Genomic DNA, 57,671 nt, shown 5'->3' on the forward strand with positions numbered 1-57,671 from the left:
CATCACTTGCATCCAAAAACTGAAGCAATGTCACTTTTTTGGTTAGTTTAGCGAAAATACCGCTTAATTGTTGGCGCATACTTTCTGGGAACCACTGATGCTTACCAGTAACTTTCGCTGGCTGTTTTTCTTTTGGTTGCTGACTGCTTGTTTCAGGGGCAGATTGATTAGCTAATCGTTCAGTCATTCGCTTCGTTACAATCGATTGGCCCGCCTGTGTTTTTTGTTCTGTCACGTAACGTTGCGCATGAGTGGCGGCAATTGCACCGTCTGCAACCGCCGTCACAATTTGACGTAATTCTTTTATTCGTAAATCTCCTGCTGCATAAACTCCAGGAATATTGGTTTCCATATTCTCAGTTGTTGGCACATACCCACGGTCTAAGGCAATTTTTCCTTCAAAAATTTCTGTACTTGGTTTATTTCCAGCAAAAACAAACAGACCAAATGTACTGTCTTTTGGCGCTTCATAAACCGTTTCTTCTCCCGTCTGGTTATTGACAAACACAGCTTTTCGGACAAAATCATCTCCCGTAATTTCTTTCACTTCTATGTTATAAACAATCTTAATTTTCGGGTGATTTTTAGCCGCCTCCGCAGTTAATTTTGCACATGTAAAATCGGGTTCTCGGATAATCATCGTTACTGATTTACCGTAACGTGTCAAATAAACGGCCTCTTCCGCTGCTGCATAACCGCCACCAATCACAAAAATATCTAGGCCTTGGAAAAACTCCCCATCACAAGTAGAACAATAGGCCACGCCGCGTCCTGTAAATTCACTTTCACCAGGGAAACCAATTTTACGAGCAGAGGCCCCTGTCGCAATCAATACTGCATATGCTTGATAGGTTTGACTCGCCGATTGAACAGTTTTTATCGTTTGACTAAAATCAACATCAATAATCTCGTCGTTTGTAAAAGCTACACCGAAGTCTTGTGCTTGAATGCGCATTTCTTCCATTAGTTCTGGACCTGTTGTGTGACGAATCGCTGGATAGTTCACAATTTCAGAAGTCGTCGTTACCTGTCCGCCAATTTTGTCTTTTTCAATAATTAAGGTATCCATCATTGCGCGACCTGCATAGATACCTGCAGATAAAGCAGCTGAGCCGCCACCAATAATAATCAAATCGTAGATTTCTTCTGTCACTTGCTTCTCCTCTTTCTTCTGTGTTTCAGAAAAAGAGCTGAACAAAACATTTTCTCTGTTTTATCCAACTCTTTGACCTCTATTTACAAAGCGAATTTAAATTTTACCAACTAAATCTAAGCTTGGCGCAATTGTTTCTTCTCCTGGTTGCCAATTGGCTGGACAAACTTTATCACCATGTTCTGCTACAAATTGAGAAGCTTCTAATTTACGAACAAGTTCTTCAGCATTACGACCAATACCCATGTCGTTGATTTCATAAGATTTGATGTCCCCTTCTGGACTCACAATAAATGAAGCACGGTAAGCCATTCCAGAAGCTTCATCTAAAACGCCAAAGAAACGAGCAAGTTGACCGTTGGGATCGGCTAACATTGGATATTTAATTTTTCCAATCGTTTCTGTAGCGTCAGCCCATGCTTTATGCACATAATGACTATCTTCTGAAACAGAGTAAACCTCACAATTTAATTCCTGTAAATGCGCATAATGCTCTTGCATATCCCCTAATTCCGTAGGACACACGAAAGAAAAATCAGCTGGATAAAAGAAGAAAATACTCCATTTTCCTAAAATATCTTCTGTTGATACTCGTGTAAATTCACCATCGTGATAGGCATCACATTCAAAGTCAAAAAGTTTTTGATTAATTAAATTCATTGTCGTTCCTCCTCTGTTTTTTTACTCTTTAAGGATAACAGTTTATAATTATTCCGTCAATATAATAATTATAAACAAACGAGGTTTTATTAACGCATAATACTGTCCTATTGAGAATTTTCTGATTATCATTCTCAATTAGAAATAGCGAGATAACTTTTTAAATAACATAAAAAAGAAAGCGAATCATTAAAAGAACTTGCTTTTTAATGATTCGCTTTCTTTTTGTGAAGACATTCTTTAACTATCTAAAATAATCGTTTCTTTCTCTTTGGTAATTAAAATAACTCCATCACCAAGAGGAACTAAAGTAGAAGTTAAATCAGGGTGAGCCATGACTACATCTAAAAATTGGTTTAATTTACGATGAATCGCTCGATTTTTTTTCGGTACTTCCTCAGCAGGGTCTAAAATTGTCCCAGCTTGAAATACATCATCCACCATTAAAACGCCGCCAACTGGTAGCAACCGTAAACATTCAGGTAAAAATTCAATGTATTTTGATTTGGCACTATCCATAAAAATAAAGTCATAAGGTCCTTCCAACGTTGGTAGAATCTCAGCTGCTTGTCCTTCTAAAAGAGTGACCTTTTCTTCTAACTCTAGGCGTTGATAGGTTTTCTTCGCTTTTTTTATCATTACGTCAAAACGATCAATCGTGGTCACGTGACCATCTTCACCAACAAATTGGGCCATCAAGCTTGAAGAAAAACCAATTGCTGCCCCGATTTCTAAAATATTTTTGGGCTTTAGTTGTCCTAGCAAAAATTGTAGAAAAACTACTGTTTCGTGCGGAATAACCGGCACCCCTGCTTCATTGGCTTCCGCCTCCACTGCACCTAATTCTCCGGGAAGTTTCTTTTGTTTTGTACGCATATACTCAACCAATTCTGGTTTAACGACTGGTCGATGCATCATTTCGTTTCTCATCACTTTCGCTCCTTTTCGTTTCTTTATTATACGAAGTCCTTGTTCCTCTGTAAAGGATTGAAATAGGATTCTTATTATTTGTTTGAAAATAACATGCACATTCTTAACTTCCTAGCTAAGTGCGGATTACTTCTTGTAAGCACATTTTTTCTTTGTTTCCGCTATTTTTTATTAAGTTTTAATTAGAAAACGTCAAAAAGTAGCCCTCAAGAACATACCTATTGATTTTTTCTCGTTATTTCTTATAAAAATACTTCTACATATGTTAATATTTTCCCTTAAATCACTATTAATTTTTGCTATTTCAAGCCCCAAAACAAGCCTATAACCTTGCTAAAATAAGAAACGTCAAATTTTACTACTTTGTCTGTAAAAATTTGATATCACAAAAGAAAGGAAATCTTGTATACTCTTTACAGATAGTGATTTATAGTGAAGCACATAACCAAATTCCCGGACTTAACTTGGTTCAAGTACATATGCAGGCGAGCTATTTGATAGTTCCCTGATAAAAATCGTTTCGACGATTTTGCACATAGCACTACCTTTCTAAAAGCTAAAAATTATTTTTTAGCTAGAAAAAAGACAACCGTTTGAAACGGCTGTCTTTTTTTTTTAATAAATTAACCCAAGCAAATCTTCTTTTTCGATATTGCCAAAGTATTTTTTAACGTCAATTTGATCAATGGCTTCTTCTAAAGAAGCTTTATCATATTTCACGCCGGTTAAAATATCTTCAACATCTTTAATTTCACCAAGCCCAAAGAAGTCCCCAAAGATTTTAATTTCTTGAATGGCACCATCCGCCACGTTCATTTTCATTTCAATTGAACCAATTGGAAAACGATGGCGACGTTCTAAGTTAAATGCAGGTGATTTACCATAATTCCAATCCCAATTGCGATAGTATTGCTCTGAAATTTTGTTAATAGCCGCCCAGTCTTGATCAGTTAATTCATACGTTTTAACTTGGTCGATCGAATCTACGCCGAAAATTTTCAAAAGAATTTCTTGGCGGAATTCTTCCGTTGTCATCTCTTGTTTATCTTCAGATAAAAATGGTTTAATGTTTGTTACCCGTGAACGAACAGACTTGATACCTTTAGATTCGATTTTATCTTTCCGTACTTTTAATGTATTTACAACTTCATCAATATCACTATCAAACATTAAGGTTCCATGTGCAAACATGCGGCCGTTGGTAGCGTACATCGCATTTCCTGAAAACTTCATATCATTAATCACTAGGTCATTGCGCCCTTTTAATTCGGCACCTTCAACGCCTAAGTCGTGCAATGCTTGAATAATTGGTTGGGTAACTTTCGCAAAATCACGGAAAGAGTTGCCGTCATCTGGCATAATAAAACTAAAATTCAAATTACCATGATCATGATAAACGGCGCCGCCGCCACTTAAGCGACGAACAACATGAATGCCGTGCTCATCTACATATTCTTTGTTAATTTCTTCAATTGTATTTTGGTTACGGCCAATAATGATTGACGGCTCGTTAATGTAAAATAAAAGAATGGGCTCATCTAAAGGCATTTCTGTTAACAAATATGTTTCAATTGCTAAGTTCACTCGTGGGTCATTATTTTCATTCGGTACAAAAATCACAATCGGTTCTCTCCCTTGGTATAGTTACTTTTTTAAATCTCAACTGTTAAATCTGGTTGGGCTAATGTCACTGGAATTTCCGTTCCAGCATAGTTTTGCGCTTCTTCCCGTAGTTGTTCCAATGACCCATGCTGTGGTAAATGGGTCAACATCAATTGTTTGACTTGTGCTGCTTTGGCAATTTCACCCGCTTCTCTTGACGTAAAATGTGCATGATGTCGTTCATTACCTTCAAATAAGTACGTATCCGCTAAGAATAAATCGGCGTCTTTTGCAAAGTCTTCAAAACTTGCTAAGTAACCAGAGTCTCCTGTAAAGACAAAGACTTTGCCAGTCGCTTTTTCAACAATCCGCATCGCGTAACAAGTGACAGGATGAATCGTTTCCATGAAAGTAATTAAAAATGGTCCTACTGCCAACTCTTCTGCTTCAAAATACTCTTTCCCTTCGGAAACGTTAGGAAGCGTTAGTTCTTTGAAATGCATTTGATCTTGTGTATGGCCATATATTGGCAAAATAGGCGTCGGTTCCAGCGTTGGATAAAGCTGACGATAATATTGTAAAACACCTAAATCTGCGATATGGTCATGATGGTAATGCGACAGAATGACAGCATCTAATTTCAATGGATCTAGATAGTTTTCTAAACGCACTAATGTCGTACTGCCTGCATCAATAAGCAAATGAAAGCCTTCAGATTCTAACAAATAGGAACTCGTTCCTTCTCCTTTGTATGGATAAGCACCTAAACAGCCTAAGACAGTCAATTTCATGTGTGGACAACCTCCTTCAATACGATACTTCCATGTTACCATAAAATAACGGAAAAACGAGGTTAAAACGCTTAAATTTTCACAAAAAGACCAAAGAAAAAACCTGAACCCTTTGTCGAGATAACGAAGGATTCAAGCTTCTTTTTTATTCTTCGGCTAAACCTTTTTCTTCTAAGGCAGTTTGATAAAAACTAGCTAACGCTACATAGTTATAAGGAATCACCCATAATAGACCGATACCAATAGCTAAAAAGCCCACAATATACCAACCAATAAAAGAAAATTGTAAACATAAATATTGCCAAAAACGATTTTTCATTAAATATAACGCCTGTTTCAATGCCATCATAATTGGCAGTTCTGGATTATCAAAACGTAGCCACACAGCAAATTGAAAAACGCCACTCACAAATAAACCAATTAAAAAGATCAAGATAGTGGCAACGCCAAATGCTAGGAAAAAGGAAAAATCATTTAAGAAAAAGGCTTGGATTTCCTCTGGTGTAACTGTATTAAACATCAATTTGAAATACAAGGTTGTCCCTGCCCCAAATAAAATTGGTAACAAAAATAACAAACCAATTACACGTTCAAGTACTTTTTGAAGTAGGTTGACCACAAATAGCGGACCATAATATTTTCCTTGAAAAACACTCATTAAAATATTGACCCGCACCTTTTCACCACGTAACACCTTCAAGGCTGCGTAATATAGCGCATAACTTAACGCGAATAAAACAAAAATTTGCAGTAATACTGCGGCAAAACTACTTTGAAAAACTTGATTTTCACCAGAAAATAAATTTTGCACAATCGATGTTAAGAAGCTCTGTAAAACCACTCCTAAGAAAGTTAACCAAGCCATGATCCCCCATTGCCCATCAAGAGCTCTGCGAGCATTGGCACGATGTTGCGAATTTGTTACTAAACTCTTCATTCATTCCATCCTTTCTGAAACTAATAACTAGTCAATTTAGCGACTGTTTCTTTATCTAGACGTTTCACCACTTCTGTGACTAATTTGACTGTGTTGAAATAATCATCTTCATGAATAACTGAGGTATGTGAATGCAGATATCTAACAGGCACCGTGATGGCTAATGATGGAATCCCGTTGCGCGTTAAATGCATGCGACCAGCATCCGTACCTCCCCCTGTAATCACTGTATATTGGAAGGGAATGTTATTTTCTTCCGCCACTTGAATAACAAAATCACGTAATTTTTTATGCGGAATCATCGATGCATCATAAATCAAAATTTGTGGTCCTTCACCTAAAACAGAGTCGGCTTCTTTAGGTGTCATTCCTGGTGTGTCACCAGCTGTTCCTGTGTCTAAAGCAAACGCTATGTCTGGATTCACAAGATGCGTACTTGTTTGCGCACCGCGTAGCCCGACTTCTTCTTGCACATCACTGCCTGCAAATAAAATATTGGGGTGCCCTTCTGTCGCTAAATTTTCTAAAACTTTTAATGAAACGGCCGTACCAATTCGGTTATCCCACGCTTTTGCCAATAAAAATTTTGTATCATTCATGCGACGATAGTCAATATATGGTGTCACCATATCCCCTGGATGAATCCCCCATTCTGCAACTTGTTGATCGTTACTTGCACCAATATCAATAAACATATCTGCAATCTCATAGGGTTTGTTACGAACTTCCGCTGTTAACACATGCGGTGGTTTAGACCCAATGACACCATGGTAAACCTTACCAGTCGTGGTTTTAATCTGAACTTGTTGGGCCAACATCACTTGCCCCCACCAACCACCAACGGTTTGAAATTTTAAAAAGCCTTTTTCTGTGATTTGGGTAACCATGAAACCGACTTCATCCATATGCCCAGAAATGTAGACTTTTGGTCCTTCTTTATCACCAACATTTTTTGCAATAATACTGCCAAGGCCATCATATAAAAATTTATCCGCATACGGTGCTGCATACTTTTTAAATAACGAACGTACTTCGTCTTCATTCCCAGCAATCCCTTTAGCACTTGTTAAATCAATTAACATTTTTTCTTCTTTTGCATCCATAAAAATAACTCCCCTCAAAAACCAATTTTATCCATTATACCACGAACTAAAAAAATACTTACAAAAAAATAAATTGAGCAACGTTCTCCACTAAAAATAAACGAAAAAACAGCCTGCACGCTCGTTATTCAACGGCAGGTACAGGCTATTTTCATTGTTACGAAGCGTTTCTAGTCCGCTTCAGATAATTGGTACTTGATCCATCTTGCCTTCTTAAAATTGAGGTAAGACCAATGGATTTTGTTGTTGCCAATCTGTCTGATAAAAACGATCATCAATTTGATACGCTAACTTTTTAGACGCAGGTTGTTTCATAAATTCATCTACTTGACGATCAACAGCGAGCCAACCACGCCAACCTAAATGAATCGTGTCCGCCATAAAGTAGCGTTCATTACTACATGTTGAGAAGTCAGCAATGTTAGTAAACCCTTGCTCTTGAAGTTGATATTTCAGCTTGCGTGCTACTTGTTGCAACATATCTTGTGACAAGCCCGTATAGTCCGACCAACGTTTGTTAACAGGTGGGATTACAAATAAAACATCGACATTTTTTTCTGCTAACTGTTCTAACGCAGCTTGGAAATCACCATATTCTGGAGAAAAACGGTAATCCCATTTCTTTTGTGAATGAGCTAATTTCGGTAAAACTGGTTTAATCCGTTGGCGATAAAAACCGTTACTAATTTCAAATTTATTATTATTAATGGCTTTTGCCGCAATTTTTCCAGCTAGCTGATCTAATTCATTAAAATTATAAGTAGCAGGTAATTGTTTCATATCTTTTTCAACAATTGGTTCTCTGCTAACCATGCCAATTTGGCTAAACAATTCATCTTCACGATTCAAGAAACGGAGATTCATTATAAAATAATCTCGTTGAGAGCGTTGGGGAAGTTGCCCTGCCTGCAGATTTGCCAAGGTTTCCATTAAGACTTTGTCTTTTTGAACAACTGGAAATTTAGTCAAACGTTGTGCTAGATATTGGTCACCGCTGGTTAATTCGGTTAAATTAGCTAACCATTGATAGGTTTGTAATTGTGAATAGTGTGCACCAAAACTATCATTAGGTACACCCTTTTTGACAAACCATTGCGGAGATAAAATAAAGACCGCTTTCTTATTGGCAATCGCATCGCCCATCGAATGAATGACCATTGCTTGGGTTAATGACTGTGTGCCCGCTTCTCCTAGTAAAAACGGTCGGTAGTTCCGTTGATACTTTTCAGAGAGCACACTAGGGTGGAAAGCACTAAATCGACTTAATTCAGAAGAGCCAAAAAAAGGAACATATTTACCAGAAGCCACTGCTTTGTTTTTAATCACATTGCCTTTTAAAACGTTCGGTGCCATTGACGTTGATGCTTCCTTCAACGTTTTTTCGGAAGTTAAATTGATTCTGAACGGTGCAAAAAAGAACACTGCAACCAAGACCGCTGAACAAAGCACTGGACCTAAGATTCTGATTAGTCGTTTATTTCTAGACATTATTGTAAAGCTTCCACTTGTTGAATGATTTGTTTTGGTGTTCCCCATACTTCACGGTCAAAGTCTGATACAGGAACTTGGATTCCTAATTGTCCTTCAATTTCTACTAATAATTGAACCGTCGCTAAAGAGTCCAATAATCCTTCTTCAAATAATTGAATGTCTTGATTGTTCACAACTTCGTCTGTTCCTGTAATATCTTCTAAAATGTTTAATACTGTTTCTTGAATGTTCATTATAAATTGCCCCTTTATATTTTTATTTTTATTTATTTAAACCATAGTTTGTCTAAAAATCCTGAGAAAATCAGGAAGCTGACACAAACCGCTTGGAAAGTTAAAAAGACTGCAAATGCATGTGTAAATTTGTTTGATGGTATCTTGTCTTTATGTTTTTTCTTAAAACGTAGCCAAGCATCTGTTACACAAATTAGTGTTGCATGGTAGAGCCCATAAGCGATGTAGAACCACGTTAATCCATGCCAAATGCCCATAATTAAGAACAACGCAAAGTAACCAATATTAGAAGTCACAATCCGACTCTTAAAGACTTTCTTTTTCATTAAGAAAAACATTAAGCGCATGTAAATGTAATCACGGAACCAAAAAGATAAGGTCATGTGCCAACGATTCCAGAATTCTTTAATATTCCAACTTAGGAACGGTTTGTTAAAGTTCATTGGTGTATCATAGCCCATTAAATAACTTGTGCCAACGGCCAGTAAACTATAGCCTGCGAAATCAAAGAATAGATACAAACTGTAATTATACATATAGCCGACTGTCCACCAGGATAAACCACCTTGTGCCAAGGCCATTTTTTCCACATGTGGTAAAAAGACACCACCAAGATAATGACTGATAATAAACTTATATAAAAATCCTAGAAATAAATAAAAAATTCCTTTTTCTAAAAAGTCTAAATATTTCTCCGCACTCGGCGGGTTTTTCAAATCTTTTTCAAAGCGCCGATAACGATCGATGGGTCCTGAAGAAATAGTCGGGAAAAACAAGAGAAACTGAATGTAACGAAACGGATGATATTCTTTCATTACGCCATCCCGTAAATCCATGACCACTTGGACCGCTTTAAAGGTTAAATAAGAAATCCCTAAAAAGCCAAGTAAGGTTGTTTTGCCTGTCATGAAGGGAGAAACTTTCACCCAAACAAGCGGTAATATAGCTAAAAAGACAGCCAGATAAAAGACCCAACCTGCATTTTTATTTTTTCGATAAGCCGCATAGCCCCACGTTAGTAACGTTTGATAAATAACATATACAATCAGAGCGACTCCTTGTTGCCAAAATTCGCCACCAAAACTGATATATAGAAAGACCAGTGTCACGAGTGTTTGGTACCAAGGCCAACGTGTCCCTTTAATGGCTAAAGTTAAAATCATCGGCAACAAGGCCGCAATTAGCAGAACAAAGTAATACGGTGCATTATAGGGAATCATATGAGGAAAATTCATCATGTGGCATTCACCTCATTCATCAACCCTTTCCGATCAATTTTACCATTACTTGTCAAAGGTAATTGTTCAACATATACAAATTTTTGCGGAATCATATAGTCCATTGTCAACGTGGCTAATTCTTGTTTAATTGCCTTAGTTAATTGAAAATCACTTGAAAATTCATGTGCTTGCGGAACGACATAGGCAATTAATTGTTGGACTTTATTTCCTTGATATTTCGGCACAACGACTGCTTGTTTCACGTAGGAAACATTCGTTAAGTGATGATCCACTTCTTCTAACTCAATGCGGTAGCCATGCAATTTAATTTGAAAATCTAAGCGTCCCTCATACTGCAATAGGTTATCGACTAACTTTCCAGCATCGCCTGTGCGATAAGCTGGTACGCCATCTAATTGGAAAAAAGCTTCAGCTGTTTTCGCAGGATTATTTAGATAGCCTTTGGAAACACTTGGTCCAGCAATGACGATTTCACCAATTTCACCTGCAGGTAATTTTGACATGCCTTCCATAATATAAATTTGCGTATCCTCTTTCACATACCCAATTGGTAAACGTTGGACACTTTTTAAAACTTCTTGAGTGATTTCAATGGCACTAATCGCTACAGTCGCTTCTGTCGGCCCATACGTATTATAAATATGCGCAGTTGGGAAACGAGCGGCTAATTTCTCAGCCGTTGGTTTTGGTAATTCTTCTCCGCAGAATAAAAACGTGCGCAGTGCTGGTAGATGTTCACCATCGAAGCTTGGTTCCATTAGACACAATTCAATAAAGGACGGTGTTGAAACCCAGACGTCGATTGTTAATTGTGGCAAACGCGTAAATAATTGTTTAAAATCGTTAATGATTTCATTGGGTAACGGAGTTAATGAGCCACCTAACGCCAATGCGGGATAAATAGACATCACCGATAAATCAAACGAATAAGGTGCCTGTGCTAAAAAGCGGGCCCCTTCTTCTAAACCAAAATCTTGCAACAACCAATTCGTAAAGCTAACTAAATTATCATGGCTGATTTGCACACCCTTTGGTACGCCAGTTGTCCCTGAAGTGAAAATGATATAGTAATTACTTGCTCCTGTGACAGGCATCAACGCAGGCGCATGCCGGGGTGCATGCATCATCATTTCTGTTAATTCTTCCGCCGTAATTACTGGCACTTCGGTGGCTAATTCAGGCCATTCATGCACAGCAATCACTGCGGTTGGTTTGGCTACGTTTAGAATTAGTTCAATGCGTTCTTTTGGTGTATGTGCATCAATGGGGATATAGCTAAAACCAGCTTTCGATGCGCCTAAAAAACTCACAATCATTTCAAAATCTAATTCTCCGTATACGACAATCGCTGACTTGTCCGTTTTCAGCTCAGCTAAATAAGCGGCTAGATTGTCTGACTTTTCTTTTAACTCTCCATACGTAGAGACTTTTTCTTCGGTTAAATAAACAGGACGTTGGGGTTCTTTACGTGCCCATTCATCAATCGTTTGAATCATATTAATTACTTTTTCCATGTATAGCCGCCTCCTTAAAACTCGTTATAAATGAAGGTTCCTCCATTGATATTCTTGTAATGATAAAGATAAATTAATGCAATGACAATGAAAGAATAAAATAACGTTTTACCGATGAATTTAAGACTTTCGTTATTGAGAATTTTCTGAAAAGTTGTTTTCATTATCATTCACCTCCTAAGGTTAATCGCTATCCATTATTTTATGCTATATTTCAGCAAAGTCCATTGAAATTTCTTACAATTTAATAAAAAAACTAACAATTTCGTCACTTCTTAAATTTTCATGATTTTCATAAACGGAACTCTCATAATTTTTTCGCATAAAGAAACTGTAAAAACCGCTTCACAACGGCTTTTACAGTTTTTTAAAAATGGATGTGTCGAATCATCCGCGCATAAATGGCAGACGTTAAAATATAAAAAATTAGATAAACAATTATTAAGATTCCACAAGAAAGATATACTAACAAATATCCTGGACTCTTAATAAATTGGCTTAACAAATAAATAGCAAAGGTGGTATGCAAAATCCCAATGACCATCGGCGGAAAGAAAATCAAACTATTCTGTCGATAAATTTGCTTAGTTATCGCTTTACTAGAAACACCCATCCGTTTTAAAGTCACGTAATCTTGACGCTCACTTACAGCTGAAAACAGTTGTCGTAACATCAAAATACTGCCCGTAATAAACAACGCTAAAATTGCCACAAACATGGAGACATATAAAGTCAAGCCGTTAATTTTTCGTTCATAGCGTAAAGAGGCGTAGCGATCATTCATATTTAGCCGCCAAGTTTCTGTGACATCATCTTGCGTATTCTTTACCTCTTCGTTAGGCATTTGTTTGGCAAAACCACTCAACTGCTGGTTATTTTTTTCATACTTATACAAAATTGGCGCTTGCCATTCTGTGGCAATCTGTTTATTTACGGCTTCATAAAGTTTTTCACGGCTTTTCGTGTCAACATTTACGGCGTTAATCTGATACTGAATGGAATTTTTTGTCACTTTCTGATAAAGGGCATCGGAAACGACAATCGTTGGTAAGGAATATTGCAATAAAAAATTGCCTAGATAGTTAGGCAGCACTTGTTGTAGTTGTGCCTTCTCCCCTTCAACAAATTGCAGTTTCGATTCATAACGAGACATACCACTTAAAATATTGGTAAAGCTATCCATATAGATAACACTTTGGTCATTTTTTAAATGTAAATCGTTTAAATAAGGATTAATTTTTTGATAGTTGCGGTAGTTGGAGAAGGATAAAACATTAACTGCTTCAATCGTTTCTTGTTCCTCTTGCGCTTGACCAATTCGCAAACTGCGTTCAATTCCAGTAATTTTATAAGAAAGTGTCACTTCATTTTTTATTTTGGTGTCCTTCGCTTCATCGAGAACTTTCTTCAATTTAGGATAGCTTTCCTGTGAAACTAAAAAGTCCACGGGGCCATCACTGTTGACCGTGTGCATACTAATCGTATACACAAAAACCATCACGCCGATCCCACTCAAGGCTGTCGCAATTAATAAGGTCAAACCAGTGAGTGTTTTGCTACTTTTAAATAAGTAGCGTTTGGCATTGCCTAAAGTAATCATGCGTAAATCTTGGTAATACCATTTTTTTCTATGATTAAATAAGCGAATGATAAAATACATGGTATAACGGAAAAATAAATAAGTTCCCACCACACATAGACCCAAAATGATAAAAGGCGTCAACGTAATAATCATTGGAATCGAAATATCCAATGAATCATTTAATTGTTTATACACAATACCTGTCGCTAAATTACGAAAATCAAACGCGATAAAATAACCTACTAATAAACAAATTGGTCCTAAAATACCTAGAAGCTGCCGCCGTTTCGTTAAACGACTATAATTAATTTGACCAATTTTTTCTTGATGCATAAGCTGCGACAATGGATAACGATAAATCATCCAAATACTTCTTAAGCAGACAATCAAAATCATAAATGCAAAAGCTACACCGGTTTCAATAACGGAACGCCAAGAAATATAGAAGAAACTGGGGACTTCTAAAAACATAACTTTGGCTAAAATCATTGAAAACAACTTGGTGAAAATCACTCCTAAAATAATTCCATTAATTAGTGAAACAAAGCCTAAAACTAAATTTTCTACTAAAAAAATTAGTGAAACTTGGCTCTTTCTCAAGCCAATTAATCGATACAAGCCAATTTCTTGGCTACGTTTTCCTATAAAAAAACGATTTGCTGCCAACATAAAGCCCAAAATAATAATGGTGACTAAGGTACTACCGAGTCCTAAAGATCGCTTAATTTCGATATCACGGCCTGCACCTGCGACAAGAGGCTGGTTGTAAGCAATCGCACGGAAACAATAATAAACGACCGCTGCAAAAGTCATACTAATGTAATAAACCAGATAATTAGGTACATGAGCTTTTAAATTTTTTAATGATAGTTTAAAAATCATTTGCGCGCCCGCCTCCACCAATCGTTGCTTGCATATCTATCACACGATTAAAAAATTCCTTACGTGATCCTTGACGAACAACTTCTGAGAAAATCGCACCGTCTTTAATGAATAAGATGCGATTGCAAAAACTGGCCGTGTACGGGTCATGTGTCACCATCAAAATTGTGGCATCATCATGTAGATTAATTTCAGCTAAATATTTCAACAATTCTGTTGCTGATTTTGAATCCAGCGAGCCAGTTGGTTCATCTGCAAAAATAATTTTAGGGTTCGTAATCAAAGCACGAGCAGCTGCTACCCGTTGTTTTTGTCCCACAGATATCTCTGGTGGATAAGCAGATAAAAGCTCCTGAATCCCCAAAATCGAAGTCACATGTAACAAACGTTTATCCATTTCTTCTAATGAAACTTTTTCTACAGCTAAAGGCAACAGAATATTGTCCTTCACATTTAACGTATCAATTAGGTTAAACGATTGAAAAATAAACCCCATTTCGTTTCTTCGAAAATCACTTAATTGATTATCTCGCATTTTTAAAATATCTTGTCCGGCGATGCGCACGATTCCTGCGGTTGGCAAAATAATCGAGGATAAGACATTCAACAGTGTCGATTTCCCAGCACCACTGGGACCCATAATCCCCACAAATTCGCCTTCATCAACGGTAAACGAAATATTATCTAATACTTCTGTTTTATTATTTAAACGACCATATGTCTTGCTGACATGGTTTACTTCTACAATTTTTTTCATTTTTCTCGCTCCAACGTTTTGTTATTACTCTTATTTTACCAAGAAAAAATCTGAATGAACATCGTTTTATCTTACAATATCGTTCGGTAGTCAAAGAATAATTGGCATTTCGTGAATAAATCCGCAAACAATTATTATTTAATAATTGTTATTTTTTAGTGTTGCTTTTAGCAATTTGGCAAAAAACTCTTTGCTGTTTTTTAATTTGGACAAAGAATTTTTTTCACGCAAAAAAATTTGCTCAATCCTTTTCTTCATTTGTTTTCATATTTTTTCAAAACAGCGCAAGCACAATATATAGTGTTTGTCTAGTGATATTTTACTAAAAATACGCAATATATCGATTGAATTTAGCCGACCTTTGTATTAGGATAGTTACTAACGAGATATAAGGAGCTGGATAAAATGATGAAGATTACTGATGAAAAAGCCGAGGATGTTAATCTCTCAACAATTAAAGTCGTCAAACGAGATGGTCGTTTAGTGACTTTCGATGATCAAAAAATATACGACGCTTTGATCAAAGCTGAGCAAAAAATACATGACCAAGTCACTCCTTTGACACATCAAAAAGTCCAATCGATTGTTGCCGATGTCAATCGAGAAATTGCCGAACGTTTTACCAATAACGTAAAAATTTATGAAATTCAAAATATTGTGGAACATACTCTGCTATCCAACAACGAATATGCCTTATCCGAAGAATACATTCATTACAGAACCCAACGTGATTTTGAGCGTAGTAAAGCGACTGATATTAATGTATCTATCGGCAAATTAATTAATAAAGATCAGACTGTCGTGAACGAAAATGCCAACAAAGACAGTGACGTTTTTAATACGCAACGTGATCTAACCGCTGGGATTGTTGGAAAATCAATTGGTTTAAAGATGTTGCCTTCACACGTGGCTAATGCCCATCAAAAAGGCGACATTCATTACCACGATTTAGATTATCATCCATATACTCCCATGACAAACTGCTGTTTAATTGATTTTAAAGGCATGCTAAACAATGGCTTTAAAATTGGGAACGCTGATGTCGAATCACCAAAATCAATTCAAACGGCCACTGCACAAATTTCTCAAATTATTGCCAATGTAGCTTCCAGTCAATATGGTGGTTGCTCTGCCGATCGAATTGATGAATTATTAGCGCCTTTTGCGGAACGTAATTATGAAAAACATTTAGCAGATGCGCAAGAATGGATTGAAGGAGAAGAACGCCAAAAAGCATTCGCTCGGAAGAAAACGAAAAAAGATATTTTTGATGCCATGCAAAGTCTTGAGTATGAAATTAATACCTTATTTACTTCCAATGGACAAACCCCTTTTACTTCTCTGGGATTTGGTTTAGGTACCAACTGGTTTGAGCGAGAAATTCAACGGGCGATTTTACAAATCCGAATTAATGGTTTAGGGATTGAAAAACGAACAGCTATTTTCCCAAAACTGATTTTCACAATTAAACGCGGCGTCAATGCGCAACCTACTGATCCAAATTACGATATTAAACAACTGGCACTGGAATGCGCAACGAAACGCATGTATCCTGATGTTTTAAACTATGATAAAATCGTTGAACTAACAGGTAGTTTTAAGGTACCAATGGGCTGTCGTTCCTTTTTACAAGGCTGGAAAGACGAACAAGGTGAAGAAGTAAATGTTGGCCGAATGAATTTAGGCGTTGTGACCTTGAACTTACCAAGAATCGCTTTAGAAGCGCAAGGAAGCCAAGAAAAGTTCTGGCAAATTTTAAATGAACGTTTGGCGATCGTTAAAGATGCTTTGGTTTATCGGGTTGAACGTGTTAAAGAAGCTAAACCAGCGAATGCACCGATTTTATACATGTATGGTGCATTTGGAAAACGTTTAGCTACACAGGATGCCGTAGATGAACTGTTTAAAAACAAACGTGCCACGGTTTCGCTTGGCTATATTGGCTTGTATGAAGTGGCTTCTGCCTTTTACGGCGGTGCTTGGGAGGACAATCAAGAGGCCAAAAACTTTACACTGGATATTTTAAAAGAACTGAAAAAAAATGCCGACAACTGGGGCAACGAATACGGCTATCATTTTAGTGTCTACTCTACACCGAGCGAAAGCTTGACTGACCGTTTTTGCCGTTTAGATACTGAAAAATTTGGCATCGTCGAAAATATTACAGATAAAGAATATTACACAAATAGTTTCCATTATGATGTACGCAAAAATCCAACGCCTTTTGAAAAACTTGATTTTGAAAAGGATTATCCAAAATATTGTTCTGGTGGTTTTATCCACTACTGTGAATACCCCATGTTACAGCAAAATCCCAAAGCACTTGAAGCTGTCTGGGATTACGCTTATGACAAAGTTGGCTATTTAGGAACCAATACGCCAATTGATCATTGTTATGCCTGTGGTTTTGAAGGGGACTTCCATCCAACTGAACGTGGCTTTGAATGTCCAGAATGTGGCAATCATGATCCTAAGACTTGTGATGTCGTTAAACGGACTTGTGGTTATTTAGGTAACCCGCAAGCTCGCCCAATGGTACATGGTCGTCACAAAGAAATTTCCTCTCGTGTTAAACATTTAAAAAATTAAACTCGATTATTCTATAGAAAGAAGTTTTGCTGATGCGTAATCCGAAACCACAAGAATGGAAAACCGAAGACTACAGCCAAAAAAAGATTGCCGATTACAAAGCGTTCAACTTTGTTGATGGCGAAGGTGTACGCAATAGTTTATATGTGAGCGGCTGTCTCTTTGCTTGTGAAGGTTGTTTTAACAAAGCTGTCCAAAATTTCAATTACGGTACGCCGTTTACAGAATCTTTAATGAATCAAATTATTGAAGATTTGTCCCATGACTATGTCCAAGGTTTGACTCTTTTGGGTGGTGAACCTTTTCTGAATACAGATGTTTGTCTTAGTGTAGTCAAACGTGTGCGGGAAACATTTGGCTCAGCCAAAGATATCTGGTCTTGGTCTGGGTATACCTTTGAAGAACTACTTTTAGAAACGCCTGATAAGCTTGAACTACTCCATTCAATTGACATTTTAGTCGATGGGCGTTTTGAACTGGCAAAACGTAATTTAAATTTACAATTTCGTGGCAGTAGTAATCAACGGATTATTGATGTACCCAAATCACTTGCTGCTGGCAAAGCTGTTATTTGGGAAAAATGTCATGACGCCGAAACGTCTTATGAACAAATCAAAAAATCAATTTAAAAAAGTTAGCCCTTTAGCCATCTCTTGAGGATGTGTCTAAAGGGCTAACTTTTTTCCCATAAAGGTAAAACAATGTTTTCATACGCTAGTGGATCTAAATTCGTTAAAGTAATGCCTAATAAACGGATTCCTTGTTCTAAACCTAAAATATCTTCCCAAATTAAATTCGCTTGATAGAAAAGTTCTTCTTTTTTAGAAATATATTCAGGTAATGTCACACGTTTCGTAATCGTCGTATAGTCAGTATAACGAACTTTTAGGACTACTGTTTTGCCATGTTTTTGCACTCGTTGCAATGCACGCTCAACCCCTGCTGCTAATTGTCTCAATTGAGCCGTAACCTGCTCTTCCGTCGTTAAAGGGGTGCCGTAAGTATGTTCCTTGCCTACCGACTTACGATCTCTAGTCACTTGAACTGGCGCATCATGGATACCACGGACTTTACGATACAATGAATAACCCATTTTACCGAATAACCGAATCAACGTCATCTCATCTTGCTTGTATAAATCTGCTCCAGTAAAAATCCCTAGTTCATGCATTTTAGGCACTGTTTTTTTCCCGATTCCGTGGAAATCTTCAATCGGTAATGCTTTCAAAAAATCTTCGGCCTCTTCTGGTAAGACAACCGTCAGGCCCTTTGGTTTCTGGAAATCTGATGCTAACTTGGCTAAAAACTTATTGTAACTAACACCTGCCGAGCAAGTTAACTGCAATTCATGCCAAATATCATACTGGATCATTTTCGCAATTTTAATAGCCGACTTACTGTTGACCTTATTTTCAGTTACATCTAAATACGCTTCGTCAATAGATACTGGTTCAATCACATCTGTATAGCGGCGAAAAATTTCACGGATTTCTTGAGAAATTTCACTATATTTCTGATAATTACCTGGCTTAAAAATGGCACTTGGACATAGTTCATACGCCTTTTGAGCACTCATAGCCGAGTGAATACCGTACTGTCGAGCAATATAATTCGCTGTGGTCACCACTCCTTTGCCCCCAGTATCACTTGGATGGCGCGCAATAACTAACGGATGTCCTACTAGCTCTGGATGATCTCGTTCTTCAACTGAAGCAAAAAACGCATCCATATCTATATGTATAATTTTTCTCGACGTATCTTTTTTTAAGGGAAAACGTAATTCGCTCATCATTTTGATTCGCCTCCTCCCTCCATTATATACGAACGTCCGTTCTTTTTCAAATTGAAACTTCTTTATTTCAACCAGAAAAAGCTGAAAATCCGTGAAGTTATAAACACAGATTTCCAGCTTTTTAATTAAACAACCAATTGTTTTTGTTGATTATAGTAGCCTTTATAGGCAAGATAAGTTGCAATCACTGAACCAATACTTGTTGCTGATAGCAACATAAAAGTCACCATAATCTGATATTTTATCGCATGGACAGGATCAACGCCCGCAAAAATTAAGCCTGACATCATCCCAGGCAAACTAACAATTCCGACAGTTTTGGCAGAATCAATCGTCGGCGCCATCCCGGTTTTCACACTTTGTTGGATGATTGGTAAAGAGGCGAGTTTGATAGTTGCACCTAATGCTAGTTTCTCCATTACCGCTTGCCGTTGGTTTTGAAAAAGAGTATCTAAATTGCGATAGCATAAACCAATTGCCACCATCGAATTGCTGGCAATCATCCCACTGATAGGAATGATTTGAGAAGGAATAAATTTGATAGAACCAGAAAAAATCAAAATACCAATGGTAATTCCTGTACTACAACCAATTGCAATGAAAGAAATCAAAAAGCCCTTTTGTAATTGCTGGCTGCGTTTTTTTGCATTAAAGGCTGCGTTGGAAACAATCACCAAAACCATGATGAGCGTTAAAATCAGGTTATTGACTTGAAAAACATATTTTAATAAATAGCCGACTGCGACTAATTGAATGACTGCTCGAATCACACTAATAATAATATCTTTGGTAAAACCTAATTTTTCTTTAGTACTAATAATTAATGCGACCACTACTAGCATGGCTGAAAAAAATAAGGATAAATTATTAACTGCTAAATCCATCTGTCGGCGCCACCTTTCCTGCTACAATACGAATCACTTGCTGTGCTTGCTGAATTTCTTCGGTATCATGCGTGATACGAACCAGCGTGACTCCTTGCTCTTTGTTTAATTGGTTTAACAATTGATTGACAATTTGTTTGCTTTCTTCATCTAATCCCGTTGTAACTTCGTCTAATAATAAAACATCTGGTACAAAAATAATGTTTCGTAGCAAAGCAACCCGTTGTCGCTCACCACCAGAGAGTTCGGCTATTTTCTTTTCAAGATAAGCAGCGGGCAATTTCACTTGTTGGAGCAATGCCACGACTTTTTCCTGATTAAACGCTTCTTGTCTGACGGTAAATGGAAATAATAAATTATCATACACGGTTTCACCAAATAAAGTTGGCTGCTGAAAACAATAAGAAACCTTTTGGCGGTATGTTTCGATTGGCATTGTAGTAATTGGCGCTTCTTGATAAAAAATTTCGCCTTCTGTAGGACTTAATAATGAAGATAAAATTTTTAAAAATGTACTTTTCCCGCTACCTGAAGGACCAACAATTGTTGTATTGCTGCCTGTTTCAAATGACAAATCAATATCAGAAAGAATGCTACGACCATTTACTTGATAAGACACGCCTTCTGCTCGCAATAAATTACTCATGTTTCTCTCCTTTTTTAAATGGAATGATATTCTTTATATACTTCTTGTTTTTTTACATTTCTCAATTTGGCCACTTCTTTGATTGCCTCTTTTGAACTCCGTCCCTCTTCCTCCATTAAAACTTGTACATGTTCTTTGAGGGAAATAGCTGGCATTGCTGCTATTGTCTCTTTCTCACCAGTAAATCCGCTAACTAATAAACAACACTCGCCTTTTAGCGTATTTTCTGCTAAATATTCTGTTAGTTCTCCTAAGGTACCACGCAAATACTCTTCATGAAGTTTCGTTAATTCTCGACAAATCACAGCGGGGCGTTCTTGACCATAGACTTCAGCAAACGTTGCGACCGTTTTAGCAATCCGATAGGGGGACTCATAAAAAATCTGTGTCGGCCGCTCTTCTTTTAATGCTGATAACACGTCTTTCTGTTCTTTTTTCTTTCTTGGTAAAAAACCATAAAACGTAAATGGCTGTGGTAAAAGACCCGAGGCAATCAAAGCGGTCATTCCTGCTGTAGGTCCTGGCAAGGCAATCACTGCCAGTTCTTCTTCAAGACATGCTGTAACCAATTCATGGCCAGGATCACTAATTGAAGGCATACCTGCATCGCTAACTTGGGCAATCGTTTCACCACTCAGCAATCGTGTAATCAGTTGAGGAATTCGCTCTTTGTAATTATGTTCGTGTAAACTAATTTGTGGTGTTGTAATCTCAAAATGATTTAGCAATTTTTGTGTGTTTCTTGTGTCCTCACTAGCAATTACCGTTGCTTCTTTCAATATGTTTAAACAACGAATACTCATATCTTCTAAATTGCCGATCGGTGTTGGGACAAGATACAATTTTCCTTTTGTTGTTTGCTTATCAAAACTTTTCTGTTTTTGCATAGCGCATCCCTCATTTTCCTTTTTCGTTCTATAAATAGATAAAGGTTTGATTTGACAATCGATTGACTGTCAAACCAAACCTTTCCTTTTTATTTGCAGTGTTCCACTAGACTTAACGCGTACGTTCCCCATAAATAACATCAAGACAAAAGGCACATTCTTCATCATTTTCACGTCTTGAACCATATAAAATATTGCAGACATGGAAGCCCTCTTCATAAAGTTTTTCCAAATTCATACGTGATTTTGATAGCTCTTGTTTTTCAGTTTCAGTTGTATTTCCTGCTAACTTATTCAGTTCTTGGAGATGCTCTCGTAAGCGTTGGTTTTCGATTTCCAACGTGGTATTTTTTTCTACCAACTCATGGAGTGCTGCTTTAATTTCTCTTAATTGTGTCACGGAACTGTCTAAATCAGTTTCCAATGAATTTAATCCATCATAGAGCGAACGTTTATCCATTTTGATCACCTTTTTCAGCAGCAACTTTCGCAGTAGCTTCTTTGATTTCTTCGTAATCATAATCCGCTGCGATTTCACGACCATGCAGACGAACTTTGACAATCCGACTTAATAGATTCAACCCGACGACTTTGCCTTTGCCATCTGGTGTTATTACTTCTTTTCCATAATCTGGTAATTCTTTTTTAGCGGCTTCATATTCGTCGTTTTCGTATTTCAAACAACACATTAAGCGGCCACATAATCCCGAAATTTTGACAGGATTTAAAGATAACCCTTGATCTTTAGCCATTTTGATTGAAACTGGCATAAAATCTCCTAGAAATGTTGAGCAACATAGTTGTCTGCCACAAGGGCCAATGCCACCTAATATTTTCGCTTCATCTCGGACACCAATTTGACGTAACTCAATTCGCGTCCGGAAAATAGCCGCTAAGTCTTTGACTAATTCACGAAAATCAATTCGCCCATCTGCCGTAAAGTAAAAAATCATTTTGCTACGATCGAAGGTATATTCTACTCGCACTAATTTCATTTTTAAGTCATGAGCTCGAATTTTTTCATTGGCAATGCTTTTGGCAGCTTCTGCATCAGCCAAATTTTTTTGTTCTTTTTCTAAATCATTGGCTGTTGCTTTATTTAAAATGGGTTTTAGGTCCTCTGGTAAATCGTCTGAATCGACTGTTTTTTTAGGAATAGCAACAGTAGCTAATTGTTTTGACTGTTGAGATTCAACGAGTACTTTCTCATTATAAATATACTCAGATTTTCCAGGAGCAAAATAATAGATATGACCGGCTTCACGGAAGCGAACTCCTACTACTTCTACCATTTTATTCCTCCTAATCTAGTTCAAGTGAACGTCGCTTCAATCGGTTAAGGAACTTGCTGAAACAACTAAGTTCCTACTATATTATGAAACTGAATGCCACTTGGCACTTTTTTCCTTTATGATTTAGGGTGAATCATTTGGATAACTAATTGTTCACAAACATTTTGCCAACTAACATTGGCAGTCCATTTTTGGCGTGCTTTCAAAATTAGCGCCAACCGTTCCGCCTGCTCTTCCGTTATTTTTTTGGCTTGCTGTGTCGCAACACTTTCTTCCAATAATTGACGGTAATAAACCATTAGCAAGTCAAAGCTAAGCGCTTGTTGTTCTTTTTCCTTAAATACTTTGACCATTTTCTTCTGAACGTAGATAAATGCCTGTAAATCATTACTTTTTAGATAATTAAACCATTGCAAAATGATTTCCCTAGCTTCATTAAACCATTCATCTTGAGAGATTTCAACTGCTTTCTCAAAACTATTTGTCAGCTCAGCTAAAAGGGTTGCAGTCTTTTCACCAATCCCCTGTTTGATTAAGCGATCAATTAATGTTTTTTTGACTAATGGTTGAAAATGTAAGGTTTGGCATCGTGATTGAATCGTTGGTAAAATTCGAGAAAGCGAAGTGGTTTCTAAAATAGCTAAAATTTGTCCTTCTGGTTCTTCTAAAAATTTTAAGAGACTATTGGCTGCGCCGGTACTCATTTTATCTGCTTCTTGAATTAAGAAAACTTTTTTAGCAGTCTCGACCCCACTTTTAGAAAACTCCGCTTTTAATTCACGGATTTGGTTCACTTTGATGGTTTGCCCATCTGGCGCAATTCTTAAAACATCTGGATGTTCATTTTCATTAATCCGCACACAATTATGGCATTCGTTACAAGGCTGTTGATTTACTAAATTCGTACAAAAGACATGTTTCGCCATCCATAAGCCAAATTCTTGTTTTCCAGTTCCTGTATCTCCTTCAAAAAGATAAGCATGGGCAAGACGACCATGCTCAAAACTTTTTTGGAGTTGCTTGTACAGCAAAGGTTGCATTTGCTGTAGCTGTTGTGCTTCATTCATCTTAATATTGATGGAATCCTTCAACTGGTAAGACGAAGCAAGTAGCGCCGCCTACTTCAACTTCCACAGGATAAGGAATTTGGCCATCCATTGTGATATCTAAAGTCACAGGTGTTGAAACATATTGTTTTCTTGATTGACATGTTTCTTTAATTAAAGCTAATGTTTCGTCGACACGTTCATCATCAATCCCAATAATAAATGTGCTGTTTCCCGCTTTTAAGAACCCACCTGTTGAGGATAATTTTGTAGCACGAATATTGGCATCAATAAATTCGTTGGCTAATCGGTTACTATCTTTGTCTTGTACAATGGCTAAAATAATCTTCATGGTCTACACCTTCCTATAATTAAAAGTTTTCTGGATAACGTTCAATAATCGCCTGATACGTTGCTTCTACGACAAGTTCTAAACTCATCCGTGCATCAATCTTTTTGATACGTTGTGGATTTTCTTCTGCTAATTTCAAATATTCATGACGAACACGTTGATGAAATTCTAATCCTTCTGAATCTAAGCGATCAATTTGCTGTGTTCGATTTTCTTGAATCCGCCGTAAGCCAGTATCTGAGTCAACGTCTAAATAAATTGTAAAATCTGGTGAGACACCTTCTGTCGCAAACGCATTAATTGAAGCAATTGGTGCAATCCCAATTCTACGCCCAGCGCCTTGGTAGGCTAATGAGCTGTCAACAAAACGATCACATAGGACTAAATGACCTGCTTCCAAAGCTGGCAAGATTTTTTCCACTAAATGTTGACGACGAGCAGCTGCGTAAAGTAAAGCTTCTGTTCGCTCATCCATTCTGTCATTTCTTGGATCTAAAATAACTGTTCGAATCTTTTCGGCAATCGGTATGCCGCCTGGTTCTCTTGTAGTGACAATTTTTCGTTTTGACTCTTTAGCTAATCTTTCAGAAACTTCCTTCAAAACACTGGTTTTACCAGCACCATCTGGACCTTCAAATGTGATAAAAATACCCTGCACGTGTGAAAACTCCAATCAATTTTTACTTGTATCTATTATACTTCATCTTGCTCTATCAGTCTAATTGAAATCCTTATGTCCTATTTAAAGTGATGCATCCGCTGAAAAAAAAACTGAAAAAGAAGTACGGAAAAGCTTGAACTGCGACATTTTCTCACAGAAACGACCTACTTCGATTTCAACTTCTTTTTCCAACGATGTTTCTTTTAAATTTCTCGACGTCCTTCGACTGCTTTTAGCAAGGTTATTTCGTCTGCATATTCAATATCGCTGCCGACAGACAAGCCGTGTGCCAAACGAGTAACGGTGATTCCGGCTGGTTTAATGAGCCGTGATAAATACATCGCCGTCGCTTCTCCTTCAGTGGTAGCGTTGGTTGCTATAATGACCTCTTTCACTTCATCATCGTGCAATCGTTTGATCAAAGAGGCAATATTAATATCTTCTGGTCCTGTTCCTTCCATCGGTGAAAGCACCCCGTGGAGTACGTGATACAAACCTTGATATTCACGCATTTTTTCCATTGCCATAACGTCTTTTGGTTCTTCCACTACTAAAATAATACTACGGTCACGATTTTTATCTTGGCAAATTTCACAAGGATCTTCTTCAGTAATATTTCCGCAAATACTACAGAAATGGAGATCTCTCTTGACACTAATTAGCGCTTTTGCAAAAGCATTAGCATCTTCTTCTTTCATATCAATTGTATAAAAAGCAAGCCGTGTCGCTGTTTTTTGACCAATTCCTGGTAATTTCATATAACTTTCAATCAATTTTGCAATCGGTTCTGGATAATTCATGAGGCTTCTACAGTCCTTTCTTAGCAAGGCGTTTCTGTTATTACTGAGCGAGTTACAACAGATTTTGCGTCACTGAATATCTTATCACGCCCTGTCAAAAAAGCAACTGACAATTACTGCTTTCTAATACAAAAACAAGTCGTTAGTTACGAGCACTAAACGACTTGTTTTTGTATTAACCAATCCAGGTTTCGTGTGTATAGGCCATTTCCCAAAAAGCGTATTCCATCTCACTGCTGATAACAAAAGCGGTAATCATAGCTGCTTGTTCTTGTGATGAACTTTCTTCATATAATTGGTCTAACAGTTGGCGTTCCTCTTGGACGTGTTGGTACGCTTCCTCCCCAGCATAGGTTTCAATCCAACGTTGGTACAGTGGCTCTGGTGAGTGTTGTTTGACTAACTGTGAACCAATTTCTTGATAGAGCCAAGAACAAGGCAACATACTTGCTGCGGCCGTCTTAGGCGTTCCTTCAATAAGTTGGCGATACATATGAGAAACATAGTGATAAGCGGTTGGTGCAATCGGTGTCGCTGCAACTTCTTCTTCTGTAATCGCTAGTTCTTCAAAAAAAGTTTCACGAATAGTTAATTCACCCAACGCGAGATTTTCCGCATTTGTTAAGAGTAATTTTTTCAATCGAGGTTGTTGCGTTTGTGCCGCAATCAAGCGATAAAGTTGACTAAAGTGTTTTAAATAGTAATGATCTTGAATTAAATAGTAGCGAAAAATCATTGGACTCAAGGTTCCTTCATGTAACTCTGTGATAAAAGGATGCTGAAAACTCCCTTGCCAAGAAGCTTGCGCTTGTTCTTTGGCTTGTTCTGTAAATGTCATAGGTTTCTCCTTTACGTTAGAAAAATAAACAAATTGGTAAAAATGATGATCAAAATAGCAAGCCCAAGACTGACTTTTGCTGACACAAAATGCTCTTTTCGACTTCTAGTGGCTCCTTCTTCATAGCCATGGGCAGACATTGCTTCCGTATATTTATCTCGCCAAGAAACAGCAACGAGCAGTGTTTTAACATAAAGCATCGGCGACCAAAAATGAAACGTTTTGCCACGGAGTAGGCTTGCTTCTTTTAAATCATTAATTTCTCTTTTCACTTCCGGTAAGGCGTGAACCACCACTAAAATTCCATAAACAAAGTTTGGTGCTAGCCCCTTTTGTTCCAATAACAACAATAATTCTTCAAAATCAACGCCTACAGCAAAAGCTAGTCCTAAACCGGCAAAGGCATACGTTCGACTAAACAAAAGCCAGGCTTGTTGACTACTCGTACCATGCAAATAAATAGACCAAAACGTCCCGATTGCTGGTAAAAGTGGCAAGAAAAATAACCAAAGCAGTAAGCGGGATTTTCGCTGGCCTATTAAAAAAATGATACAACCCATAAAAACCGCCAAATTTGCCAAAATTGACTGAGAAAAAGATAATTCAAAGGTCAAAATAAGAATCAAAGAAGCATAAATTGCTGCATTTGTTTGCTTTATTTGCATGTGGTTCCCTCCTGCCAGATAATCAGTTGTTGCTGCAGCAATTCTATTCGATAATTGCTCACGCCAGAGAGAGGTTCTAGCCGATGCGTGACGATTAGAAAATCTTGTTGCGCACTTTTTTCTTTGATCCATTCAACAAAATAATTGCATGCTCGCTCATCTAATCCAGCAAAAGGTTCATCTAAAAGTAAACAGTCCAAATCTAAGCTCAGCAAACTAATTAATTGCACCATCTTTTTTTGCCCTTCACTTAGTTGAAAAACACTGTGCTCTAGTTTTTCTTTTAAACCTAAAAAAGTTAAGGCTTCCTCTTGTTTTCTTCTTTTTTCTGCTGTCATGTTCTGACCAAACAAAAGCTCTTCTCGTAAAGTCAACGTGACAAACTGACGATTGGCTTGTTGCACCGCTAATGTCATGTGTTGATACAATTTTTTTGAAGCCCGCAAGCGGCGGCCTGCCAAGAACATTTTCCCTTGATATTTTTGTCTCTGAACGATGGCTTTTAATAAGGTGGATTTTCCCGCCCCATTTGGCCCCGTCAACGTGGTAATTCCTTTAAACAAAAGCGCTTCTTTTTCTTCAAGTAGCACTCGTTTTCCCTGAGACAAACGAAAATTTTTCAATTGGAGCATTGGTTGTTTTACCACAGAAGTTGTAAGCTGAAATGTCTGCGGTTTTGTTTTGATAAACGTCAACGGTTGTTTTTCAAACTGGCCGTTTTTCAACGTGACGACTTGGTCCACAACATCAGCGTAATCGTTGAAATCGTGGTCGCACACCAAAATCGTTTTGCCTGCTTGATGGAGTCTTGCTAAAATTTGAATAAATTGTTTTCGAGAGGTTGGATCAATACTTGCAAAAGGTTCATCTAATAAAAGAATATCTGGGTTCATTGCTAGCAGAACTGTCAACGCCGCTTTTTGTTTTTCACCACCAGATAACGTCGCTAATTCTCGTGTGAATAAGGTTTGAGTCTGAACAAGTTGAAGCGCTGTTTGGATTTTTCGGTTCATTTCTTCAGGCGAGATTCCTAAATTTTCTAAAGCAAAAATCAGTTCTCGTTCCAAGGTTTTCATTGTAAATTGTTGACTGGGGTTTTGAAACAGCATGCCAATTTTTTGCGCCTTTTCACGAGTTGATAATTGTCGGCGTTCCATTCCTTCAATCAAAATTTCTCCTTGGTAATCAAGCGGAGCAAATCCGGCAATCAATCGTAAGAGCGTTGATTTTCCACTACCACTATCGCCAATTAATAAGGAAAACGTTCCTTGAGGAATTGCTAAATTTGTCTTTTCAAACAAGGGTTGTTCTCGTGAAAAGGACACAGCTTTTAATTGGATACTATTCATTTTGCCTTCACAGCTAACCCTTGCGCAGACTGATACATTCGTAAAATAACTTTCGTTAAGAAAATACCAAAGAAACAAATAGAAACGAACCGAACGCTAATTAAAGCAATGTTCATCCCCAGACCGTAATTGCCATAACCAAACTTAAAGTATTCATACACATAACTAAAAATAGTCGTCCCAATCGCACTATAAAATAACGTTAGTGTATCGTACCGTTTGTAGCGTGTCACAAAAAAGCCACTTTCACTACCTAGGCCTTGAATCACACCAGAAATTAATACACTAGGTCCGAAATACGAACCATAAAGCATTTCTGCCAAAGCGGCTAAAACTTCCGCCAAAACAGCACTTCCCGCTCGTGGAATCAGCATCGCTGCAATTGGTGCCACCATGGTCCACATTCCAAATAAAAGCTCATTGGCAAATGGACTCAGTCCTAATGGTAACAGCGCAGCATTCAATAACGCATAGAGGAACCCTGCCCCCATAAAAACACCGCCAAACAAAAAGGCTAAAAAAGCGAGTAAGACGACTTGTTGCAATGACCATTTTTTCAATAAAAAAACTCCTTTCTCTTAACAAAAAGCAAAAGGAGTGACTTAAATAAACCCTGATAAAAGAAAACACACTCATCCTAGGACAGAATGAGTGCGTGAAAAATCAAAGTAAATCGGCATTTCCCTGCGACAGTACTAACTGCATCAGGTTCAATGGGTATCATCTCAGCCATAACAGCACCCCAAATGTTTTTTATTAAAATGTACTTTTACTATAGCATAGAATAATTATAAAAACTAGTCTTGGCACTTTTTTCTTTCATCAAAAGCTGAAGAAATCAAACAATTTTGTAAGATAACTGTTAGGCAAATAAATGGTTGGTTTTTCTGGACTTTGTTATATTGTTCTTTATGAAAGAGAGGCGTTTATACTATGGGTAAAACATTAACTGGCTTTCACTTGAAAGTCATTGGGGTTATTTCAATGGTCTTTGACCATCTATTGCAATTTTTTAGTTTTTTAGGCGTGCCTGGTTGGTTCGGATGGATTGGACGAATTGCTGCACCTATTTTCTTATTTGAAAGTTCTGAAGGCTTCATTCACACAAGCAATCGGCGAAAATACATGTTCCGGTTATTGTTAGGCTTCTGGATTATGGGGATTCTGAACGGCATTTTAAATGCGTATTTTTCAACAGGTGGCTTAATTATCAATAATATTTTTGGGACGTTATTTTTAGGTACGGTCTACATGCAGTCTATGGACTATTTTAAACAAAAACAAATTGGTAAAGGGCTTCTTTGGTTTATTGTGCCTTTATTAATCAGTGCCCTACCTCTCGTTGTTTTTAGTTCTCCAGACATATTAAGCAACCCTGCTATCTTAATTGGTTTCCAACTTTTCAATCTGATTGTGCCATCACTAATGATGACAGAAGGTGGGTTTTTATTTGTTCTCTTGGCCGTAGCTTTTTATTTATTCCATGGCAAAAAGTGGTTACAAATTTCAGCAATTGGCGTTGTTGCGTTGATTTCAGCAGCCAGCTATAATTTCCAAGAACTATTCGGGGTGAACCACCAATGGATGATGATTTTAGCAGCGATTCCAATTGTTCTTTATAATGGTGAAAAAGGCCGTGGCATGCGGAATTTCTTTTATATTTTCTATCCAGCTCACATTGCTATTTTTGCAATTATTAGTTTCTTCATGCAACGTTAATTATTTTCTGCTTGACGATTGCCTAAAAACTGTTTACAATGCAACATGTAAACAAATCGTACAGATAACACGCAAGTTGCGTGTCGAGAGAGAGGCGGTTTCTATTCTTATAGAAACTGCTTCTATTTTTTTACGAAAAAATGAAAACTATAGAGGTGATTAAATGGAACAAAAAAACGTACGATTATTCCCTGCCGTTTTAGCGACAGGAATTATGTCTTTTGCTGGCGTATTAATTGAAACAGCAATGAATGTAACCTTTCCGACATTAACAAAGGAATTTGGTGTTTCCACCGGTACCGTGCAGTGGGTGACAACGATTTATTTATTAGTTATTTCTATCATGGTGCCCTTATCCAATTATTTATTAAAAACCTATTCGTTAAGACGCTTATTTATTGTTGCGAATCTTTTCTTTTTGATTGGTTTAGCGATTGATGTCTATTCGCCATCTTTCAGTATCTTGTTATTAGGCCGACTCTTCCAAGGGGCTAGCACTGGGATTGCTTTACCACTGATGTTTCATATTATTTTGAACTTTACCCCGCTGGAAAAACGAGGAACGATGATGGGGGTAGGCACATTGACCACTTCAATTGCTCCAGCCATTGGTCCAACGTATGGTGGAATCTTAACATCTTCCCTGTCTTGGCACGCCATCTTTTTATTCTTAATTCCTGTTTTACTACTTTCTTTGTTTATGGGATTATCTGCTATTCCAGAAATACCTGTTAAAAAAACCACCACTCTTGATTTGGTTAGTTTAATTGGTATTGCCCTGTTATTTAGTGGTTTGTTGATGTTTTTAAGTAAAATTGGCACATTGTTTGGCTGGCTTTCACTTCTGGCAGCCGTTATTGGCTTTGTTATTTTTTATAAACGAGCAACGACCGCTGAACAGCCACTAGTACGTTTGACAATTTTAAAAAATCCCGCCTTTGTTTTATTTTTATGTGGCTTTTTAGTTTGTCAATTCTTATTGTTAGGTATTTCCTTTGTCTTACCAAACTTTGTTCAAATCGTCCTTGGAAAAAATGCGTTTGTAGCTGGGCTAGTCATGCTGCCAGGTGCTACAGTCGGGGCCATTTTGGCACCACTTTCTGGACGAGTGTTGGATCAATACGGCGCTAAAAAACCTATATTATTTGGCTTAAGTTTGGCGACAATCGGTTGGCTAGCTTTAACAATTTTACTAGAGATGCCTGTTTTATTAGGATTCGTCGCTGGACATGTTACCTATATGATTGGTCTAGGTTTTGCATACAGTAATATGATGACGACTGGTATGAGCTTGTTAGAGGAGAAAGATTTTGGCGACGGCAATACGTTATTTAATACACTTCAACAATTTTCTGGCGCTATTGCGACGGCCATTGTAGCGACGATTATTAATATCGCTCAAGACCACGCAGATAATTTTGCTCAGGGGACAACGATGGGCTCCCTCATTTCTCTGATTTTCTTGTTAACCTTATTAGTAATTGTTTTAATTGCTTGCTGGAATTATTTCCGCAAAAAAGCTTAAAAAAAAGCAGCTGGTCAGTTCCATAGTAACCAGCTGCTTTTTTTAGTTTTCTAAAGATAGTTGTTTTTTTGTTCTTCTTGCTTCCGAATATAAAGTACGAACAAGACAGCAATTAACACGATAAAACCACCAAAAATCGGTGTATATGTTACTGATAAATGATCTGTGACCACCCCACCTGTCATTGAGCCGACGGTAATCCCAATATTAAAGGCTGCAATATTAAAAGCTGAGGCCAAAGTGATATCTTTTGGAACATACTTTTCCGCTAATTCTACAACATATAGTTGTAACCCAGGTACATTCATAAAGGCAAATAGACCCAACATCAAACTTGCTAATAAGCCTAGAAGACTGTTATCCATTAAAACAGTAATGAATAAAAAGACTAAGGACAGAATTAATAAGCTAAACATTTTTACTAACGAATCTAAAGGTTTTTTATTTGCCCAGTGACCACCTACTGTATTGCCAATTGCGACCATTACGCCATAAACAACTAAAATAATCACTACCGCGTTGGCTGAAAAGCCTAAATTTTCCAATAACGGTGACAAGTACGTATATGCAGCAAACGTTCCACCATAACCAAAAGCAGTAATTAGAAAAGAGAAAACGAGGGGTTTGTTCGTAAAAATCCGCGTGATTCCTTTTAAGTCAACCTTCCCTGGTATCGGTAAATTTTTGGGAACTAAAAAATAACTAGCAATCAGTCCCACCAAGCCAATACTGGCTATAAAAAGAAAGGACATATGCCAAGCTGTTTGTTGCCCAATAAACGTCCCTAAAGGTACGCCAGTCACTGTTGCAACCGTTAACCCCGTAAACATAATAGCAATGGCACTGGCTCGACGTGATGGCGGCACAACATCTGCGGCGATGACAGTCGAAACAGACATGAAAATGCCATGCGCCAATGCAGAAAGTATCCGCCCTACCAATAAAATAATAAACGTTGGCGCAAACGCAGCAATTAAATTCCCACTAATGAAAAGAAGCATAATCCCCAGCATTAATGAGCGACGATTCCATTTTCCTGTCAAAATTGTTAATAACGGCGCCCCAATCGTCACACCTAAAGCGTACAAAGAAACAGTCAAACCTGCTTGGGAAAGACTAATATGAAAACTTTTAACAATCATTGGTAATAAACCCACACTAATAAATTCTGTTGAACCGATTGCGAAAGCATTGATAGCTAATGCAAAGAGCGTTAAATTTGGTGAAATTTTCTTTTCCATTCTCTTCCTCCTAAAAAACATTTGAATTTCAACAAAAATTACTATATACTAAGATTGAAATTTTGATAAGTACCTACTTTTTTGTATCATAGGTACCTTTTAGTAACTTTTGGTTATTATCAACCTATTAAGGAGGAATGTTTTTTGGAAACTCGTACATATGCGATTGGTGTCGAAGCAACGATGGATGTTATTGGCGGTAAATGGAAACCAATTATTCTGTGTAATTTACGGCACGGCGCCATGCGCCCCAGCGATTTAAAACGCGGTATTACTGGCATTAGTCAAAAAATGCTGACACAACAATTACGGGAACTCGAAGAAGACAACATTATCGAGCGGAAAGTTTACAACCAAGTTCCACCAAAAGTCGAATATTATTTAAGCGATTATGGTCAAAGCCTCTCTGCTGTCTTAGATAACTTATGTAATTGGGGAGAATCCCACGTGGCTCATTTGCAAGAACAAGGCCAAGAAATTTATTTAAAATGTGAAGATTAGTGAACAAAACGTTTATAAACTATATTAAGAGGGAGCTTTAAGCTATTTAAAGCCTGGGGAAAAATCATTTTAGATTTTTCCCCAGGCTCTTCTTATGCTTTAATAACTTGAATATCTTGCGTTAATTGGGCCCAATGATTAGTAGGTCCGTGACCATGTCCAACAGAAATTGCTTGGCTAATGGCCCCTTGTATAAACTGTTTGCCAATCACAATCGCCGCTTCTAACGGCGTACCTTTTGCTAATTCGGCTGCGATACACGCTGAAAAAGTATCTCCTGTTCCATGAGTATTTTTCGTTACAATTCGTGGTGCACTTAGCCAAAAGCTCGAACCGTCTTCCATTAACACATAATCAGCCGCTTGTTGATTTGTGCTATGTCCGCCTTTCATAATAATATTTTTTGTGCCCAATTGCTGTAATTTTTTTGCTGCGGTCTGCATTTCTTGTTCTGTCTTGATGGTCGTTTCTAGTAAAACTTCCGCTTCTGGTAAATTAGGTGTCACGACCGTTGCTAATGGCAACAGTTGCTCTTTAATCGTTTGAACTGCCTCGGCTTCTAACAAATGATGTCCACCTTTAGCCACCATTACAGGATCGACAATCAACGGACCAAAATCAACTTTCTGCAAATTGCGAACAACAGCTTCGACACGCTCACTATCTGCTAACATCCCCGTTTTCGCTGCCCCAATTTTAAAATCAGCCGCCAGTGATTGGAATTGTGCATCAATAAATGAACTAGGAATCGGTAAACTATCTTGTACGCCATACGTATTTTGTGCCGTCAATGCAATGACAATATTTAAGCCAAATGCCTGCCGTGCTTGAAATGTTTTTAAATCTGCTTGCATGCCAGCTCCCCCACCAGAATCAGAACCAGCAATCGTGACTACTTGTGGGGTCAAATTATATTCGGTCATTTTCTCACCTCCAACATTCGCTCCGTTACACGCATCAACCCTTGAACTTTCTCGGTTATCTGTTCAGCCAGCATAATTTCACTGACCAGTGAAACACCAGCCACTCCCGTTCCCATAAGTTGTTCTATATTTTCTTCTTTGATTCCACCAATCGCTACAACAGGAATCGTGACTGCTGCGGCAATTTCAGAAAGTGTCTGCAAAGAAGTTAACGGACTGTCCTTAGTCGTTGTGGGGAAAATTGCGCCCACGCCTAAATAATCGGCGCCCTCGTTTTCCGCTTCAACTCCTCGTGCCACCGTTTTGGCTGAAACACCTACGATTTTTGTGGACCCAACCAGTTTTCGCACAAGAGCAACCGGTAATTCATCATCCCCTATATGCACACCTGCCGCATCCACTGCCAAGCAAATATCGACACGATCATTAATAATCAACGGAATCTGATACGCATCTGTTACCGCTTTAACTTTCACTGCTAATTCGTAAAAGCGCCGTGTTGACACTTCCTTTTCACGCAGTTGGACCAATGTCACTCCACTGCGACAAGCAGTTTCAATTCGTTTTAAAAATTCAGTATCACTAAAATCATACCGTCCTGTCACCAAATAAACTTTCAATTGCTCTCTCATAGCACTCGTCCTTTCACCGCCTCAAACCAATCCTTCTCCTTCATTAAAAGAGATAACTGATTTAACGTATTTTGGCGAAAATCGGCCAGCCCTTGGCTCTTAGTCTTGGCTTTTTCTCCGCAAAGATTAAAATAGCTCACTGCGGCTACTGCCGCAGTCATTGGCGCGTTGCCTTCACCTAATAAAGCGGCAACTAATGCGCCGACTAAATCGCCCGTGCCAGTGAAACAATCCAACTCAGGAACGCCATTTTGTAAGACAATCACTTGCTCTTGGCTAACCAAAACATCTTGAATCCCTGTTGCTAAAAATACCGTCTGGGGAAACTTTTGCGTTTGTTGACGTAAAGCCTGAATCAGTTCCTCAATTGCTTCTTCACTTTGATCCAAAGGGCTGCCATCCACTCCTCTGCCATGACTCACCAACTGGCAAAAAGTCCGCATTTCTGAAAGATTTCCTTTCACAACGGTTGGCTGATTGTGCACCAGCTTTTCCCCGACTTCATTTCGAATATCACTGGCGCCATAACCGACTAAATCGACTACGGTCAGTTTATTCACTTGCCGAGCATAATCACTAGCTGCTAACAAGCTTTGCTCTCGTTCTTGTGATAAATGGCCTAAATTCAAAACCAAAGCACTGGTTTGCTGAAACAACTGCGGAAATTCCCGGGGATCATCTGCCATAATGGGCTTAGCATCAATATAAAGTAATGCATTCGCCATAGACTCACACGTAATTTCATTCGTAATGCACTGAATTAATGGTGCCGTTGTCAGTGGAAAAATCGTTTCAAACTTAACGCTTGTTTTCATAAAAGTACCCTCCTAAAAATAATTCCTGTGTTTGTTTAAATACCCGAGTTTCTTTCAGTTTTACTAAGACAAGCCAAGCAATCACTGAACCAATCAGTGTGGCACCAATAAATCGTGGTGTATAAATGAACCAATAAAAATTCTGCTTACTGCCAGTAAACCAAACCATTACAGGATAGGACAATAACGAGCCAATGATGCCTGTCCCAAAAATTTCCCCTAGCATCGACCAGCCTAATTTTTGTCCCCATTGATAAAATAAACCAGCAAAAAACGCGCCAAAAACGGCACCTGTTAACGCTAATGGCGGAATACCTAAGAATGTCATACGGATTAAGCCGCAGACAAGTGCCATGAGCGTTCCGTAAAGAGGACCTAATAAAACTCCGGCAATAATGTTCATGACACTGGACATAGGGGCCATTCCCTCAATTCGCATTAATGGTGATAATACGACGTCCATCGCAATCATTAAAGCTAGTAACGTAACTCTGTGGATTCGATTTTTTTCCACGTAAAAAAACTCCTTTCTGCGAGAAGCAAAAGGAGGCGCGACTGAAAAAGACAGAAAAACCCAACCACAAATAAACGTAGTTGGGTGCAATAATCGGTCAAAATTTCAAGACATTTCCCTGCGCCAGTCCTAACTGTTTCAGGTTCCATGGGTATAATCTCAGCTAATAGCACCCCAAATGTTTCTCTTCAATTGGCTTTAGTATAGCATAGTTTTTTGGAAGCGACTACTAAAATTGCCAAAGAGTTTTCCCACAAAAACAGAAAAAACGTCATGCCCAAAAAGTTCGATTTTTTGGGCATGACGTTTTTCATACTTTCGTTTGTCTTATTTTTTAGAATCCTGGCATTCCTTTGGTGTATTTACCTAAAGTTGCTTCGGTTTCTTTTTCAATTTTTACTAACGCATCGTTGACAGCCATAATGACTAAATCTTGTAACATATCAACGTCTTCAGGATCAACCACGTCCTCTTTAATGGTCAAATCTTTCATTGTGCGATCACCAGTAAAGGTCGCTGTCACAAGTTGATTGGTGGCTTCACCGATAAATTCTTTTTCATTTAGCGCTTCTTGCGCTTTGGCCATTTCTTTTTGCATTTTTTGTACTTGTTTCATCATGCCTTGCATGTTGCCCATTCCTCGCATCATAATTCCTCTACTCCTTCATATTAATCATCTAGTACTTCGACAAGCTCTTCACCAAACATAGCGATTGCTTCATCTACTACTGGATTTTCTTGTGAATGTTCATTTGTTACAGGCGGTTCGTCCGCTAGACGAGCCATTTCATTTTCAGGTTCAGAATGATTCAAACTGCCCTGATTTTGGTTAATAAAACTTTGTCTTAGTTTTGGCCAGCTTTCTCTAGTAATGCAGACCATTTCTGGTGTATAGTCCATCAAACGGCTTAAATTATTATTGAAAGCTAACTGCATCTCTTCATCGTCTGTTGCACGAGCACAAACAATCTCATAGTCAAATGCCACCACGATGCCCTTAGGACTCGCTGCGACAGGTTCACTAGCTTTGAGCATCGCTCGTTGAGTCACAGATAATGTTTGCAGTAAGTCTTCCCAGACATTTTTCACATTCATTAAATGTGTTCTAGTCGCTTCGTTTAAGACTTGATATACCCGTTCTGTGGGTACACGGAACGAACTTTTTGGCGCTTGTGGTCGTGCTTGTTGACGTGGCGCATCTGCTTCTTTGGCAGCTACACCGTGTTTCTTTAGTTCAGCCAGTTCTTTCTTCAGTTGCCCGATTTGATTTTGTAAATCTGCTAATTCTGGATTTCCCTCTGCACTACCATCTTGATTAGCTGTTTCTGGCGTGTTGTGTTTATTGGGTTGCACCGTTTTAGCTAATTTGACAGTGGCTACTTCCAAATAGATATTCGCATTGTTGGTAAAGCGGATCTCATTTTGTGTGTCACTTAAAATTTGGATTAGTTGGTAGATTTTTTCAGCAGGTGTTTGTGTAGCTAGTTCCTTAAATGCTTCTGTCAAAGTTCCTGCTTTTTCTGCTAATAACTTCGGTGCTTGCTGATACATCAGCAAATCTCGACAATATAATAACAAATCTTCTAAGAAACGGCGCGCTTCTTTGCCTTCGCCTAAAATACTTTCCAAGCCTTCTAATGCTCGTTCAACATCACCGGCGACACAACACTGAATATAATGATCCATCATTTCATAGGTTAGGCTGCCTGTCACTTGCATTGCATCTTCCAGTGTTACTTTTTCATCACTAAAGGAAATCGTTTGATCCAAGATACTCAAGGCATCTCGCATCCCACCTTCCGCAGCACGCCCAATCACATAAAGGGCTTGTTCCTCATAATCGAGAGCCATTTCCTGCATGATATGGGCCATATGATCGACGATATCTTGCGTACTAATTCGCTTAAAATCAAAGCGTTGCGTCCGTGAGATAATCGTTAACGGAATCTTGTGTGGTTCAGTCGTTGCTAAGATAAAAATAACATTTTGTGGCGGTTCTTCCAAAGTTTTTAAAAGTGCATTGAACGCGCCTGTTGATAGCATATGAACTTCATCAATAATATAAACTTTGTACTCGGCTTGTGTCGGTGCATACTTTGCTTTATCACGAATATCACGGATTTCTTCCACGCCATTATTACTCGCCGCATCAATTTCAATGACATCATTTAAACGACCTTCCGTAATGGCTACACAGGTTTCACAAACATTACAAGGTTCACCATCTTGACTATGTTTACAGTTAATCGCTTTAGCGAAAATTTTTGCGGCACTGGTTTTACCTGTACCACGAGGGCCAGTAAATAAATAGGCATGAGATGTTTTCTTTTGCACTATCGCATTTTTCAGTGTCTGAGTAATTGCTTTTTGTCCTACTACGTCATCGAAACGTTGTGAACGCCAGACCCGATAAAGTGCTTGATAAGCCATTTTTTACCCTCCCTTATTTTTCATTCTTATCTATTATACGTGATTTTTAGTCATTCGGCATCTTTTTTCTTTTAATGAGTCACTGGCGCAACCATTGCTAAAAAAGCCGCTTTTCCTTCACTTGTTTCTGCAAACGCACTGGCTTCTTTTAATCGCTGTTGATACGCTGAAGCGACAGTTTCAAGTGCCTGCGTTTTCTGGTTGTTCCAAGTCGTTAAACCTTGGACTTCTGCTAACGTTAACGAAGGCTTTGCTTGAGGTCGACTAAAAATTAAGTCCATGACATATAAAAGTTCTTTTCGTCGTGCAACGATTTGTATCTCATCCGTTGGCAGTTTCAGCATTTGCCATTGCTCAAAAATATCATTTGCGGCTTGGGCAACTTCTGACGCATTCGGTCCCTCTAGGCGAAATGTCGCAACTGGCCAATTCACCATTCCTGCGTTGATTAAAGGATAGTTAGCTAACTCAACATATTCTGAAATGCTCGCTTCGGCTAATGGAAATTGTTGCAAACCCGTTTGATAATAGACATGCTCATTTTGTTCAAAGTCAGCATCAATCCCAGCAAAATAATGAGGAAAGACCTCAACAATTTTCAACAATTGCTGAAAAGTCTTAATTGAACGTTTCGCTGACTGATGTTTTTCAAACGCAATCACACCTTGTTGCTGATATTGTGCCTGTTTTACAAAGGAAAATCCCCAGCTTTCGCCATCTAAGTTCATTCGAATCACTCGATGGTTCGTAGTCGCAGGAAATTGCTGACTTCCCTGGTAGCCTTCTGTTGCCATGCACCATTCACAGCGGGGATAGCTTTGTGCAGAGAGCGTTGCTTTTGACGCCTCACTGTGGACCTTATTTGCTAAAAAATCACCATAGACTGTTGAAAAAACAACAGGTTCTTCCTGTTCAATGACCGTACCGTTTTTTTGACAAAGTTGGTAAAAATACTCGGTAGCCTCTTGTGGCTCTTTGGCATAATGTTGTGCAAAAAAAGCATTAACCACAGAAGGTGGCGGTGTTAACAAATCCATCAATTGCACCATGAACTGTTCTTTTTGTTGCTCTGTTTTTACAAGTTGGTTGGCACTCGCAACTTGACACAATTGTTCCGCCAAATCAGCGGCGGGTGTTGCCACAGGCCGTATGTCTACTTCGCCTAATTCTTGTTCACCAATCATTGATAATAAACGGTTCTGAAGATATAAGCGATCCAATTCCATCCAACCACCTGCTTGAATAGCAAGTGTGGTAAAATCGGCAATCATTTGACTCGTGGTCATCGATTCATTCCTCCTATTACTTTTCTTGATATCCATGTGGATGAGCTTGATGCCATTGCCAAGCGGTGGCGATAATATCCTTGACCTCAGTTACTTCTGGTTGCCAGCCTAAAACTCGTTTGGCTTTTTCACTAGAAGCAATTAACGTACTAGGATCCCCTGCTCGGCGTGGGGCGATTGTCGCAGGAATTTCTTGACCTGTCACTTCGCGTGCAGCATCTAACATTTCTTTAACAGAATAGCCGTTGTTGCTACCCAGGTTAAAGACGTCACTTTCGCCGCCATTTTTCAAATATTCTAAAGCCAAAATATGTGCTGCAATCAAGTCTTCAATATAAACATAATCTCGAATGCACGTGCCATCTGGTGTATCATAATCATCCCCAAAAATACTTAGCTCTGCTCGTTGGCCCAATGCCACTTGTAAAATAATTGGCACAATATGCGTTTCTGGCGTGTGATCCTCACCAATTGAGGCATCTTTTTTTGCTCCTGCAACATTAAAATAACGCAAAGCAACATATTTCATTCCATAAGCGTTGTCGCACCATTTCATGATTTTTTCCATCATTAATTTACTTTCCCCATACGGATTTTTAGGATTCGTTGGGGTTTCTTCTGTAATAGGCATTGCTTTTGGTTCGCCATAAGTGGCCGCTGTGGAAGAAAAAACAATGTGTTTCACTCCGAATTCTTGCATAACTTCCAAGGCAATTTGAGTGCCGTGAACATTGTTATTGAAATACATTAACGGTTGCTCCACGGATTCTCCTACCAAAGAATTGGCCGCAAAGTGCAACACCCCTTCAATTGATTCTTTTTCAAAGACACTACATAAAAAAGCTTTATCACGAATATCGCCTTCATAGAAAGTCGCTTGTTCATGAACTGCTGAACGATGCCCCGTTAATAAATTATCAACAACCACAACGGCATAGCCTTTTGAAATTAATTGATCAACGGCATGTGAGCCAATGTAGCCTGCGCCACCTAATACTAAAATAGACATAAATACGCTCCTTTTACTCTCTAATTTCTTTTTCTATTGTACCATTAAATAAGGTTTACTTCTGAATTATTTCATTTTGTAAACAGGATTTAATTTGGCCATTTCTCCTTATTCATTTTTCCTATAAAAATACAGAAAAGACTTGGTAAATTTTAACAAATCTCTAAATTAGTCGTAGAGTTTATGAAAAATCATTGTAACTATTGGATTTTTTTGCTTTTTTCCGTCATAATAGAAACAAATACAATTTGAAAGAAGGAATGAACGATGAAAAAATTTGTATCAGGTATGTTAGTCGGTACTGCTATCACAGTTGCTGCTTTAGCCGGTGTGGCTACAACTATTAAAAAAACAGTCATTGATCCAATTGAAGAAAAAGAAGATATGATTGAAGAAAACCGTAAAAAAGCGATGCGTAAGCGTATTGCACGTTAAAAAATAGCTGTGACGTTGAGATAAAAAATCTAACGCCAAGAAATCAACAGAAGCGCTTCTGGCTCTGTTGATTCTCTTAAGCATAACAAGTGGTCATCCATCAAAGCGATGGATGACCACTTGTTATGCTTTCTTTTTTTACCAAAGGAGCTGACTATTTTTCTTAACTATTAAAAATAGTGGCAGCAATCCGATCCATATCGCGCATATTCCAAGGGTCCACACCAGGACGAGCTGCAGCGGCTGTTAACCAATGAATCCCTTCTGTTGGAATACCACAACTAAAAAGGCCTGTCGCCACCTGTCCATCTTTTGTGATGACTTGATTCGTGGCAGGCACAATCAAGAGTGCACCTGTTTTGACTATTTGACCATCGGCTAATGCCAGTTGATGGAGCGTAGCTAGCTTATCGGCTAACAACTGCCTCGTTAAAGGATTCAAACTTTTTTCATTATTGACTTTGGGAATGCGCGCTTCAATTAAAAAGTGACTATTATACCGATTTTCCGGAAACAAATTAGCATAAGTAATAAATTGACCCGCTTTCATTTCGACACGCATTTCTGGCCCCAGAATCGTGACTAATCCCAGTTCAACTAACGCCTGTAGCTCTTCTGTTCTTTCAACAGAAGGTCCCACTGACAAAAAGGTATTCAACGGGGTAAACCAATGCCACAACCACTTTTGACTCTCGTCATTCGTTAATAACCCTTCATCCAAAACAAAGCGAATCTGATCTCTTAAATCTTTTAAACTGTCTAAAGCAGTGGTCAAAGGACCGCTAAGATTGCCTTTCTCTGCTTCTTGAATATCCCATTTTAAATACTCTAGTAAAAACGAACGAAAACTTTCATGAGTGGTTTTCTTTGTTTCAGGATGTTCTAACGCTTGCCAATCAAACCAATCTTGTTTTTCAAAGTGGGCTAGGCTTTCCGGCGCTCCCTTGGTTTGAATAAACAGCTGTTGAAAGGCCTCTTTAGAAAGATGCGGATATTTTTCTTCGATTAAGCAAGTGTAATACACATATTCCACTTCTTTTTTTAAATACCCAAAAAACTCTGCACCTGTAACCTGTCCTTTTTTACGACATTCAGCTAAATACGTTTCGGTTAAAAAAACAGGCTGATAGGTTTCCCCGTAGCCTTTTTGATTATTCCCTCGAGGATGAGAAGGAAAACCGCGACCAGAACCAGCAATAATAATGGGCTCTCTTCCAGAAGGTTCATAACGTAAGCGGCCATTTTGACGAGAAAAAACACCCCCGCGGCCAATCGTCAAGGCAGATAAATAGTCAAAAAATGCCAAACCTAAGCCTTTTAACACAACGGGTTGTTTTGCAGGTATATTGGCAAGTGCCAATAAAGCATCCGCCGCATTTTTAGGAGAAGAATAAAACAAACGATGCTCCTTGGCGTAGTCCGCAAGCTCTTGTTCAACAGTCGTTAATTCATTTTCTTGGTGACCCAAAGCTAAAATTACTTTGTCTGCCGTAAACTCAATGGATTGAGTATACACATAATAGTTATCCTCTCCTGCCCGCACAGCAGTTACTGGCTCTTTAAAAAACGTCAGCGATGTTTGTTCGTTACACCTCGTGGCTAAATACGTATAAAACCATTTTTGGTACATGCCATAAAAAGCCCTCGAGCAGTGATCATTCGGTCCAAGGCGATGACATTCTTTCAACAACTCAAGATAATTATAGGGTTGTTGCTGTTGAATGTACTGCGCAGCTTCTGTTTGGGTCCATTCATAGAGAGTGGGGCCCTTGACAATTGGTCCTTCGCCACTAAAAGATTCATCTGTAAATAAAGTGACTTGACTAATCACGGTGTTCATTAATAAATAATTAGGTTGCTCTGCTCGCCAAATTTTCCCACCTGGACCGTATGGATCAAACAACGTGAGCTGAACATTTATTTCCGTTTTACGAGCCCATTCAATGACTCGTTCTGCAGCTGATAAGCCTCTGGGTCCAGCACCTACAATTGCAATTTTCATCCAATCACCTACTCTATTTTTCTAATAATTCTTTTAAGACAACCGCTTGATTATGCACTGTATCTTTCGCCCCATAGACCAGCGTGACTACTGGCTGATTTTTTACAATCGTCTGTAACTGCTTAAACGCTGTGGCAGTTGGCTCATGTTTCAATTCTTCTTGGTATTTTTGTTTAAACTCGGGATATTTATTTACTTCATGATTAAACCATTTCCGTAGCTCTGTACTTGGGGCCACTTCTTTGAGCCATTCATCTAACTTTTCAGATTCCTTGGATTTTCCTCGTGGCCAAATACGGTCAACTAAAACACGGTAGCCATCTTGCTCTGTCGGTGCTTCATATGCTCGCTTGATTTGAATCATCTGCCTTCACCTCTTCTCTTTATTGTAGCTCAAAAAGTGAGGACTGACAAAAAGCAACATCTCTATTAAGCTTTCCTATACAAAAAGAGTTGGTCTCAATGAAGACCAACTCTTTTTGTTATTAACTATTTCTCTTTTTCACTTTCCCAGTCCAGCCATCATAGCCGCCTTTTAAAATATAAATATCAGTATAGCCATTTTTGCGTAATAAATTAGCTGCTCGGATACTTAAAGCTTTCTTCTGATCATAAAGATAAACAGGTTGATCCTTACGAAGAGAACCAATTGTTGTTTTTAACATGCTGTATGGCATGCTGCGCGCCCCTAAAATATGCCCAGCATCAAATGTATCTTTCTCACGAACGTCAATCACTTGTGCTTTACGCATTGTTTCTTTAAATTCTTCTTCCGTCAGCATTTTTGCTGAACGTTTCACCATAATTTTCAAATATAATTCATTGAATACCATCGCTAGTACAATAACTAGCAAAATGCCATTGATTACCCATAAAATACTCATTCTAAAAAGCCCTCTCTATTTCTCTTTTGAAAATTGTAATGCTAGTGAAGCGGCACCAATGACGCCGGCCTCATTACCTAGCTCTGCTAATTTGATTTTTGTACTATTTCGAACTTGTGGGAAAGTAAATTCTTGGAAATATTTTTCGACACGACTACGTAAAAATTCTCCTGCTGCAGAAACACCTCCACCGATAACCACGCTATCTGGATTTAACGTGTTACCTAAGTTTCCTGTGGCTAAGCCTAAATAGAAACAAACACGATCCACAACCATTAAAGCAAAATGATCGCCTTTTTCAGCAAATTCAAAAACATCTTTACTCGAAACATCTTGTCCATCATCAATCGCTTGTTTCAGTTCAGAGTCACCTGCAAACTCTTCTGATAAATGACGTGCAACACGAACGACACCAGTGGCACTAGAAACAGTTTCTAAACAGCCACGTTTCCCACAGGTACAGTCAAAGCCGTTAGGATCAACCGTCACATGCCCAACTTCGCCAGCACAGCCAGCAACACCGTGGAGCAATTCTCCCGCTGCAACAATGCCTCCGCCGACACCTGTTCCTAAAGTAATAAAAATCACGTCGGGATTGTTTTCCCCCGCGCCCTTCCAACGCTCACCTAAAGCGGCAACATTGGCATCATTATCTAAGGCAAACGGAATTCCTAAAGCAGATTCGATTTGTTCTTTGACAGGCTGTACAGTCGTCCAGTTTAAATTATAGGCACCTACAACAGTTCCTTTTTCAATGTCGACACTTCCTGGTGTTCCCATACCAATTCCTACAAAATCTTCTTTTTTCATATTATAAAGATCTATACGGTGACGAATACTTTCAATAATTGATGGCACAATATGCTTGCCATCTTCTAAAATATTCGTTTCAATACTCCATTTTTGTTGAACAACGCCATCGGTTGTTAAAATAGCAAATTTGATGGTCGTTCCACCTAAATCAATCCCAATAATCTTCTTATCCATTTAGTCGATTCCTTTCTGCTTCCCTCTAGATTCTTCTATTCGATGCTCTCTTTGCAAAATATGCCGGGCCTGTAAATACGTATCTCGGTCTACCAATTGACCTTCATACAATTTTTTTAATTCAATCATCATTAACTCAATATCATAAATCCGTGCACCGACATAAATATACATCCCAAACTGTTTAAAAAGTTGTTGTACATCATATAACGTTTCCATACGAAAACACTTCCTTATTATACAGGTAAACCGTATTTTTTAAAACCCAATAACAGACAAATTACGACAAGAAAAATAAAAATTAACGTGGCCATAATTCGCTCGTGCTTATTAAATGCTTCTTCACGATTTGGAACAGCAAAAGCCGTCGCGACTAATAGTCCACCAATTAGACCGCCAACATGACCCATCATATCTACAGAGCTACTAAACAAGTTAAATAACAAATTAATCACAATAAACATTGAATAGCGTTGCACCATATACATAATCGCTGGATTGTCTCTAAAATGGCGTCCTAAAATAACAAATGCGCCGAACAAACCAAAAAGCGCTGTACTAGCACCCGCTGAGACACTGTTGGGTGTCCCAAAGGCAAAACTGGCGATATTTCCAGCAATCCCACTCAATAAATAAATTCCCAAATAGCGCCAATGCCCATAAATTGCCTCAACCTGTGCGCCGATATAATAAAGAGTAACCATATTCAAAATAATATGCATAAACCCAATGTGAAGAAACATTGGCGTGATAAACCGCCAGTATTCATGATTTTGAGCTACCAGTGGACGAACCATTGCTCCCCAATTAACTAAGTTTAAAATATTTTCTGATCCTCCAGTTAATTCCAATCCAAGGAAAACAATGATTGAAATACCTAAAAGGGCATACGTAATGAACGGCTGATTTTTTAGCCGTTTCAATTTCATTTCTGTTTGATAATTCATTCCATTCCTCCTATTGTATAAATAATTGTTCGATTGGCTGATCAAACGCTTCTGGTTGCCATTGTTCATGGAGTTGTTCACTGAAAACTAAACTACATGCATGGCCCGAAAAATGTTCCAAATAACGATCATAAAAACCACCGCCGAAGCCTATTCGATAGCCAGCACGATTGAAAATAATCCCTGGCACAATCAATAAATCAATCGCTGTAGCTGTTATTTCTGCCGCTGTTAACGGAGGTTCTTCCACGCCAAATGCACTGGTGTCATAAACCGTCTCTGGAAAGACTTGATAAAAGTGCATTTTGCCTCCTTTAAATGTTCGCGGCACCGCCACTTGCTTGCTCTCTTGCATGGCCCGTTCGAAAATTGGCTGTGTTGATAATTCTAGCGGTAACGACCGAATCATTCCGATCGTTTGTGCTTGTTGCCATTGCTGACTAGCAAACAACTGTTCATAGAGACTTGATTCTTTATGTTGTTTAATTTCTGGATGTTGTTTTAGCCATTCCAGGGCAGTTAAGCCCACTTTTCTCAACTTGTTTTTCTCCATGTACACCTTCAACCCCTTTTCTGTTAAGTTTATAGAAAGTGTTCTTAAAAAACAAGCTGATTCCCCTTTTCTCTTTGAAAAATCCCGTTATTTTTCTAACGTTTTTGACGCTTCTTTAAAAAAGTCAACAACCAAATCCATTGTTTCTCCTTTCACTAAATGCCGCTCACCGATTTCCGTTATAAATTGCGTATTTCTCGCATACGTTTTCCCAGACACTAATTGTTCAAAATCAGCCATGTCTTCATAAGGAATTTTTTCATCTTCCGTTCCATGCCAAAACAGCATCGGTCGTTCTTGTAGTCTTTCTGGCGTTTGTGATAAATCGTATTGATGCACCCAACTTAGCAACAGTGGCAAGTCTTTAGGTACAAAAATAGCAAATTCTTTCGCCCGTTGAATCACTCGCTGAATATAGCGCGCCGGATAGGGTGTTCCCATTAAGCAAGCAGCAGCTTGAATCTCAGGATGTTGGGTCATAAGAGCGCTAGTAGTAATACCGCCCATGGATACACCACCCACGCCAATCCAATTTTCTTTAATCAACCCTAATTTATGAAAATGATGGATAATTACTGGAAATTCAATTAAATTATATTGAATGCTACTCCAAAATGTAATCGATGGAATCGTGGAAATAGGTCCTGTTTTTCTTTCTCCATGGTTCATGGCATCTGGTAAAATGACCCGAAACCCCTCGTGTGCTAATTTTCTTGCTTGTGTTAAAGATAATTCTTTAGCTGATTGCCAACCATGATAGTAAACAATTAAAGGTAATGCTTCGTTTTTTTGCTCTTCTGTTGTCACTTCTAATGCTGGAATTTTTGCTATGTAGCGATGTCTAATACTGATTTTCATTCATGATTCCTCCATTATAAAATATCTTCTCTTATTTTACCGTTTTTTGATAAAACCTGCTCTTTATATGATTTATCAAAAAAATCACAAAATATGCGAATTCACATTTTCCTATTTTATTACTTTCCGTTATAATCATTTTATTAAATACAAAGGGGTGTTTTTATGGTTAAAATTGAGGAAAAAGGTAAAGTAACATTTGGACAAGCTTTTAAAGATTATTTTCGTGGATATGTTGATTTTAAAGGTCGGACCACACGTGCTGGTTATTGGTGGATGACATTGGTATTAAGCATTTTAGCACTTATTTTTTATATTGCCATTGTCGGCAAAGCCGTGTCAGCAATTTTAGCAGCTGAATATTTTGAAACCTATGATTTTGGAAACTTATTACCGTTGATGCTTTTTGCACTTGTTTTATGGTTAGCTTTATTATTACCAACGTGGGCAATGTGTGTACGTCGTTATCGTGATGCTGGGATGACAGGTTGGGGCGTGCTTGTTTTATATCTACTTTCTATTGCCTGTAGCTATACACAAGTTTTCTCTGTTATGTCAACTTTTAAATATGACGTTCAAACAGATACTGTGATAACAGGTGGCAGTCCCGTCTTCTTATTTTTCACTCTTGTGATTAGTCTGTTTTTCTTCTTACTAACAGTCTTACCGACAGATAAACTAACAACAACTAGCCAAAATAGCGTCTTACGCTTCTTCTTCCGTTACAAAGAAGTGAAGTAAGGAAAAGTTTTAAGCCTTTCTTTTAAAAGAAGGGCTTTTTTCTTATTTTAAAATCTTTATGATAAAATAAGAACTAGTCTAGCTAAAAAAATGGAAGGAGAAAATATGGCTACTTTTAAACGGATTCTGAATCTAGAAAATTATATTTTTACTTTTTTTATTTTATTTGTCTTTTACGGCGCAATTAACTCTCCCTATTCTCTGGTAAAAATTCTTTGGGAAAAGCCTAAGCACTTGCTTGTTTTACTTCCTCTATTAATTATTCTATTGTTGATTATTTATAAAAACAAAAAATTTCTTTACACTAAGATTCAAGCGCTCTGGCACTTAATAAAAACCCATGATCGTGTGGTTATTATTGGTAGTTTGGTCAGTTTATTTTTACTACAACTTTTACTCCTGACGCAGATTACTGTGCCGATTGGCTGGGATGTTTTTGACAACTTTCATAGTATTACCACTGAAAATAGGGATTATTCAAAAATCGTACTTTCTTTAAACCCCAATAACGAATTTTTCTTTTTCATGATGTATTACCTGAATAAATTTTTGCGTTTCATTGATGTAACAGGGAGCTGGAGCAATACTTGGTTTAGTTGGCAAGTGGTTAATTGCTTGTTTATTAATAGCAGTTTATTTCTCTTTTATCATGCCTCTAAGCGTGTCTTTAATCCATTAACGGCCTTCGTTGCTTACAGTTTATTTTTTCTTTCTTTCGGATTGTCTCCATGGTTACTCACGCCTTATACAGATACGGCCGTCTTATTGTTCATCAACCTAGTCTTTTTTGCATATAGCCTTTTTGACCAAGTTTCCCCTCCCTTCGTAAAATATTGTTTATTACTGTTTATTGGAATTGGCCTAGCTTGGTGTTTTTTAATGAAACCTTCGTCTATTATCTTTTTTATTGCATTTAGTTGTATCAAAGTGCTGCAACTTCTTTTAGTAAATCGGAACAAACAGTCTATCGTAAAATTAACCGTGGTTGCTCTCTTTTTACTGACTGGTTTCGCCAGCGCATATTATAGTTTTCAATTTTTTGTGGAAAAACAAACGATTACGGAAATCGATAAAGAGCAAGCCAAACCTTGGACACTTTTTGTAATGATGGGTTTGACTGGAACTGGCGGTTACAATGATGCAGATACACAAGCAGTAAATCAGTTGCCTACACAAGAAGCCAAAAAAGCTTATACCATAAAAATGATTCAAGACCGTTTAAAAAATAAAGGATTCTTCGGTTATCTTCGTTTTCTGGCTCAAAAAAATCGTCATAATACTGCCAATGGTGATTTTGACTGGGGTTGGGATGGCGGTGATTTAATCCCAGAAACACCTTCTAAAAATCGTTGGCAAGAACACTTGCGGTCACTGTATTATCCGCAAAATCAAAAAAGTAACTATCTACGAATTTATATGCATTTTTTCTATTTACTCACATTACTAGGTCTATTGTTCAGTATCCCTCTAAAAGATTCAAAAAATAACTACGCGATTTTAAAATTAGCTTTCATTGGAGCTATTCTGTATTTATTGCTCTTTGAAGGCGGCCGCTCTCGCTATTTAATCCAGTTTATGCCGTTTTGGTACTTGTTATCAGCGAGTGGTTGGCTGGGGTTGAGAGAGATTCGAAGATACAAAAAAATAGTAAAATAGAAAAGAGGATTGAGTTAAAAATGAAAAAAAGTTTGCTGGGGTTGATTGTTTTTTTATCCTTACTGACCCTTACTTCCTGCAGAAATAAAGTGACCACAAAAGAGCTAATGGCAAACGAGTGGGCCGTAAACTCCAACGTTGATGAAGTAGTAATGATTGTATCATTCAGCGAAGATACCGCTACTTTCAAAATCAATACAGATGAACACACATCAACTGCAAAAAATGAGTTGGAAAAAGCAGGCGAAGAATTAGGTAAACAAATTGCAAATAAAATAGAATACAAAGTCAAATACCATCTAAAAAACAATCAAATTCGTTGGGAAAATGAAGGAAAAGAAGTAGCTTACAAGATAAAAAAAGAAAAGCAAAATCTACTTTTCACTCCTACTAAGACAAACAATTCTGATAACCAAACAAAACTAGTTTTGAAACCTTACACAAAGAAAAGTATTGATTCTTCCACTCAAAAAGATAAAACGGAAGAAACCAGCTCTAATTATCAAAACGTCTCATCTGAAACAAACCAATCTACCTCTTCATCTACTACTAAAGAACCGCTGCCACAAGTTAGCTTAGCTGATTTTATAGGCGGTTGGGGTATTCCTCAAAGTGATAACTTATTTTTTATAAATGCTGACGGAACACTCACTAGCATAACTCAATCGAATGTTCCTCTTCAAAATGTAAGTTTTTCTGTGGATGAGAATGGTAATCAAACAATGACGTTTCTTTTGAATAATATGCCCCGAACAGTAACGAAAAATAATGATGGTACTTTAACTGTTAATGGACAAATATACACTTATCTAGGTAATATTACGTTGGAACAATTAATTGAAAGAAATAATCAAACTCAACAAGTTTTTGAACAATCTGAACAGCAACCACCACAAAACTCTGATTCTAGTGAACAAATACAAAATTCTAAATCAGACCAACCTATATACGATACGGTACGAAGTGGTGAAGGTGGGCGACAGTTAGCCGAAAGAAATGGTTTAACCTTGGAAGAATTATTAGCGTTAAATCCAGGCATTGAAACTTCTGTTTTTTATCCTGGTCAGTCATTACGAATTAAATAGAAATTTAGGTATACTAATAGATAATAGTCTATAAAAGTAGAACTGGACCATCTACCATTTACTTGGGATACCAGTTGATGGCAATAGTTTTGACGAAGTGGAACTAGACCTTGTACCTACTGGCTCAGCAAAAATTGCGACATTTGATATAGCAGTTGGGCATTGATTAACAGCATGCATATAATTTGATAATATGGAATATACACAAAAATGTCTAAGGAGCCTAACATTCTTTCAAGAAAGAATGTTAGGCTCCTTTTATTCAGACAATTTCAGCCACTCCTTGCGATTGCAATAGGACATAGTTTTTACAAAGACAAAATGATAAAGCAAACCGTAAGCTAGCCCTAACATATTTAACAAAATTCTTAAGTAAAGACTTGTTTCTAGCCCAAATATCATAGAAGCTGCCATGATAGCACCAACACAATTAAAAATCGTTTTACTTTTATAAGATGTGCATAAGCCTAAACAAAGTCCTCCTAAAATACCAAGTAGGTTCGTTGGTATATAAAATAACAAGATAGCCGATACTAGAGAACCAATAACGACCCCTATTATTCGTTCTTTTGCTCGTTCAGACAATTTAAACGTCTCATACCCAGAAAATAATGACGAACTAGCAAATGTTGCCCACATAAAGCGGTCAATCTGAAGGTGCGTTCCTATAAAAAGTAATAAGCTAATGCCTAAAGCGTAATAACCAAACCAAATATTTCTTTGATTAAAAAAACCATTTTCTGTAACCATCTGTATAAAAGTAATCTCTTGATCCAACTTTTTATGTTTCACATGATAAACAAAAGCTAAAAGTAAATAGGCAAACACTAATACAAAGAAAGTTTGTTCTAATTGCTGAAACGATTGATAGTGAACCGTGCCAACTAAATATAAGTAGGAGAACGTATACAAGCCCGGATTACCCATTTTAGGGTTTTTACCAGTTAAGAAAAACAATGCCAGCAAGCAGATAAAATGAAGACCCCATTGTAAAAATGATACAGAAATCAGTGAAATTAGTGGACTAACACCTAGAATTGTTAACACGATTCCTAAACTAAGCAAGGCCTGTTTTTCCCTGTAGCCATATGAGACGAAACGGATACTCAACAGCAAACAAAATAATACAATTGAAAAAGGCGCTACAGCTTTTCCAAAGAAAAAAGTAATCGTCGACACCCATAAAATCGCAAACGAAACTAATAAAATATCCCTTATTAACAAGGCGCGCCAAAAATATCTCCGCTGTTTTTTAGTGTCCGCTTGATGAATTTTTTGTTTTAAAATAAATGGATCTAACTGCAATAATTGATAAAAAGTCACCTAAAATCATCTCCTAAAAATCGACTCTTCTCAATTCATTATTCCAACTTTTCCTTCTATGAAATCATAAGAAAAGAAGTTGTGACGAACATTTTACTACAACTTTTTTTCTGAATCAATACATGCTTTATTTCTTATTCCAATACCTTTCCCGATACGATTTGCTTACTTCATAAAAAATAAGCCTAGAAAAAATCAAAACGATTAATTCTAGGCTCAAAATTAAATAACTGTTGAACAAAAGCTAGCGCTTTTTTACATAAACTTTTCCAACAGATCCATTTCTTTTTCTAATTCTTTTTCATCATACTTGTCATACTTACCAGCTTCGTGTGCAATTTTTTTAATCTCATGAATGGCTTTTTTTTCAACAATCCATTTCTTCATACTATGTTTTTTTGTATCCTCATCTAGCGAGCTCAACTCTTCTAAACTTGCATCCAATTTGTTCAAAACGTCGCAATTTTTGCTAATGCTTGCGCTTCTTTTTCTTCATAGTTTGACATAATAGACACCTCTTCTTAAGTATTTTTCTACTTTAAGTGTACGTCTCTGTCGTTTTATTTGCAACTAATAACTCAACTGCTTCTCGGTACGGAGGATAAGGGATTCGAACCCTTGCACGATGTTACTCGCCTAACGGTTTTCGAGACCGTCCCCTTCAGCCAAACTTGGGTAATCCTCCCTCTACATTCCATCTACAAATGAACATGTAATGAATCTATAGATAAAAAGCCTAGACCCTTACACAACAAGGATTCTAGGCTCTATCTAACTAAATTATTTAGTTTCACGGTGTAAAGTAACTTTTCTTTCACGTGGGCAATATTTTTGTTTTTCTAAACGATCAGGATTGTTACGTTTATTTTTATTTGTTAAGTAGTTACGTTCTTTACAAGAAGTACACTCTAAAGTGATGTTTACGCGCATGTTTTCCCCTCCTACTAATAATTGATCTTTCCAAGAGATTTCTTAGACTTGAATATCATACCATTTTTTTTGTCATTTGACTACCCTTTTGGGCAAATTTGTAAAGTAGTTCTACTTTACAAATTTTATTTTTTGTACATTTCCATATACGCTTCTAAAACTTCTTTGGCAATCGTTTGATTTGGTTTGGAAGCTTCATCATTTAAGTGTGGTAAAACAACGCTAATTGCAATTTCAGGATTTTCGTACGGCGCATAAGCCACCAAGTTACTATTAACCGTTGTATGGTTTACTCCATTAGCATCTGTTGCTTGCGTTTCGGCGGTCCCTGTTTTAGCAGCAATCGAAAACTTGTCTGATTTTAAACCACGTGCAGTTGTAAAAGGACTAGTTCCATTTACCACATTATAGAAACCTTGTTGAAGAATTCCTATCTGGTCTTCAGAAATATTCACCTTATTCAAAACTTTTGGTTCAATTTCTTTTAAAATTTTTCCTAAAGCTCCATTTTCATCATTGCCATAGATTCCTTCTACCACATGGGGTTGCACGCGGATGCCATTATTTGCGACAGTGGAAACGTACTGTGCTAATTGTAAGGCGCTATAGGTATCATATTGTCCAAAAGATAGGTCAAGAAGATTACCGCCTTGTGGCGCAGATGACGAATCCTTAAAGTCCTTGTTTTGAATTCCTGTTGTTTCTCCTGGTATATCAATTCCAGTTTTCGTTCCCATACCATATTCTGCAAAAGCTTTTCTTAATTCTTTAAAGACAGTGTCATCTCCTACTTCATAAGGGAAAATCATATTGGGATAATAATTCACACCCATCATTTTAAAGACTAATTTCATCATATAAGCATTCGAAGAATATTCTAACGCTTGCTCCGCAGTTAATTGCATGGTTGTTCCGCCAGAAGCATTCCACCAAGAAGCTTTTGGATTACTACCTGCTAGTAAAATAGCTTCATCTGTTAAAACGTCATTGCCTTTAATGACGCCTGTTTCATAACCAGCTGTTAAAGTACCTGCTTTCACAACTGATCCAGGAACTTCAGAATTCAAAATAGGTGCTAAAGGATTAGGTGTGACTTCTCCAGTTGCTAAATCATGATGAAATCCGGACATCGCTAAAATAGCTCCTGTTTGAGGGTTCATAGCAACGACATATGCATTTTCTGAGTATGGTCCAATGGTTTTGACTATTTGTGAATAGTTTCGTTGTAAAATTTCATCAACTTTGTTTTGGAAATTTGAATCAATCGTTAATTTTAAGTTGGAGCCTTTTTCCCCTTTGGAAATTGGGGTTTGTGAAACAATCTTTCCGTTATTGTCTAAAACGACTTCTGATTTTGCTTTTTTACCTTGTAGAACGTCTTCATATTGTTTTTCTAAATAGCTAGTCCCGACACGGTCATTTCGTGCATAGCCTTTTTTCAAATATTCATCGACTTCTTCGGCTGGCAATCCTTGTTTTTCAGTTGAAACGGTGCCCAACAGGCTACGTAATGCGCCACTTTGAGAATAATCACGCGTCCAATCAGTCCCTGTTGAAACACCAGATATTTCCGCTGTGTGTTCACCAATTGTCGCAATTTCACCTTCTGTTACCCCTTCATTCTTGATGAAGACCGTGTTCATTTGTGATGCTGCATTCATTCGTTTAAAAATCGTTACTGCTTGTAAGGTTCGGTCATCAAACGCAATTTCTTCAGGGGTGACTTTTTCAACTGCTTTGGCATATAATGTGCCTTCGTCCGTAATTTTGTTGCCTTTTTCATCTTCTTTATCTTGATCGGTTAAACGGGCTTGGGCTGCTTTTAAATTTTCAGGATTCGCTAACCAATAATCTTTTTTGTCACGATCCGTTAAGTTTGGATCAACTGGAACGTTAATAAGTTCGTTAACTTTATTCGCAATCGGTAAAATATCTTTTCCTTCAATATTTTTTCCTCGTGTGTAAGTGATTGCTAAATTGGCTTTGTTAGAAACCAAGGCTTTTCCTTGTGAATCATAAATTTGTCCTCGAGGGGATGGTGTCGTGATTTGCAGTGAAGAATTGGCAGTGATTTTTTTGTTAAACTCTTCTCCTTCTACAATCTGTAAATACCCTAAACGGACAATTAATGAAACAAATAAAGTGAATATCACAAAAAATAATAAGTTCAATCGAAAAGGAATATGTGGCTTTCTACCTCGTTGACTCTTTGCTGCGGCATCTGTTTTTTTTATTTTATCTATAAATGAGTTTTTCTTCATACCTCTAGTCCCTTCACTAAAAAGTTTCGCATTCTCATTGTAACAAAAAATAGTCAAAAAATCAGGATTATTCCCAGCTCTAAGGAAATATTTAATTATTTTTTTGTTAAAAAAAAGTCAAAAGGACTTCTGAATTCAGAAGTCCTTTTGACTTTTTCTCTTTTTTTAACGGCTGTAATTGTGAACTTCAGCAACCATGCTGTCAATGAAAATTGATAAATCTTCGACAGACGTTTCTTTGCTTCCATAACGACGGACGTTCACCGTTGCATCTTCCATTTCTTTGTCCCCGACCACTAATTGATAAGGTACTTTTTGGGTTTGAGAGGCCCGAATTTTGTAGCCCATTTTTTCGTTACGATCATCGACTTCAACACGTAAGCCTTGTGCTTGTAAACGTTCTTTGATTTCATAAGCATACTCAGAATGCGCTTCTACAGAAACTGGGATAATAGTTGCTTGAATTGGTGCTAACCAAGTAGGGAAAGCGCCTTTGTAAACTTCTGTTAAGTAAGCCACAAATCGTTCCATTGTTGAGACAATACCACGGTGGATAACAACTGGGCGATGTGTATTTTCACCATCTTCGCCAACATAAGTTAAGTCAAAACGTTCTGGTAATAAGAAGTCTAATTGGATGGTTGATAATGTTTCTTCCATTCCTAAAGCTGTTTTTACTTGAACATCTAACTTCGGACCGTAAAAGGCAGCTTCGCCTTCTGCTTCAAAGTAATCTAATTCTAATTCATCCATGGCAGCTTTTAACATCGCTTGCGCTTTTTCCCACATCGCATCATCATCAAAATATTTGTCTGTATTATTTGGATCACGATAGCTTAATCGGAAACGATAATCCGTAATGTTAAAGTCAGCATAGACTGCCACCATTAACTCCAAAGTACGTTTAAATTCGTCTTTAATTTGGTCAGGACGAACAAAAGTATGGCCATCGTTTAAAGTCATTTCACGAACACGTTGTAACCCTGATAATGCGCCAGATTTTTCATAGCGGTGCATCATCCCTAATTCAGCGATTCGAATTGGCAATTCGCGGTAACTATGAATGTCATTTTTATAAACCATCATATGGTGTGGACAGTTCATTGGACGTAATACCAGCATTTCGCCATCGCCCATATCCATTGGTGGGAACATATCTTCATGGTAATGATCCCAGTGACCAGATGTTTTGTATAATTCCACATCTGCCATAATTGGTGTATACACATGTTGATAACCTAAGCTAATTTCTTTGTCCACAATATAACGTTCAATTGTACGACGAATGGTTGCGCCTTTTGGTAACCAGAAAGGTAACCCTGAACCAACTTCTTGTGAAACCATAAATAAATCTAATTCTTTTCCTAATTTACGGTGGTCACGTTCTTTGGCTTCCTCGCGCATTTTGATAAATTCTTTTAAATCTTTTTTATCGAAAAAGGCAGTGCCGTAAATCCGTTGCATCATATGATTGTCAGAGTTTCCGCGCCAATAAGCACCAGCTACTGAAAGTAGTTTAAAGACTTGAATCCGTCCTGTTGAAGGGACGTGAACACCACGACATAAATCAACAAAATCGCCTTGATCATAGACAGTGATGATTTCATCTTCTGGCAAATCTGTAATTAATTCAACTTTGTAAGGATCATCAGCAAATAATTCTAACGCTTCTGCACGTGAGATTTCTTTACGAACGATTGGGTTATTTTCCTTCACAATTTTCATCATTTCGGCTTC

Annotated in this window: 58 protein-coding genes, 1 tRNA gene, 1 pseudogene and 2 riboswitches (2 of these 62 only partly in view); of the genes and pseudogenes, 9 read left to right on the top strand and 51 right to left on the bottom strand. The window is 37.8% G+C overall.

Annotated elements, in window-relative coordinates; translation table 11 throughout:
* The 14 genes from IGL32_RS10490 to IGL32_RS10555 form a co-directional block, all read right to left on the bottom strand.
* Nucleotides 1–1,153 carry the 5' portion of an FAD-dependent oxidoreductase gene (locus IGL32_RS10490; RefSeq protein ID WP_202569301.1) on the bottom strand. 530 nt of this gene lie to the left of the window's left edge, so only the first 1,153 of its 1,683 coding nucleotides appear in the window; the start codon lies at nt 1,151–1,153; its stop codon lies off the left edge, out of view.
* A 96-nt stretch (nt 1,154–1,249) separates the two neighbouring features.
* Nucleotides 1,250–1,813, bottom strand: coding sequence for an alkyl hydroperoxide reductase subunit C (gene ahpC / locus IGL32_RS10495; RefSeq protein ID WP_002367212.1), 564 nt, complete (start codon nt 1,811–1,813; stop codon nt 1,250–1,252).
* Between the two features lie 240 nt (nt 1,814–2,053).
* A complete protein-coding gene (locus IGL32_RS10500) occupies nt 2,054–2,743 on the bottom strand; it encodes an O-methyltransferase (protein WP_430600038.1) in 690 nt (229 codons plus the stop codon).
* Between the two features lie 615 nt (nt 2,744–3,358).
* Nucleotides 3,359–4,363: a lipoate--protein ligase gene (locus tag IGL32_RS10505; protein WP_002356394.1), complete on the bottom strand. Its 1,005-nt coding sequence runs from the start codon at nt 4,361–4,363 to the stop codon at nt 3,359–3,361.
* Nucleotides 4,364–4,395: 32 nt separating this feature from the next.
* The gene (locus tag IGL32_RS10510; protein WP_002356393.1) at nt 4,396–5,136 is read right to left on the bottom strand and encodes an MBL fold metallo-hydrolase; all 741 of its coding nucleotides are present in this window, start codon (nt 5,134–5,136) and stop codon (nt 4,396–4,398) included.
* A gap of 145 nt (nt 5,137–5,281) precedes the next feature.
* Nucleotides 5,282–6,073, bottom strand: a complete 792-nt coding sequence (locus IGL32_RS10515; RefSeq protein WP_002365061.1) for a DUF975 family protein — start codon at nt 6,071–6,073, stop codon at nt 5,282–5,284.
* A gap of 20 nt (nt 6,074–6,093) precedes the next feature.
* On the bottom strand, nt 6,094–7,176 hold the full coding sequence (locus tag IGL32_RS10520; protein ID WP_002387198.1) for a M42 family metallopeptidase: 1,083 nt from the start codon (nt 7,174–7,176) through the stop codon (nt 6,094–6,096).
* 213 nt (nt 7,177–7,389) lie between these two features.
* On the bottom strand, nt 7,390–8,664 hold the full coding sequence (dltD, locus tag IGL32_RS10525) for a D-alanyl-lipoteichoic acid biosynthesis protein DltD (protein WP_002387199.1): 1,275 nt from the start codon (nt 8,662–8,664) through the stop codon (nt 7,390–7,392).
* Nucleotides 8,664–8,900 (bottom strand): D-alanine--poly(phosphoribitol) ligase subunit DltC, encoded by a 237-nt coding sequence (gene dltC / locus IGL32_RS10530; RefSeq protein WP_002356389.1) that lies wholly within the window; start codon nt 8,898–8,900, stop codon nt 8,664–8,666. Before dltC ends, dltD begins: the two co-directional genes overlap by 1 nt.
* A 32-nt stretch (nt 8,901–8,932) precedes the next feature.
* A complete protein-coding gene (gene dltB, locus IGL32_RS10535) occupies nt 8,933–10,138 on the bottom strand; it encodes a D-alanyl-lipoteichoic acid biosynthesis protein DltB (RefSeq protein WP_002382500.1) in 1,206 nt (401 codons plus the stop codon).
* A complete protein-coding gene (dltA, locus tag IGL32_RS10540) occupies nt 10,135–11,655 on the bottom strand; it encodes a D-alanine--poly(phosphoribitol) ligase subunit DltA (RefSeq protein WP_002356385.1) in 1,521 nt (506 codons plus the stop codon). Before dltA ends, dltB begins: the two co-directional genes overlap by 4 nt.
* A 14-nt stretch (nt 11,656–11,669) precedes the next feature.
* A complete protein-coding gene (locus IGL32_RS10545; RefSeq protein ID WP_002356384.1) occupies nt 11,670–11,819 on the bottom strand; it encodes a teichoic acid D-Ala incorporation-associated protein DltX in 150 nt (49 codons plus the stop codon).
* 203 nt (nt 11,820–12,022) lie between these two features.
* A complete protein-coding gene (locus tag IGL32_RS10550; protein ID WP_002387200.1) occupies nt 12,023–14,119 on the bottom strand; it encodes an ABC transporter permease in 2,097 nt (698 codons plus the stop codon).
* On the bottom strand, nt 14,109–14,876 hold the full coding sequence (locus IGL32_RS10555) for an ABC transporter ATP-binding protein (protein WP_002356382.1): 768 nt from the start codon (nt 14,874–14,876) through the stop codon (nt 14,109–14,111). Before IGL32_RS10555 ends, IGL32_RS10550 begins: the two co-directional genes overlap by 11 nt.
* Before the next feature lie 405 nt (nt 14,877–15,281).
* On the opposite strand from IGL32_RS10555, the gene nrdD reads away from it, so the two are divergent.
* On the top strand, nt 15,282–17,465 hold the full coding sequence (gene nrdD, locus IGL32_RS10560) for an anaerobic ribonucleoside-triphosphate reductase (protein WP_430600039.1): 2,184 nt from the start codon (nt 15,282–15,284) through the stop codon (nt 17,463–17,465).
* A 32-nt stretch (nt 17,466–17,497) separates the two neighbouring features.
* Nucleotides 17,498–18,094 carry an anaerobic ribonucleoside-triphosphate reductase activating protein gene (gene nrdG, locus IGL32_RS10565; protein ID WP_002356379.1) on the top strand — a complete coding sequence of 199 codons (597 nt, stop codon included), beginning with the start codon at nt 17,498–17,500 and terminating at the stop codon, nt 18,092–18,094.
* 44 nt (nt 18,095–18,138) lie between these two features.
* Here the strand turns inward: nrdG and dinB are convergent, their stop codons facing one another.
* From dinB to IGL32_RS10635, 14 genes are all read right to left on the bottom strand, one after another.
* Complete coding sequence (gene dinB, locus IGL32_RS10570; RefSeq protein WP_023894966.1) at nt 18,139–19,254, bottom strand: DNA polymerase IV; 1,116 nt, start codon at nt 19,252–19,254, stop codon at nt 18,139–18,141.
* A 128-nt stretch (nt 19,255–19,382) separates the two neighbouring features.
* Complete coding sequence (locus IGL32_RS10575) at nt 19,383–20,141, bottom strand: ABC transporter permease (RefSeq protein ID WP_002356377.1); 759 nt, start codon at nt 20,139–20,141, stop codon at nt 19,383–19,385.
* On the bottom strand, nt 20,125–20,787 hold the full coding sequence (locus IGL32_RS10580; protein WP_002359439.1) for an ABC transporter ATP-binding protein: 663 nt from the start codon (nt 20,785–20,787) through the stop codon (nt 20,125–20,127). The genes IGL32_RS10575 and IGL32_RS10580 overlap by 17 nt, the downstream gene beginning before the upstream one ends.
* A 14-nt stretch (nt 20,788–20,801) precedes the next feature.
* Nucleotides 20,802–21,674 carry a 16S rRNA (cytidine(1402)-2'-O)-methyltransferase gene (gene rsmI / locus IGL32_RS10585; protein WP_002356373.1) on the bottom strand — a complete coding sequence of 291 codons (873 nt, stop codon included), beginning with the start codon at nt 21,672–21,674 and terminating at the stop codon, nt 20,802–20,804.
* A gap of 112 nt (nt 21,675–21,786) precedes the next feature.
* The gene (locus tag IGL32_RS10590; protein WP_002356372.1) at nt 21,787–22,134 is read right to left on the bottom strand and encodes a DNA replication initiation control protein YabA; all 348 of its coding nucleotides are present in this window, start codon (nt 22,132–22,134) and stop codon (nt 21,787–21,789) included.
* A complete protein-coding gene (locus IGL32_RS10595; RefSeq protein WP_002356371.1) occupies nt 22,127–22,966 on the bottom strand; it encodes a PSP1 domain-containing protein in 840 nt (279 codons plus the stop codon). Before IGL32_RS10595 ends, IGL32_RS10590 begins: the two co-directional genes overlap by 8 nt.
* A gap of 116 nt (nt 22,967–23,082) precedes the next feature.
* Nucleotides 23,083–24,033 carry a DNA polymerase III subunit delta' gene (gene holB / locus IGL32_RS10600; RefSeq protein WP_002389791.1) on the bottom strand — a complete coding sequence of 317 codons (951 nt, stop codon included), beginning with the start codon at nt 24,031–24,033 and terminating at the stop codon, nt 23,083–23,085.
* A gap of 1 nt (nt 24,034) precedes the next feature.
* The gene (locus tag IGL32_RS10605; RefSeq protein WP_002356367.1) at nt 24,035–24,364 is read right to left on the bottom strand and encodes a cyclic-di-AMP receptor; all 330 of its coding nucleotides are present in this window, start codon (nt 24,362–24,364) and stop codon (nt 24,035–24,037) included.
* A gap of 19 nt (nt 24,365–24,383) precedes the next feature.
* Nucleotides 24,384–25,022: a dTMP kinase gene (gene tmk, locus IGL32_RS10610; protein ID WP_002356366.1), complete on the bottom strand. Its 639-nt coding sequence runs from the start codon at nt 25,020–25,022 to the stop codon at nt 24,384–24,386.
* A gap of 206 nt (nt 25,023–25,228) precedes the next feature.
* On the bottom strand, nt 25,229–25,825 hold the full coding sequence (gene recR / locus IGL32_RS10615; protein WP_002356363.1) for a recombination mediator RecR: 597 nt from the start codon (nt 25,823–25,825) through the stop codon (nt 25,229–25,231).
* Nucleotides 25,826–26,000: 175 nt separating this feature from the next.
* Nucleotides 26,001–26,663, bottom strand: coding sequence for a thiaminase II (gene tenA, locus IGL32_RS10620; protein ID WP_129194988.1), 663 nt, complete (start codon nt 26,661–26,663; stop codon nt 26,001–26,003).
* An 11-nt stretch (nt 26,664–26,674) separates the two neighbouring features.
* Nucleotides 26,675–27,328, bottom strand: coding sequence for a CbiQ family ECF transporter T component (locus IGL32_RS10625; protein ID WP_002359432.1), 654 nt, complete (start codon nt 27,326–27,328; stop codon nt 26,675–26,677).
* A complete protein-coding gene (locus IGL32_RS10630) occupies nt 27,319–28,677 on the bottom strand; it encodes an ABC transporter ATP-binding protein (RefSeq protein ID WP_002379779.1) in 1,359 nt (452 codons plus the stop codon). The genes IGL32_RS10625 and IGL32_RS10630 overlap by 10 nt, the downstream gene beginning before the upstream one ends.
* The gene (locus IGL32_RS10635; RefSeq protein ID WP_002359429.1) at nt 28,674–29,237 is read right to left on the bottom strand and encodes an ECF transporter S component; all 564 of its coding nucleotides are present in this window, start codon (nt 29,235–29,237) and stop codon (nt 28,674–28,676) included. The genes IGL32_RS10630 and IGL32_RS10635 overlap by 4 nt, the downstream gene beginning before the upstream one ends.
* 104 nt (nt 29,238–29,341) lie before the next feature.
* Nucleotides 29,342–29,432, bottom strand: a riboswitch (TPP riboswitch).
* A gap of 178 nt (nt 29,433–29,610) precedes the next feature.
* On the opposite strand from IGL32_RS10635, the gene IGL32_RS10640 reads away from it, so the two are divergent.
* Together IGL32_RS10640 and IGL32_RS10645 are read left to right on the top strand one after the other, a co-directional pair.
* Nucleotides 29,611–30,396 carry a TraX family protein gene (locus IGL32_RS10640; protein ID WP_002362333.1) on the top strand — a complete coding sequence of 262 codons (786 nt, stop codon included), beginning with the start codon at nt 29,611–29,613 and terminating at the stop codon, nt 30,394–30,396.
* A 163-nt stretch (nt 30,397–30,559) separates the two neighbouring features.
* Entirely contained in the window at nt 30,560–31,921 is a 1,362-nt protein-coding gene (locus IGL32_RS10645; protein ID WP_002362334.1) for an MFS transporter, read from the top strand.
* A 50-nt stretch (nt 31,922–31,971) separates the two neighbouring features.
* Here the strand turns inward: IGL32_RS10645 and IGL32_RS10650 are convergent, their stop codons facing one another.
* Complete coding sequence (locus IGL32_RS10650; RefSeq protein ID WP_002356350.1) at nt 31,972–33,162, bottom strand: MFS transporter; 1,191 nt, start codon at nt 33,160–33,162, stop codon at nt 31,972–31,974.
* 144 nt (nt 33,163–33,306) lie between these two features.
* Here IGL32_RS10650 and IGL32_RS10655 point away from each other — a divergent pair, with 144 nt between their 5' ends.
* The gene (locus tag IGL32_RS10655) at nt 33,307–33,663 is read left to right on the top strand and encodes a winged helix-turn-helix transcriptional regulator (RefSeq protein WP_002356348.1); all 357 of its coding nucleotides are present in this window, start codon (nt 33,307–33,309) and stop codon (nt 33,661–33,663) included.
* A 92-nt stretch (nt 33,664–33,755) separates the two neighbouring features.
* Here IGL32_RS10655 and thiD read toward each other — a convergent pair whose 3' ends face one another.
* The 8 genes from thiD to galE all read right to left on the bottom strand — a co-directional run bounded on the left by thiD (nt 33,756) and on the right by galE (nt 41,272).
* Nucleotides 33,756–34,586 carry a bifunctional hydroxymethylpyrimidine kinase/phosphomethylpyrimidine kinase gene (gene thiD, locus IGL32_RS10660; protein ID WP_002362487.1) on the bottom strand — a complete coding sequence of 277 codons (831 nt, stop codon included), beginning with the start codon at nt 34,584–34,586 and terminating at the stop codon, nt 33,756–33,758.
* A complete protein-coding gene (gene thiE, locus IGL32_RS10665; RefSeq protein ID WP_002365071.1) occupies nt 34,583–35,218 on the bottom strand; it encodes a thiamine phosphate synthase in 636 nt (211 codons plus the stop codon). Before thiE ends, thiD begins: the two co-directional genes overlap by 4 nt.
* Nucleotides 35,215–36,033, bottom strand: a complete 819-nt coding sequence (locus IGL32_RS10670) for a hydroxyethylthiazole kinase (protein ID WP_002367227.1) — start codon at nt 36,031–36,033, stop codon at nt 35,215–35,217. Before IGL32_RS10670 ends, thiE begins: the two co-directional genes overlap by 4 nt.
* Nucleotides 36,017–36,505, bottom strand: a complete 489-nt coding sequence (gene thiW, locus IGL32_RS10675; protein WP_002356342.1) for an energy coupling factor transporter S component ThiW — start codon at nt 36,503–36,505, stop codon at nt 36,017–36,019. Before thiW ends, IGL32_RS10670 begins: the two co-directional genes overlap by 17 nt.
* A 140-nt stretch (nt 36,506–36,645) precedes the next feature.
* A riboswitch (TPP riboswitch) is annotated at nt 36,646–36,734 on the bottom strand.
* Between the two features lie 147 nt (nt 36,735–36,881).
* The gene (locus IGL32_RS10680; protein ID WP_002382484.1) at nt 36,882–37,196 is read right to left on the bottom strand and encodes a YbaB/EbfC family nucleoid-associated protein; all 315 of its coding nucleotides are present in this window, start codon (nt 37,194–37,196) and stop codon (nt 36,882–36,884) included.
* A 20-nt stretch (nt 37,197–37,216) separates the two neighbouring features.
* Nucleotides 37,217–38,977 (bottom strand): DNA polymerase III subunit gamma/tau, encoded by a 1,761-nt coding sequence (dnaX, locus tag IGL32_RS10685; RefSeq protein ID WP_002356340.1) that lies wholly within the window; start codon nt 38,975–38,977, stop codon nt 37,217–37,219.
* Between the two features lie 71 nt (nt 38,978–39,048).
* On the bottom strand, nt 39,049–40,299 hold the full coding sequence (locus IGL32_RS10690; protein ID WP_002380784.1) for a UDP-glucose--hexose-1-phosphate uridylyltransferase: 1,251 nt from the start codon (nt 40,297–40,299) through the stop codon (nt 39,049–39,051).
* Nucleotides 40,280–41,272: a UDP-glucose 4-epimerase GalE gene (gene galE / locus IGL32_RS10695; protein WP_010710225.1), complete on the bottom strand. Its 993-nt coding sequence runs from the start codon at nt 41,270–41,272 to the stop codon at nt 40,280–40,282. Before galE ends, IGL32_RS10690 begins: the two co-directional genes overlap by 20 nt.
* 267 nt (nt 41,273–41,539) lie before the next feature.
* On the opposite strand from galE, the gene IGL32_RS10700 reads away from it, so the two are divergent.
* Complete coding sequence (locus IGL32_RS10700; RefSeq protein WP_002356337.1) at nt 41,540–41,707, top strand: DUF3042 family protein; 168 nt, start codon at nt 41,540–41,542, stop codon at nt 41,705–41,707.
* A 163-nt stretch (nt 41,708–41,870) separates the two neighbouring features.
* Here IGL32_RS10700 and IGL32_RS10705 read toward each other — a convergent pair whose 3' ends face one another.
* The 8 genes from IGL32_RS10705 to IGL32_RS10740 all read right to left on the bottom strand — a co-directional run bounded on the left by IGL32_RS10705 (nt 41,871) and on the right by IGL32_RS10740 (nt 47,938).
* The gene (locus IGL32_RS10705) at nt 41,871–43,709 is read right to left on the bottom strand and encodes an FAD/NAD(P)-binding protein (protein ID WP_002406043.1); all 1,839 of its coding nucleotides are present in this window, start codon (nt 43,707–43,709) and stop codon (nt 41,871–41,873) included.
* Between the two features lie 13 nt (nt 43,710–43,722).
* Nucleotides 43,723–44,073 carry a DUF488 domain-containing protein gene (locus tag IGL32_RS10710; protein WP_002365077.1) on the bottom strand — a complete coding sequence of 117 codons (351 nt, stop codon included), beginning with the start codon at nt 44,071–44,073 and terminating at the stop codon, nt 43,723–43,725.
* A gap of 121 nt (nt 44,074–44,194) precedes the next feature.
* On the bottom strand, nt 44,195–44,593 hold the full coding sequence (locus IGL32_RS10715; RefSeq protein ID WP_002356334.1) for a rhodanese-like domain-containing protein: 399 nt from the start codon (nt 44,591–44,593) through the stop codon (nt 44,195–44,197).
* A 15-nt stretch (nt 44,594–44,608) separates the two neighbouring features.
* Nucleotides 44,609–45,580 (bottom strand): ROK family glucokinase, encoded by a 972-nt coding sequence (locus IGL32_RS10720; RefSeq protein WP_002356333.1) that lies wholly within the window; start codon nt 45,578–45,580, stop codon nt 44,609–44,611.
* Nucleotides 45,581–45,799 carry a YqgQ family protein gene (locus tag IGL32_RS10725; protein WP_002356332.1) on the bottom strand — a complete coding sequence of 73 codons (219 nt, stop codon included), beginning with the start codon at nt 45,797–45,799 and terminating at the stop codon, nt 45,581–45,583.
* Nucleotides 45,800–45,816: 17 nt separating this feature from the next.
* Nucleotides 45,817–46,527 (bottom strand): rhomboid family intramembrane serine protease, encoded by a 711-nt coding sequence (locus tag IGL32_RS10730; protein ID WP_002362481.1) that lies wholly within the window; start codon nt 46,525–46,527, stop codon nt 45,817–45,819.
* A 10-nt stretch (nt 46,528–46,537) separates the two neighbouring features.
* Nucleotides 46,538–47,080 carry a 5-formyltetrahydrofolate cyclo-ligase gene (locus IGL32_RS10735; RefSeq protein WP_002379786.1) on the bottom strand — a complete coding sequence of 181 codons (543 nt, stop codon included), beginning with the start codon at nt 47,078–47,080 and terminating at the stop codon, nt 46,538–46,540.
* An 87-nt stretch (nt 47,081–47,167) separates the two neighbouring features.
* Nucleotides 47,168–47,938 (bottom strand): alpha/beta fold hydrolase, encoded by a 771-nt coding sequence (locus IGL32_RS10740; RefSeq protein ID WP_002356329.1) that lies wholly within the window; start codon nt 47,936–47,938, stop codon nt 47,168–47,170.
* A 165-nt stretch (nt 47,939–48,103) separates the two neighbouring features.
* Here IGL32_RS10740 and IGL32_RS10745 point away from each other — a divergent pair, with 165 nt between their 5' ends.
* The 3 genes from IGL32_RS10745 to IGL32_RS10755 all read left to right on the top strand — a co-directional run bounded on the left by IGL32_RS10745 (nt 48,104) and on the right by IGL32_RS10755 (nt 51,420).
* The gene (locus tag IGL32_RS10745; RefSeq protein WP_002379789.1) at nt 48,104–48,679 is read left to right on the top strand and encodes a DUF805 domain-containing protein; all 576 of its coding nucleotides are present in this window, start codon (nt 48,104–48,106) and stop codon (nt 48,677–48,679) included.
* Between the two features lie 90 nt (nt 48,680–48,769).
* Nucleotides 48,770–50,335, top strand: coding sequence for a membrane protein (locus IGL32_RS10750; RefSeq protein ID WP_016632964.1), 1,566 nt, complete (start codon nt 48,770–48,772; stop codon nt 50,333–50,335).
* 353 nt (nt 50,336–50,688) lie between these two features.
* Nucleotides 50,689–51,420: a DUF4950 domain-containing protein gene (locus IGL32_RS10755; protein WP_411146543.1), complete on the top strand. Its 732-nt coding sequence runs from the start codon at nt 50,689–50,691 to the stop codon at nt 51,418–51,420.
* Between the two features lie 258 nt (nt 51,421–51,678).
* On the opposite strand, the gene IGL32_RS10760 is transcribed toward IGL32_RS10755, so the two are convergent.
* The 6 genes and pseudogenes from IGL32_RS10760 to thrS form a co-directional block, all read right to left on the bottom strand.
* Nucleotides 51,679–52,743 (bottom strand): FUSC family protein, encoded by a 1,065-nt coding sequence (locus IGL32_RS10760; protein ID WP_002387217.1) that lies wholly within the window; start codon nt 52,741–52,743, stop codon nt 51,679–51,681.
* A gap of 255 nt (nt 52,744–52,998) precedes the next feature.
* Nucleotides 52,999–53,249 (bottom strand): annotated as a pseudogene (locus IGL32_RS10765) (hypothetical protein).
* A gap of 89 nt (nt 53,250–53,338) precedes the next feature.
* Nucleotides 53,339–53,428 (bottom strand) — tRNA-Ser (locus IGL32_RS10770).
* A 95-nt stretch (nt 53,429–53,523) separates the two neighbouring features.
* Nucleotides 53,524–53,673: a 50S ribosomal protein L33 gene (gene rpmG, locus IGL32_RS10775; protein ID WP_002356321.1), complete on the bottom strand. Its 150-nt coding sequence runs from the start codon at nt 53,671–53,673 to the stop codon at nt 53,524–53,526.
* Between the two features lie 125 nt (nt 53,674–53,798).
* Nucleotides 53,799–55,934 (bottom strand): peptidoglycan D,D-transpeptidase FtsI family protein, encoded by a 2,136-nt coding sequence (locus IGL32_RS10780; RefSeq protein WP_156210100.1) that lies wholly within the window; start codon nt 55,932–55,934, stop codon nt 53,799–53,801.
* A gap of 165 nt (nt 55,935–56,099) precedes the next feature.
* Nucleotides 56,100–57,671 carry the 3' portion of a threonine--tRNA ligase gene (gene thrS, locus IGL32_RS10785; protein ID WP_048738006.1) on the bottom strand. The gene runs 366 nt beyond the window's last position, so 1,572 of the gene's 1,938 nt are visible here — the last part of the coding sequence; the start codon falls outside the window, past its right edge; it ends in the stop codon at nt 56,100–56,102.

It is taken from the genome of Enterococcus sp. AZ035, from assembly GCF_050548325.1.
Lineage (GTDB): Bacteria > Bacillota > Bacilli > Lactobacillales > Enterococcaceae > Enterococcus > Enterococcus faecalis.

Bases quoted from the DNA above. Each gene is read 5' to 3' on its own strand.
- ahpC (WP_002367212.1), bottom strand. From the start codon at position 1,813: ATGAATTTAATTAATCAAAAACTTTTTGACTTTGAATGTGATGCCTAT.
- IGL32_RS10500 (WP_430600038.1), bottom strand. From the start codon at position 2,743: ATGAGAAACGAAATGATGCATCGACCAGTCGTTAAACCAGAATTGGTT.
- IGL32_RS10510 (WP_002356393.1), bottom strand. From the start codon at position 5,136: ATGAAATTGACTGTCTTAGGCTGTTTAGGTGCTTATCCATACAAAGGA.
- IGL32_RS10515 (WP_002365061.1), bottom strand. From the start codon at position 6,073: ATGAAGAGTTTAGTAACAAATTCGCAACATCGTGCCAATGCTCGCAGA.
- IGL32_RS10520 (WP_002387198.1), bottom strand. From the start codon at position 7,176: ATGGATGCAAAAGAAGAAAAAATGTTAATTGATTTAACAAGTGCTAAA.
- dltD (WP_002387199.1), bottom strand. From the start codon at position 8,664: ATGTCTAGAAATAAACGACTAATCAGAATCTTAGGTCCAGTGCTTTGT.
- dltC (WP_002356389.1), bottom strand. From the start codon at position 8,900: ATGAACATTCAAGAAACAGTATTAAACATTTTAGAAGATATTACAGGA.
- dltB (WP_002382500.1), bottom strand. From the start codon at position 10,138: ATGATGAATTTTCCTCATATGATTCCCTATAATGCACCGTATTACTTT.
- dltA (WP_002356385.1), bottom strand. From the start codon at position 11,655: ATGGAAAAAGTAATTAATATGATTCAAACGATTGATGAATGGGCACGT.
- IGL32_RS10545 (WP_002356384.1), bottom strand. From the start codon at position 11,819: ATGAAAACAACTTTTCAGAAAATTCTCAATAACGAAAGTCTTAAATTC.
- IGL32_RS10550 (WP_002387200.1), bottom strand. From the start codon at position 14,119: ATGATTTTTAAACTATCATTAAAAAATTTAAAAGCTCATGTACCTAAT.
- IGL32_RS10555 (WP_002356382.1), bottom strand. From the start codon at position 14,876: ATGAAAAAAATTGTAGAAGTAAACCATGTCAGCAAGACATATGGTCGT.
- nrdD (WP_430600039.1), top strand. From the start codon at position 15,282: ATGATGAAGATTACTGATGAAAAAGCCGAGGATGTTAATCTCTCAACA.
- nrdG (WP_002356379.1), top strand. From the start codon at position 17,498: ATGCGTAATCCGAAACCACAAGAATGGAAAACCGAAGACTACAGCCAA.
- dinB (WP_023894966.1), bottom strand. From the start codon at position 19,254: ATGAGCGAATTACGTTTTCCCTTAAAAAAAGATACGTCGAGAAAAATT.
- IGL32_RS10575 (WP_002356377.1), bottom strand. From the start codon at position 20,141: ATGGATTTAGCAGTTAATAATTTATCCTTATTTTTTTCAGCCATGCTA.
- IGL32_RS10580 (WP_002359439.1), bottom strand. From the start codon at position 20,787: ATGAGTAATTTATTGCGAGCAGAAGGCGTGTCTTATCAAGTAAATGGT.
- rsmI (WP_002356373.1), bottom strand. From the start codon at position 21,674: ATGCAAAAACAGAAAAGTTTTGATAAGCAAACAACAAAAGGAAAATTG.
- IGL32_RS10590 (WP_002356372.1), bottom strand. From the start codon at position 22,134: ATGGATAAACGTTCGCTCTATGATGGATTAAATTCATTGGAAACTGAT.
- IGL32_RS10595 (WP_002356371.1), bottom strand. From the start codon at position 22,966: ATGGTAGAAGTAGTAGGAGTTCGCTTCCGTGAAGCCGGTCATATCTAT.
- holB (WP_002389791.1), bottom strand. From the start codon at position 24,033: ATGAATGAAGCACAACAGCTACAGCAAATGCAACCTTTGCTGTACAAG.
- IGL32_RS10605 (WP_002356367.1), bottom strand. From the start codon at position 24,364: ATGAAGATTATTTTAGCCATTGTACAAGACAAAGATAGTAACCGATTA.
- recR (WP_002356363.1), bottom strand. From the start codon at position 25,825: ATGAATTATCCAGAACCGATTGCAAAATTGATTGAAAGTTATATGAAA.
- tenA (WP_129194988.1), bottom strand. From the start codon at position 26,663: ATGACATTTACAGAACAAGCCAAAGAACAAGCGCAAGCTTCTTGGCAA.
- IGL32_RS10625 (WP_002359432.1), bottom strand. From the start codon at position 27,328: ATGCAAATAAAGCAAACAAATGCAGCAATTTATGCTTCTTTGATTCTT.
- IGL32_RS10630 (WP_002379779.1), bottom strand. From the start codon at position 28,677: ATGAATAGTATCCAATTAAAAGCTGTGTCCTTTTCACGAGAACAACCC.
- IGL32_RS10640 (WP_002362333.1), top strand. From the start codon at position 29,611: ATGGGTAAAACATTAACTGGCTTTCACTTGAAAGTCATTGGGGTTATT.
- IGL32_RS10645 (WP_002362334.1), top strand. From the start codon at position 30,560: ATGGAACAAAAAAACGTACGATTATTCCCTGCCGTTTTAGCGACAGGA.
- IGL32_RS10650 (WP_002356350.1), bottom strand. From the start codon at position 33,162: ATGGAAAAGAAAATTTCACCAAATTTAACGCTCTTTGCATTAGCTATC.
- thiD (WP_002362487.1), bottom strand. From the start codon at position 34,586: ATGACCGAATATAATTTGACCCCACAAGTAGTCACGATTGCTGGTTCT.
- thiE (WP_002365071.1), bottom strand. From the start codon at position 35,218: ATGAGAGAGCAATTGAAAGTTTATTTGGTGACAGGACGGTATGATTTT.
- IGL32_RS10670 (WP_002367227.1), bottom strand. From the start codon at position 36,033: ATGAAAACAAGCGTTAAGTTTGAAACGATTTTTCCACTGACAACGGCA.
- thiW (WP_002356342.1), bottom strand. From the start codon at position 36,505: ATGATTGCGATGGACGTCGTATTATCACCATTAATGCGAATTGAGGGA.
- IGL32_RS10680 (WP_002382484.1), bottom strand. From the start codon at position 37,196: ATGATGCGAGGAATGGGCAACATGCAAGGCATGATGAAACAAGTACAA.
- dnaX (WP_002356340.1), bottom strand. From the start codon at position 38,977: ATGGCTTATCAAGCACTTTATCGGGTCTGGCGTTCACAACGTTTCGAT.
- IGL32_RS10690 (WP_002380784.1), bottom strand. From the start codon at position 40,299: ATGGATATCAAGAAAAGTAATAGGAGGAATGAATCGATGACCACGAGT.
- galE (WP_010710225.1), bottom strand. From the start codon at position 41,272: ATGTCTATTTTAGTATTAGGTGGCGCAGGCTACATTGGCTCACATGCC.
- IGL32_RS10700 (WP_002356337.1), top strand. From the start codon at position 41,540: ATGAAAAAATTTGTATCAGGTATGTTAGTCGGTACTGCTATCACAGTT.
- IGL32_RS10705 (WP_002406043.1), bottom strand. From the start codon at position 43,709: ATGAAAATTGCAATTGTAGGTGCTGGACCCAGAGGCTTATCAGCTGCA.
- IGL32_RS10710 (WP_002365077.1), bottom strand. From the start codon at position 44,073: ATGATTCAAATCAAGCGAGCATATGAAGCACCGACAGAGCAAGATGGC.
- IGL32_RS10715 (WP_002356334.1), bottom strand. From the start codon at position 44,593: ATGAGTATTTTATGGGTAATCAATGGCATTTTGCTAGTTATTGTACTA.
- IGL32_RS10720 (WP_002356333.1), bottom strand. From the start codon at position 45,580: ATGGATAAGAAGATTATTGGGATTGATTTAGGTGGAACGACCATCAAA.
- IGL32_RS10725 (WP_002356332.1), bottom strand. From the start codon at position 45,799: ATGGAAACGTTATATGATGTACAACAACTTTTTAAACAGTTTGGGATG.
- IGL32_RS10730 (WP_002362481.1), bottom strand. From the start codon at position 46,527: ATGAATTATCAAACAGAAATGAAATTGAAACGGCTAAAAAATCAGCCG.
- IGL32_RS10735 (WP_002379786.1), bottom strand. From the start codon at position 47,080: ATGGAGAAAAACAAGTTGAGAAAAGTGGGCTTAACTGCCCTGGAATGG.
- IGL32_RS10740 (WP_002356329.1), bottom strand. From the start codon at position 47,938: ATGAAAATCAGTATTAGACATCGCTACATAGCAAAAATTCCAGCATTA.
- IGL32_RS10745 (WP_002379789.1), top strand. From the start codon at position 48,104: ATGGTTAAAATTGAGGAAAAAGGTAAAGTAACATTTGGACAAGCTTTT.
- IGL32_RS10750 (WP_016632964.1), top strand. From the start codon at position 48,770: ATGGAAGGAGAAAATATGGCTACTTTTAAACGGATTCTGAATCTAGAA.
- rpmG (WP_002356321.1), bottom strand. From the start codon at position 53,673: ATGCGCGTAAACATCACTTTAGAGTGTACTTCTTGTAAAGAACGTAAC.
- IGL32_RS10780 (WP_156210100.1), bottom strand. From the start codon at position 55,934: ATGAAGAAAAACTCATTTATAGATAAAATAAAAAAAACAGATGCCGCA.